Source organism: Porphyromonas pogonae (genome assembly GCF_036320655.1).
GTDB lineage: Bacteria > Bacteroidota > Bacteroidia > Bacteroidales > Porphyromonadaceae > Porphyromonas > Porphyromonas pogonae.
In genome coordinates this window covers 2,133,843-2,191,513 of record NZ_CP143258.1, presented here as the reverse complement: position 1 = coordinate 2,191,513, position 57,671 = coordinate 2,133,843, and the positions used below count along the sequence as shown (strand labels likewise).

The 57,671-nt window shown below is 38.3% G+C and carries 44 protein-coding genes (1 of these 44 only partly in view); 26 read left to right on the top strand and 18 right to left on the bottom strand.

The genetic code is table 11. From position 1 onward, the window contains the following. The 17 genes from VYJ22_RS08645 to VYJ22_RS08565 form a co-directional block, all read left to right on the top strand. A protein-coding gene (locus tag VYJ22_RS08645) for a FimB/Mfa2 family fimbrial subunit (RefSeq protein WP_329903578.1) crosses the window boundary here: on the top strand, positions 1–54 show its 3' portion. It extends 885 nt beyond the left edge of the window; the window shows 54 of its 939 coding nt (coding positions 886–939); its start codon lies off the left edge, out of view; its stop codon occupies positions 52–54. Between the two features lie 26 nt (positions 55–80). After that, positions 81–2,159, top strand: a complete 2,079-nt coding sequence (locus VYJ22_RS08640) for a hypothetical protein (RefSeq protein ID WP_329903577.1) — start codon at positions 81–83, stop codon at positions 2,157–2,159. Continuing rightward, positions 2,147–3,916 carry a fimbrial protein gene (locus VYJ22_RS08635; protein ID WP_329903576.1) on the top strand — a complete coding sequence of 590 codons (1,770 nt, stop codon included), beginning with the start codon at positions 2,147–2,149 and terminating at the stop codon, positions 3,914–3,916. Before VYJ22_RS08640 ends, VYJ22_RS08635 begins: the two co-directional genes overlap by 13 nt. Before the next feature lie 256 nt (positions 3,917–4,172). Continuing rightward, on the top strand, positions 4,173–5,870 hold the full coding sequence (locus VYJ22_RS08630) for a thiol-activated cytolysin family protein (protein WP_329903574.1): 1,698 nt from the start codon (positions 4,173–4,175) through the stop codon (positions 5,868–5,870). A 658-nt stretch (positions 5,871–6,528) separates the two neighbouring features. Further along, positions 6,529–12,702, top strand: a complete 6,174-nt coding sequence (locus VYJ22_RS08625; protein ID WP_329903573.1) for a non-ribosomal peptide synthetase — start codon at positions 6,529–6,531, stop codon at positions 12,700–12,702. Then, entirely contained in the window at positions 12,695–13,306 is a 612-nt protein-coding gene (locus VYJ22_RS08620; protein ID WP_329903572.1) for a 4'-phosphopantetheinyl transferase family protein, read from the top strand. The genes VYJ22_RS08625 and VYJ22_RS08620 overlap by 8 nt, the downstream gene beginning before the upstream one ends. Beyond that, positions 13,294–15,720 carry a TonB-dependent receptor gene (locus VYJ22_RS08615; RefSeq protein ID WP_329903571.1) on the top strand — a complete coding sequence of 809 codons (2,427 nt, stop codon included), beginning with the start codon at positions 13,294–13,296 and terminating at the stop codon, positions 15,718–15,720. Before VYJ22_RS08620 ends, VYJ22_RS08615 begins: the two co-directional genes overlap by 13 nt. Before the next feature lie 24 nt (positions 15,721–15,744). Continuing rightward, entirely contained in the window at positions 15,745–16,923 is a 1,179-nt protein-coding gene (locus tag VYJ22_RS08610) for a YncE family protein (protein ID WP_329903570.1), read from the top strand. Positions 16,924–16,984: 61 nt separating this feature from the next. Next, complete coding sequence (locus tag VYJ22_RS08605; protein ID WP_329903568.1) at positions 16,985–17,644, top strand: hypothetical protein; 660 nt, start codon at positions 16,985–16,987, stop codon at positions 17,642–17,644. After that, positions 17,631–18,713, top strand: a complete 1,083-nt coding sequence (locus tag VYJ22_RS08600; protein ID WP_329903566.1) for a saccharopine dehydrogenase family protein — start codon at positions 17,631–17,633, stop codon at positions 18,711–18,713. The genes VYJ22_RS08605 and VYJ22_RS08600 overlap by 14 nt, the downstream gene beginning before the upstream one ends. 2 nt (positions 18,714–18,715) lie before the next feature. After that, positions 18,716–19,852: a saccharopine dehydrogenase NADP-binding domain-containing protein gene (locus VYJ22_RS08595; RefSeq protein WP_329903564.1), complete on the top strand. Its 1,137-nt coding sequence runs from the start codon at positions 18,716–18,718 to the stop codon at positions 19,850–19,852. A gap of 343 nt (positions 19,853–20,195) precedes the next feature. Beyond that, entirely contained in the window at positions 20,196–21,005 is an 810-nt protein-coding gene (locus VYJ22_RS08590) for a hypothetical protein (protein WP_329903562.1), read from the top strand. Continuing rightward, entirely contained in the window at positions 20,995–21,801 is an 807-nt protein-coding gene (locus tag VYJ22_RS08585; protein WP_329903560.1) for a methyltransferase domain-containing protein, read from the top strand. The genes VYJ22_RS08590 and VYJ22_RS08585 overlap by 11 nt, the downstream gene beginning before the upstream one ends. 7 nt (positions 21,802–21,808) lie before the next feature. Then, complete coding sequence (locus tag VYJ22_RS08580; protein WP_329903559.1) at positions 21,809–22,483, top strand: methyltransferase family protein; 675 nt, start codon at positions 21,809–21,811, stop codon at positions 22,481–22,483. Between the two features lie 15 nt (positions 22,484–22,498). Continuing rightward, positions 22,499–23,335 carry a class I SAM-dependent methyltransferase gene (locus tag VYJ22_RS08575; RefSeq protein ID WP_329903558.1) on the top strand — a complete coding sequence of 279 codons (837 nt, stop codon included), beginning with the start codon at positions 22,499–22,501 and terminating at the stop codon, positions 23,333–23,335. A gap of 15 nt (positions 23,336–23,350) precedes the next feature. Further along, positions 23,351–24,427: a bifunctional 3-deoxy-7-phosphoheptulonate synthase/chorismate mutase type II gene (locus VYJ22_RS08570; RefSeq protein WP_329903556.1), complete on the top strand. Its 1,077-nt coding sequence runs from the start codon at positions 23,351–23,353 to the stop codon at positions 24,425–24,427. Between the two features lie 353 nt (positions 24,428–24,780). Further along, on the top strand, positions 24,781–25,662 hold the full coding sequence (locus VYJ22_RS08565) for a fructose bisphosphate aldolase (RefSeq protein ID WP_329903555.1): 882 nt from the start codon (positions 24,781–24,783) through the stop codon (positions 25,660–25,662). Between the two features lie 364 nt (positions 25,663–26,026). Here the strand turns inward: VYJ22_RS08565 and VYJ22_RS08560 are convergent, their stop codons facing one another. Further along, the gene (locus VYJ22_RS08560) at positions 26,027–27,220 is read right to left on the bottom strand and encodes a pyridoxal phosphate-dependent aminotransferase (protein ID WP_329905599.1); all 1,194 of its coding nucleotides are present in this window, start codon (positions 27,218–27,220) and stop codon (positions 26,027–26,029) included. Positions 27,221–27,707: 487 nt separating this feature from the next. On the opposite strand from VYJ22_RS08560, the gene VYJ22_RS08555 reads away from it, so the two are divergent. The 5 genes from VYJ22_RS08555 (at position 27,708) to mnmE (ending at position 33,983) form a co-directional block, all read left to right on the top strand. Next, positions 27,708–28,865, top strand: coding sequence for an NAD(P) transhydrogenase subunit alpha (locus tag VYJ22_RS08555; RefSeq protein ID WP_329903554.1), 1,158 nt, complete (start codon positions 27,708–27,710; stop codon positions 28,863–28,865). 104 nt (positions 28,866–28,969) lie between these two features. Further along, a complete protein-coding gene (locus tag VYJ22_RS08550; RefSeq protein ID WP_329903553.1) occupies positions 28,970–29,281 on the top strand; it encodes an NAD(P) transhydrogenase subunit alpha in 312 nt (103 codons plus the stop codon). Beyond that, on the top strand, positions 29,281–31,299 hold the full coding sequence (locus VYJ22_RS08545) for an NAD(P)(+) transhydrogenase (Re/Si-specific) subunit beta (RefSeq protein WP_329905597.1): 2,019 nt from the start codon (positions 29,281–29,283) through the stop codon (positions 31,297–31,299). Before VYJ22_RS08550 ends, VYJ22_RS08545 begins: the two co-directional genes overlap by 1 nt. Positions 31,300–31,625: 326 nt before the next feature. Next, positions 31,626–32,561 carry a DMT family transporter gene (locus VYJ22_RS08540; protein ID WP_329903552.1) on the top strand — a complete coding sequence of 312 codons (936 nt, stop codon included), beginning with the start codon at positions 31,626–31,628 and terminating at the stop codon, positions 32,559–32,561. A 12-nt stretch (positions 32,562–32,573) separates the two neighbouring features. Then, positions 32,574–33,983, top strand: coding sequence for a tRNA uridine-5-carboxymethylaminomethyl(34) synthesis GTPase MnmE (gene mnmE / locus VYJ22_RS08535; RefSeq protein WP_329903551.1), 1,410 nt, complete (start codon positions 32,574–32,576; stop codon positions 33,981–33,983). Between the two features lie 26 nt (positions 33,984–34,009). Here the strand turns inward: mnmE and VYJ22_RS08530 are convergent, their stop codons facing one another. The 7 genes from VYJ22_RS08530 to VYJ22_RS08500 form a co-directional block, all read right to left on the bottom strand. Beyond that, complete coding sequence (locus VYJ22_RS08530; RefSeq protein ID WP_329903550.1) at positions 34,010–34,237, bottom strand: hypothetical protein; 228 nt, start codon at positions 34,235–34,237, stop codon at positions 34,010–34,012. Positions 34,238–34,240: 3 nt separating this feature from the next. After that, entirely contained in the window at positions 34,241–34,675 is a 435-nt protein-coding gene (locus tag VYJ22_RS08525) for a hypothetical protein (RefSeq protein WP_329903549.1), read from the bottom strand. Between the two features lie 2 nt (positions 34,676–34,677). Next, a complete protein-coding gene (locus tag VYJ22_RS08520; RefSeq protein WP_329903548.1) occupies positions 34,678–34,896 on the bottom strand; it encodes a helix-turn-helix transcriptional regulator in 219 nt (72 codons plus the stop codon). 404 nt (positions 34,897–35,300) lie between these two features. Next, positions 35,301–36,263, bottom strand: a complete 963-nt coding sequence (locus VYJ22_RS08515; RefSeq protein ID WP_329903547.1) for a hypothetical protein — start codon at positions 36,261–36,263, stop codon at positions 35,301–35,303. A gap of 874 nt (positions 36,264–37,137) precedes the next feature. After that, complete coding sequence (locus VYJ22_RS08510; protein ID WP_329903545.1) at positions 37,138–37,479, bottom strand: GntR family transcriptional regulator; 342 nt, start codon at positions 37,477–37,479, stop codon at positions 37,138–37,140. Further along, on the bottom strand, positions 37,476–38,264 hold the full coding sequence (locus VYJ22_RS08505) for a hypothetical protein (protein WP_329903544.1): 789 nt from the start codon (positions 38,262–38,264) through the stop codon (positions 37,476–37,478). Before VYJ22_RS08505 ends, VYJ22_RS08510 begins: the two co-directional genes overlap by 4 nt. 8 nt (positions 38,265–38,272) lie before the next feature. Further along, positions 38,273–39,121, bottom strand: coding sequence for an ABC transporter ATP-binding protein (locus tag VYJ22_RS08500; protein ID WP_329903543.1), 849 nt, complete (start codon positions 39,119–39,121; stop codon positions 38,273–38,275). A gap of 300 nt (positions 39,122–39,421) precedes the next feature. Here VYJ22_RS08500 and VYJ22_RS08495 point away from each other — a divergent pair, with 300 nt between their 5' ends. Then, positions 39,422–40,402 carry an EamA family transporter gene (locus tag VYJ22_RS08495; RefSeq protein WP_329903542.1) on the top strand — a complete coding sequence of 327 codons (981 nt, stop codon included), beginning with the start codon at positions 39,422–39,424 and terminating at the stop codon, positions 40,400–40,402. A 1,267-nt stretch (positions 40,403–41,669) separates the two neighbouring features. On the opposite strand, the gene VYJ22_RS08490 is transcribed toward VYJ22_RS08495, so the two are convergent. After that, positions 41,670–42,608 carry an ecotin family protein gene (locus tag VYJ22_RS08490; protein WP_329903540.1) on the bottom strand — a complete coding sequence of 313 codons (939 nt, stop codon included), beginning with the start codon at positions 42,606–42,608 and terminating at the stop codon, positions 41,670–41,672. Positions 42,609–42,723: 115 nt separating this feature from the next. After that, complete coding sequence (locus VYJ22_RS08485; RefSeq protein ID WP_329903539.1) at positions 42,724–43,962, bottom strand: M16 family metallopeptidase; 1,239 nt, start codon at positions 43,960–43,962, stop codon at positions 42,724–42,726. A gap of 70 nt (positions 43,963–44,032) precedes the next feature. On the opposite strand from VYJ22_RS08485, the gene VYJ22_RS08480 reads away from it, so the two are divergent. Continuing rightward, entirely contained in the window at positions 44,033–44,671 is a 639-nt protein-coding gene (locus VYJ22_RS08480; protein ID WP_329903538.1) for an SIS domain-containing protein, read from the top strand. Positions 44,672–44,901: 230 nt separating this feature from the next. After that, on the top strand, positions 44,902–46,773 hold the full coding sequence (locus VYJ22_RS08475; RefSeq protein ID WP_329903537.1) for a DEAD/DEAH box helicase: 1,872 nt from the start codon (positions 44,902–44,904) through the stop codon (positions 46,771–46,773). 140 nt (positions 46,774–46,913) lie between these two features. Here the strand turns inward: VYJ22_RS08475 and thiL are convergent, their stop codons facing one another. From thiL to VYJ22_RS08435, 8 genes are all read right to left on the bottom strand, one after another. After that, positions 46,914–47,957, bottom strand: a complete 1,044-nt coding sequence (gene thiL, locus VYJ22_RS08470) for a thiamine-phosphate kinase (protein ID WP_329903536.1) — start codon at positions 47,955–47,957, stop codon at positions 46,914–46,916. Between the two features lie 48 nt (positions 47,958–48,005). Beyond that, a complete protein-coding gene (lpxK, locus tag VYJ22_RS08465) occupies positions 48,006–49,145 on the bottom strand; it encodes a tetraacyldisaccharide 4'-kinase (protein ID WP_329903535.1) in 1,140 nt (379 codons plus the stop codon). Positions 49,146–49,174: 29 nt separating this feature from the next. Then, complete coding sequence (sppA, locus tag VYJ22_RS08460; protein ID WP_329903534.1) at positions 49,175–50,962, bottom strand: signal peptide peptidase SppA; 1,788 nt, start codon at positions 50,960–50,962, stop codon at positions 49,175–49,177. A gap of 80 nt (positions 50,963–51,042) precedes the next feature. Continuing rightward, positions 51,043–51,864, bottom strand: a complete 822-nt coding sequence (locus VYJ22_RS08455) for a transporter substrate-binding domain-containing protein (protein WP_329903533.1) — start codon at positions 51,862–51,864, stop codon at positions 51,043–51,045. A 2-nt stretch (positions 51,865–51,866) separates the two neighbouring features. Further along, the gene (locus VYJ22_RS08450) at positions 51,867–53,978 is read right to left on the bottom strand and encodes a putative porin (protein WP_329903532.1); all 2,112 of its coding nucleotides are present in this window, start codon (positions 53,976–53,978) and stop codon (positions 51,867–51,869) included. Positions 53,979–54,167: 189 nt separating this feature from the next. Beyond that, positions 54,168–55,112: a ribonuclease Z gene (locus VYJ22_RS08445; protein ID WP_329903531.1), complete on the bottom strand. Its 945-nt coding sequence runs from the start codon at positions 55,110–55,112 to the stop codon at positions 54,168–54,170. 10 nt (positions 55,113–55,122) lie between these two features. Then, the gene (locus VYJ22_RS08440; protein WP_329903529.1) at positions 55,123–55,569 is read right to left on the bottom strand and encodes a nucleoside deaminase; all 447 of its coding nucleotides are present in this window, start codon (positions 55,567–55,569) and stop codon (positions 55,123–55,125) included. A gap of 17 nt (positions 55,570–55,586) precedes the next feature. Beyond that, entirely contained in the window at positions 55,587–55,814 is a 228-nt protein-coding gene (locus VYJ22_RS08435) for a hypothetical protein (protein ID WP_329903528.1), read from the bottom strand. A 683-nt stretch (positions 55,815–56,497) separates the two neighbouring features. Between VYJ22_RS08435 and VYJ22_RS08430 the strand changes: the two genes are divergently transcribed. Next, entirely contained in the window at positions 56,498–57,106 is a 609-nt protein-coding gene (locus tag VYJ22_RS08430) for a C40 family peptidase (RefSeq protein ID WP_329903527.1), read from the top strand. The last annotated feature ends 565 nt before the right edge of the window (positions 57,107–57,671 follow it).

The following is a 57,671-nucleotide window of genomic DNA, read 5'->3' as shown; positions in this document are numbered from 1 at the left end:
ATATATATTAATGGATGGCATGTCCATAGTTATAAGATTGATGCTGAAATTTAGTTATAATTGATTATAAGAGTGATATTATGAAGAGAAAAGATATCTTATCGTATGTATTATTGCTCTTTGGTGTGTTTTGGATAAATTCATGTCAGGGTATTGATGACGCAAATATTGTAGATGCGGAAGGAGATACTTATATCACAGTTTCTCTGAGAGGTGCCAATGAAGACAATATCCTTTTTGAGGATAGGGTGAATGAAGTGCGGCTTTTGGCTTTTGACAGTAAAACAGGCCGAGTTCATATAAATGAAAGAATATATTTCCCTGATGGTTTGGACAAAAAAAGTGAATCGATCTTGCTTAGAACAGGGGTATATAATTTCTATGTGATTGCAAATGAGATTAGTGCTCCCCGATGTAAAAAAGGGGCATTTGAATCATCCGGAATTACAACTTTAAGTGAGGCTTTGAGCCGAGTATCACATGAGTCTGATTTGACAACAATGCCGGAGCTTAAAATGGTACTTTTCGAAGAACGCGCTCAATATGAGAATCCCAAGATACCATCTAAAGAACGAGGCTTTTTGATGTCTTCAAAAACAGATGCATCGGGATTGACTCTTGTTAGAAATGTTGTTATTTCAAAGGGGGGGACTATTAGAAATCCTCAGCCATTGGAAAGTTGTACCAATGGAAAAGTTATGGAGTTGGTTAGGAACTCGGCTAAAATAAGTATTGAGTTGGCACAATCACCTGCCGCTCGTAAAAGCAACATTGTAGTGAAAAAAATACAGATTGCAAGGTTTCCGTTGGATTATAGCCTTGTGCCAATAACCAATCCGTATGATGAAGAAGATTGGGGGCTTACTTTTGAGGTGGAGAGAGTAACTTTACATAGTTATCTCCCGTATAAGTATATCTTAAGTGGGCCACAGGATAATCCCACAGTAGAGACTGTGAGTGGTGTAAATCCTATATTCTTTTATGTTCCAGAGTATATATATGATGGGGAAAATCGGATATTTATGAACATTACGATTGGTAAATTAGGAGATGATTCGAAGAATATGTCCTATCAAGTTTCAGTGGGCGAAGCCAAACCCTCAGAATTTTCCATTCTGAGAAATCAGTCTTTAAACTACAATATATTGGTTAAAGCTTTGCCGGAGGCTCCTGAATCCCAATTGATAGTATTACCCTGGACCAATCGGGGCGTTGATGTACATCTCGGTAATATTTATCTGAATGCTGAAAATACTGTGATTATGTATTGTCGCACAGATATTGGAAATTACCCTACATTATCTCCCGAAGAAGCTCAGAAACTTAAGGATCAGCGCAATCCTCCTTATTATTATAAGTATAGCAGTAATATTCCGGATGAGATGATTTCTTTTGAGGTGGAAGAGCCTTATAAATCTATGTTGAAAATAGAAAAAATAAGCAATGGACTACTTAAACTCAAAGGAGATCAATTTCCTGAATTTTCTGCTCGTAGAGACGTATATTTCAAAATAAAGGCTGGAGCTATAACCAAAAGAGTCAAAGTGAGGCAAATACCTCTTATAGAACTTTTGCCTGACAATCCCAATGTAATCATGGTATGGCCGGGACACGAGCTTTATAATAATGCGAGAAACAATATGGGGGTATTCGACAAAACACCTATTCCGACTCCGAGTGATCCTTATCCCCGCCTTTATCCTCGAATAGAAATATACGCTAATGATTATTCCGGGGCATGGGAGCAGGTTGCAGGACGTCAAGTTGACGAAAGTTCCGAACCAGCTAAAGTATCTGTAGCATTGTCATCTTCGTCTTGTGAGAATTTGGGATACGGATGGAGAATGCCCACGATATTAGAACTCAAGATGATTTATCAAGCTTGGGGGCATTATCGAAATAAGTCAGATTATCTCAACACAAAACCTAACCCTTATAAAAACTTTCATGAGGGTTATACGTATTGGTCACGTACTATTGATTCTTATAAAGACTATTATGGTAGAATGGGTGTTGTAGACATTCAACAATTTCAATTTGTCAATAATGCACAGGTTCCGAGTGAAAAATCTTCTTTTAAAGATTCAGTCCGTATTGTCCGATGTGTAAGAGATTATTTAGGAAGTGAAAATTATTATCAAAACTTATGGAAAGGTTAAGTATGAAACTCAAATATATTGGGATATTAGGCTTTGTGCTATTGTTTGCTTCCTGTACCCATAGTGATTTTCGTGAACCCAAAGTTCCCGATACCACTATTTCCATAGATATTATTGTACCCGGGCAGAGAGCTGATCATATGAGAGCACAAGCTCATGACAATAGTATACAGGATATCACTCTTTTTCTATTTGGCGAAAATGGAGCCTTGATCAAGAAGATAGATGTTTCCGGATCTGATAATATTCATTTCAAGTCTAATATCCCTGAAGGTGGTGCGGTTTATCAGGTGAAGATACCTTTTGAGGCAAATCCGTCTGTAAGAAAAGTCCATTTTATAGCCAATGCTAGCACCATCGCTAATTTGGCAAGTGTAAACTCGGAGTCTGATATTAAGACACTAAAAAAATCTGTTTCGAATGGTAGTATCTCTGCCCCTTTTCCCATGTGGGGATTATTTTTGACACCTTCAGGTATTGTTGCTGATATGGCTGTTAATCAAGTGCGGCTTCTTAGATGTGTATCCAAACTCACAGTGGATATTACCGAGAGTGCCAGGAAATACTTTTTTATAGAGTCTATCGGCTTGTATAATATCGCTTCTTCGGGATTAGTTGCACCTAAAAATATAAATGTTCCATTGGAGATCGGAAGCCCTGTTACTGAACAGAATATTCCGTCGGATGCATCTATCTCTTCGTTATCACCTTCGCTTCCTTATGTATCCAAAGAAGCTTCTCCGTTGTATTTCTTCGAAACATACAATGGAAATACAATTAATGATAATTCACAAAGACCTTGTCTGATTATTAAGGCCAAATATCCATATTCCATACCAACTGCTAAAAGCTATTATTATAGAATAGATTTGATATCTCCTGTTACGAATGCTTATATATCCAATCTGCGCAACTACCATTATGCCTTCAATATTTTATCGGTTTTAGGAAAAGGTTTTGACACGCTTGAAGAGGCTTTAAAAAGTAAAGGGGCCAATATCTTCAATCCCCTTGAAGTACAGGTCACGGTTTCCGAAGAGTATAATAGTGTCAGCACAAATGGTACATATCGGTTATTATTGACACAGGCTGATACGGCATATCTTGATGTAAATAATAAGTTGGTAGTTACAGGTACTACAAATTATCCTATCAAAAGCATCAATGATATTGATATAAAGCCTATTCAAGATGTCGGTTTTCCGGGATGGCTTACTAAGGTAGAATTATTTTCTGCCATATCATATGTGTCAGGAGAAAATAAATTTGCTGTATATGCTTCGTTTGGAGATATTGCTTCCCTCAAAACACTCCCTCGTGGATCAAGAACTTTTTATGCAGCAGTAAGAGTTGGAGGTTTGGAACAAATTATCCCTTTTACACAATCTCTTAATGAATTCATATTTTATGGTAGTCAAAAACAGCAAGCATCTGACGGCTCATTTTATTATTACACAAGAAATGAGGTGTTTATGAATCATACAGTGGATGCTATACTCAAGTGGAAATCTCTGAAAGATAGACCTTCTAGTATAAAAGTTACATTTGAGGCTCCTTCGTATTCTCAGTTTATTGCATTGAATAAGGAAAAGATATTCAATGTGGATCCCTCTGAAGATTTTCTGAAAATTCCGATTCATTTCCCTGTGAATCCCTCGGAAGAGAATCAGTATAAAGAAATAACTGTAACGGTGTCATCTGATGGTTTTATCACAGGAAAACTCATTATTCATCATGTAATGGGTACTCAATTGTAAATTTTACATATAATTGATTTATAGTTGGAAAATCACCTGTGCAAATAATCTTTTTGGGATGTAGCTATATCGTTGAGATTTGTACTAAGATTACGAGGTTTTGTGTAAAAGCGGTTGTTTTTTGACCGAAAAGGAATAATCTTGATGAAATGGCATTTGCCATTTCGTCAAGATTATTATATATTTGTTGATAAACCTGTATTTATCCAGCCTTCTTAGGCTAAAAGTATATTAACCATTAAAACCTTTAATTTCTATGAAAAGGAATTTAATCTCTTTTTTATCCCTTGCTGTTTTATCATTTAGTTTGGGTAGTTGTAGCGCAGATAGGGGGCCCGGTAATTCCGGAGACAAAAACAACAACCGAATCATTACCAATGCATTGCACATCAAAGATTATCTTAATGGATTGCAAAACCCTCCGGGCCTAAGAAGCGTTAATGAAGGCTCATTACCTAATGGCAATAAGCCTGCTCCCGTTTCGGAACCTGTAGTCGTGAAACGTGAAAATGCCAATGTAAATGGCATTCCCGGTTTTTGGGTTACTACCAAGAGAGACTACAAACTATCTCAAATGTTTGATGAGACTATTTTACTTGACCCTACAGTAGACATTTTGTACCCCGGCTGTGTGATCAAAGGAAGCACTATTGCTGATGGTACATATGCTGCCGTGAGTGATTGTGAAGTGGGGGATGTTACTTTCTCAATCAGTAAAGTCCTTGACCCTAAAGAAAAGCCTGAATCTGTGACCAAAACTGTGCGCAACATACGCATGAGTGATTATCGTCAGCAATTCAATGAATGGGCACGTCTCAATTACAAAGAAGGTGCGGTAACTGCTATGCATAGCTTAGAGTCTGTAGAGTCTAAAGAAGAAGCCTTGCTCAAAATTGGTGCTAGCTTCAAACATAAGATGGTAGATGTTGCCGGTAGTTTGGGTTTTGATTTTAATAAATCAGAAAATCACATCCTAGCCAAATTTATTCAGAAGCAATATTCTGTGACGATGGATGTGCCCAAATCTCCTACAATTTTCTCAAAAGTGGATACTCAATATATCAATACTTATAAGCCGGCTTATGTGAGCAATATCAATTATGGTCGCATGATCTTTATGAGTATCGATACTAAGCACTCTTTGGCTGAAGTGCGCACAGCTCTCAATGTTGCTGTAAAAGTTATGGATGCTAAGGGGGAATTGGACCAAAAATACAAGAAAGTTTTGGAGGATAGTAAAATCAATGTTACCGTTATCGGAGGAAGTGCCAGTATCCATAATGAACCACTTACAAATGGCTGGAAAGGCTTCTTGAAATTCATGACTGCCAAAGTGCCCATGCAAGAGATTACTCCCATCAGCTTCTCTATGCGTTATGCTTCAGACAATTCCTTGGCACGTGTAGTTGCCTCTACCGAATACTCTGTAACTCGCAGAGATTTTGTCCCGGAATTTGATAAGATTGGTATTGTTGTAAATATGGATGCTTTGAAAGCCAATGGAAGCGGCCTAACAGAAACCGGACAATTTGAAGTTTATGGAAAAGGATGGGCTTCTGTCGGTGGCGTTACAGCAGAGTTTTTCAATCACAAAAGAGACAATTATATCAACCTAAACAAAGGACAACTTGTTTCGCTCAAAGAGCCTAATACCGTTATCACTATTACTAAGCCCAAAGATATGTCATTTGAAGAATTTGTACGTACTCGTTTGAAATTCTACACTCATTTATATGATAATGATCATCCGGCAAAAGACAAAGATTACGGGGAGTTCTATCAGGAACGCTCTATTGCCGATTTGGTAACATTAGTTAAATCGGAAGATCCTCACTTTGTTATCGGATCCAACGGACGTGGCGTTAGCATAGAGGCACATATCAAAGTAGCTGAAATATACTACATGAAAGGAAATACCAAACTTAAAAGCATCGGGATAGCGAATGCTAATTAGAATATGGTATAGTAAAAGATATTAACCTCAAATAACCGGCATTCCCATACGGGATATGCCGGTTTTTTATTGATTATCCGGGAATGAGACTCTTTTACTATGATTATATTGCTATACCAGATGGATTCAGTTTTATTATTAATTCAAGGGTAATTGAAATTTATTTGAGTGTTTGTATTCTGCCTTATTTTCTTAGTTACCCTTCATTATTTTTCTAGTTAGGTTTTAATAATTTTCTAACTAGGGATTTTGAAATTGCTAGTTAAGAAAATATCGGAGCTTAGTTAGAAAAATATTAAAACCTAGTTAGAAAAATATGGGATACAAGTTGGGAGCAAAAAGATTAATGGTTATTATTGATCCCCAATGCCATTATCATGTCTGCATAGGAGTATTTCTTCCCCAGAACTGTTTTATCTCATTTAAAATGCATATTTCCATTAATAATATGTAGGTACAGAGAACAGTGTTTTCTGTCCTTTATAAAAGAACGGGTTTGCTTTGGTGTTCTTTTATCGCAAGTTTTGGCTGGTATTATGTATTGATTTATACGTTTTTATATTTTACTGATTAATAGATCTCGTCTGTTTTAAATACATATTCATTGGTATTGTGTATTAAGGCAACAATCAGGAAATTTGTTAAAAACAAAACCTGAATGCTAATTAATTTATTACACGAAGCAGCAATAAACACTCCGGAAAAAGGTCTTATAGTAGTCAATCATGGTAAACAAGATCTTTTCCTTTCATACAAAGAATTATATTTTAAGAGCTGTAAAATAGCACATGTATTAGTGCGAGATTTAAATATTAAGCCAAAATCCAAGATAATAGTTTCCGTAGACACGTCTGCAGATTTCATTTTACTTTTTTGGGCTAGTGTAATGGCTCGTTGCGTACCTGTACTAATGCCTTCGGTGCTGCAGAAAGATAAAAAAGGTATTGCTTGTGAGAGGTTAAAGAATGCCTTTCGGTTTTTGGACTCTGCCATTCTTATATCTAGTGATAGAGAATTGGTTCAGGAATACCAGAATCATAATAAGGATGCCTTCTATGCCGGAGAGGTTATTAACCAAGCTGAAATTCAGAATGATTTTCTACCCTTATATCCCAACGATACGGAGGAGGATGAATTGGTTGTGGTACAGTTCTCTTCCGGTAGTACCGGCTGTCCCAAAGGGGTAATGCTTAGCAGTAAAAATATTATTACAAACCTAAGGATGAAAACTATGGCGGACAATATTATTTCTGATGATATCCTTATTCATTGGATGCCTTATTATCATGATTACGGTTTGTTTGGCAATCATCTCTTGTCCGTATATAATTGTATTACGGAAATCAAAATAGAACCATTTACTTATTTACGAGATCCACTCATTTATTTACGTAAGATAACTGATTACAAGGTTACTATTTGTGGAGGTACTACTCCCTCCGGATTAGAAATATTGATAAGTAAGATGAGTAGGCATGATGGTATTGATTATGACTACGACTTATCCACAGTAAAAACCCTTTCTATAGGGGCCGAAATGGTGCCCTCTAATTTGTATGCAGGTTTGGACCCACTATTCAGGTTAGGACTTGATAGAGCTGCCTTTCGACCTGGGTATGGTATGGCCGAGACTACATTGATTATATCTACAACTACACCGGGACAAGGAGATAAAACAATCCGAATCAACCGTGATCTATTTTATAAAGATATAATCCGATTGGCATCTGGGCGAGAGTCTTTTTGCGAATTTGTGAGCGCAGGCCAAATTCTACCGGGATTGGAAATGCGCATTACGGATGGTGGTACGATTGAGCAGGCACCCATGGTATTAGGTGAAATACAAGTAAGAGGTGATTGCGTGATGAAAGGGTACTATAACAATGATGTTGCTACTGCGGAAGTTTTGCATGATGGATGGCTCAGTACGGGAGATCTAGGTTTTTTAGACTCTGATAATATCTTGTATATCGTGGGGCGAAAGAAGGAAGTTATCATTGTCAATGGGCAAAATTATCACCCCTTCGATCTGGAGTCATGTATTCTTGATAGATTTTCTTCTCATATAGAAAAATCTGTTTTTACATCCTTTTATTCTCAAGAGGAAAAGCGTGAGATTGTGCTTCATTTCCTTATTTCGTCTACCAACCTATCTGATGTACAATTGGCACATTTGGCAGATGATTGCAATGACTTTCTTTTACAAAAAGTCGGCTTTATGCCAGAAGTAACCATGAATATCAAAAAGGGAGATATTCCCAAAACCTCAAGCTCCAAAATAATGCGTAGAGCCATGGCACAGTATTTTGAGCAAGGGAAATATACTGATTTTATTATTGCACAAAAAAATAAAAACCAAAATATGGACTATAAGAACTTATTACAGGGGATATGGAATAAAGCGTTGGAAATCTCTTCCGAAATAAAATTAACAGACAACTTTTTTGCTCTTGGGGGTGACTCTATCAGAAGCGTTGTTGCGGTGTCTGCAATAGAAGAGAGACTAGACATAAAGCTTGAAAATAGCTTTTTTTATAAATATCCTTTGTTAGGTTCACAAATAGAATATTTTGAGAAATTATTTACCACAGATATACAATCTCCTGCAAATGAATATGAAATGTTGGTACGAGAGTTTATCTGTGAGGAACTTTGTATTCCGTTTGAGGATTTGAATTATACAGAATCATTTATTTCCAAAGCTACATCTTTTGCTACAGTCCATAAAGTGATGTTGAAAATTACAGAAGTCTTTGACCGTATAGCATTGGATGATATTCAGGACAAAAGCACTGTAAGAGACATCGCAGGTACAATCAAGATGCGTTATTACAGCGATCAGGGGCAATCTTTTCCTTTGATGGATTTTCAGGAGACTCTATTTTATCACAGTAAAAGTTTTATTCGTAATGAACCTACGGGGCTTAGTTGTTACATAATTTGTAGAGCCCATATATCAGGGAGATTTGACGTACCCGTTTTGGACGAAACATTGAATTACCTTATTTCTTGTCATCCTTTATTACATTCTGTGCTTTGGGAAGAATCCGATAATCCTGAAATGATAACCTTACCGAATTACCCTGCTTTTAAGACCCGATATGAAGATATAAGCTCTATGAGCAAATTGCAACAGGAATATTTCTTCAAAGCCAAGGATGTATCTACTCATGATTATCGTTTTGATCTAAAAAAATATCCTCTTTTTTATTGTGAAGTATATAAAACAAGAGAAGATGAATATGAATTGATAATTCATCTCGATCATCAAATTATAGATGGGTTTAGTTTCTTTCAGTTTATTCAGGAGCTATCCTCTGTATACGATCTGTTTTTGAAAGGTGAGAAGCCTAAGAGTGTACCGGAAAAAGGTCTCAACTTCTCGGAATATGTATTTGTGGAGAGATTCAGAAGGCAAACAAAGCGTTATCAAAATGCCATGGATTTCGCCTTGAAGATATTTAAAAATTTGCCGGAAAAAATCTCGCTTCCCATGAAGCAGAAGCCATCATTGATAGGTGATGTGCATTTCAATACTTTGCATACCGAACTTTCTCCTCAATTGATGATTAAGGTTTTGGATATAGCGCATAATACTGAAGGAATCTGCCTGAATTCATTATTGATGGCATGTTATTTTAAGTTGATGAATTTGTGGTCGGGACAGAATGACCTTATTATCAATATGCCTGTTTTCAACCGTGAGCAACATTTACCCGGAGCAAGAAACATCTTAGGTAGTTTTCTGGATATATTCCCTGTACGCATCCAAACATCTCCTCAAGAATCTATTATAGCTATAGCTCGTAAGATAGAAACCTTTGCTCGTGTCATGCTTGAGTATCCTATTTCATCTATCGATCTTTCGAGAAGGATTGCCGAGCAGGAAGGACTGAAACAAAGTTCTCTCAGCGCCATTATTTTCAGTAACTCTATCAATATGCTTCCTTCTGGCATTAGCCGTTCTTCGGAGAACTTTATTATTAATGCCCCTTATGTCCAAACAGGTGCTCCGGGAACTTACATAGATCTTGTGATGTATACTTGGGAGGAGAAATGGTGTTTCGATTGGAATTATGTCAGAGAGTTGTTTGACTCTGAATTTATCAATCAACTTTCGGATCAGCTTACTTCGATCTTAAACCAGTTGGTTGCTGAAGATAATTGTCAGGCTTTAGCTGATCGATCATGCGCTGATATTCTTTCGAATTCATACAAAGATTTGCTGGAATGTGTTAATAAAACCCATCATGCTTATCCTTACAGATGCATCCATGAACAGATCCATGATATTGTAAAATTATATCCCCATAGAGAAGCTGTTTCCTTCGGAGAAACTTCTTTGACTTATAAACAATTCTGGGGTAAGGCCAATCAGATGGCTCGTTTTCTGCGAGGATTGGGCGTCGATAGTAATGCTAAGGTGGTATTATTATTGAATAGGACTATTGATTTACCTATAGCACAGTTAGCAATTATGATTGCGGGTGGGGCATATGTTCCTATTGACCCTTCGTACCCTTCTGATAGGATTAAATATATGATAGACGACTGTGGTGCTGAGATCTTGATTACTCAAGGGATTCACGTCGAAAATATAAATAAGTCGGCAACATCGAAAATTAAATCTTGCATCTTGCTCGAACAAGAAAATGTTACATTGCCCGACTTATACGTAAAATACACATACAAGGACATTGAGTTGTGCTCCACAGACGATGTTGATAGAAAAGGAGTTCCTGAAGATCTCATTTACATGATATACACTTCGGGGTCTACGGGACAACCCAAAGGAACGATGTTGAGGCATTGCAACGTTTCTAATTTCTTGAATTATGAAAAAGAAGCTTTTGAGGTCAATTGTGAAAAACGTTTTGCCTTGATTACATCATATTCTTTTGATATGACTGTAACATCTAATTGGCTTCCTTTTATCTCCGGGGCTTCATTACATATTTTGTCTGATAACGATACTAAGGATATTGAGGTCCTGTTGCATTTTATTGACGATAAGCGTATCAACTTTTTGAATGTAACACCCTCGCATTTTTCTATGCTTGTCAATACAATGGGCTTCTTGGAAAGGCCGGTCTCTTTGTCTCCCGTTATGACTGTGATGCTAGGAGCTGAGATCATCAATGTCCCTGATATAAACAGATGGCTTGAGTATTATCCGCAACATCGATTTATCAATGAATACGGACCTACGGAAACTACAGTAGCTTCTACATTTTTCCCTATTCCCATCGAAAATGACGGGAAATGTCATTTAACCACTGTACCCATCGGCAAACCAATATACAATACTCAGGTCTATGTTCTCAATGATGATCTCAAATGTACCTTGCCCGATGTCCCCGGTATATTATATATTGGAGGGGCGGGCGTTGCATGCGGTTATCTAAATAAGGAAGAGAAAACCAAATCGGTTTTTATCCCCAATCCTCTCACGGGAGATAACAATGATATCGTATACAACACTGGGGACTTGGTGAAGATGACTGTGACCGGAGATATTGTTTTTGTGGGGAGAAAAGATTTTCAAGTAAATGTAAAGGGCTATAGAATAGAATTGGGAGAGATTGAAAACTCTATGCTGAGTGTACCTGAAATTACGGAAGCTTGTGCTGATGTTCAATATGATATAAATAAGCAACCTGTAGTGGTGGCATTTTATGTTTCTTCCACAGGAATAGATTTAGAAGATAAATATATCATGCAGATAATACAAGCCCAAATACCTCATTTCATGCTTCCTTCTGCTATGATGAGACTGCAGCAGATACCTATATCAGCCAATGGCAAGACGGACAAAAAGCTTTTGCCCCATATCGCAGACCTAAAGCAAAACTTGATAAAGAGAAATGTGATAGAGCCTAGAAATCATGATGAAGAAACAATGGCTCATATCTGGAAGAAGGTTTTGGGATTGCCTGAAGTAAGCATAAAAGATAATTTTTGGGAAGTAGGTGGAGATTCGATTAGATCTGTACGATTGATCAAAGAGCTCAAAGAGGCTGGTTTTACTGATATCAAACTCAAAGATCTTTTTGAAAAACCAACCATTGAGCTTTTAGTAGGGAATAAATCAGAAGAAGAGGTTGAAAACATTGTATGTATTAAGAAGTCTGATAATCCATACGCCCGCCTGATTTGTTTGCCATACGCTGCCGGAACACCCGGTATGTACAATGTGTTTGCGGGTAATTTTATTGATGGTGTTGACTTATACTCAGCACAATTTCCGGGACATGGCGATGATAGAGATCTTAAAAGCACAGTCGAGGAGGTGTCTTTACTTTTGGTTAGTGAAATTGAGAAGCTGAGAGATAACGTACCTCTTTTTATCTTAGGTTATTCCTACAGCTGCTATATTGCCTATGACATTTGTAAAATATTGGAAGGGAAAGGGGCTTCTCTGTCTGGTGTCATTATGATTGGAGGTACACCTCCGACATTGAGAGACGATCTGATGCAGTTTTTTTCCGGTGATGATGATAATCTTTCCGATTACACTGCAGCTGCAGTACTACTCAATGAAGAGGTGATAGCGACTTTATCAGAAGATGAAAGGCTCGAATACATTCATGAGCTTAGAGTAAATACCAAAGCTATGGTAAAATATGAATTTCATAATACCAAGCTCAAAACACCTTTATACTCAATTGTGGGACGTGAAGAAGAACCCATAATCAGAGAGAATCAAGAATTATGGAAAGATTATTTTCAGGAAATTCATTTTAATGAGCTACCCGGAGGGCATGTGCTTATTAATAAATACCATGCCGAACTTGCCCAAACAGTAATCCGATTTACCAAAGCCAATGTATAGTTTTTCTTTGCCTTTATCTCCAAGCTTGTCGGCAATACTTTTGGCTGATGATTTTTTCCCTGATATGTGCGATTTAGCTGAGGGAGAAAAGCTGATTGTGCAAAGTTCATGGTCAGCTTCAAGACTCAAAACATTTATTTTAGGACGTATTGCTGCTCGGTTGGCTTTATCAAGATTAAAAATTGAAAACAAAAGCATTTTGAAAGGGCAATATGGTGAGCCCGTATGGCCCGCACATATTGTGGGTTCAATATCACATAAAGAAAATATTGCCATTGCAGTTGTTGCAAATAAGGATGATTATCTTGGAGTAGGTGTGGATATTGAAGATGCATCTATAGAGCTATCTCAGAAAGAATGCTTGCTATTCTGTACAGATAATGAAATTCAAAATATCCGGAACCAATCTCAAATTCCAATCAATATTTTTTCTCGTAAGGAGGCTTTCTTCAAAGCTTTCTTCTCTGCTTATCATAAATTATGTGATTGGAAAGAATTAGATGTGCTTTCGCCTCGTGTGTCACATATTCACAAAATTGATTTTCAATTATTTCTGCATAATCAATTCCTAATAAACTTATGTCTTATACAATGCAAAGATTAAAATTCGCTTTATTTTTTATCGGAGTTCTATGTTTTTCTACACTGTCATGGTCTCAAATTATTTTATCGGGACATGTAGTAGACAAAAATACTAAACAGCCTATCACAGGAGCCTCCGTATATATTAGAAAGTGTAATATCGGAGACAATACAGATCATACCGGCAGTTATAATATAAGAATTCCCCAAAAAGGGATTTATGAGGTAGAGATATCTCTGTTGGGTTATAAACCTGTAAAAAGATCTATTACCATCAATCAGAGCATTATAAAAAACTTTTCTTTGGAGAGTTCTTCTTTTGATCTAAACGAAGTCGTTGTAAGCGGGTCTTCTCAAAAAGCTGAAATCAATAGAATACGCAAGGGGCCTATGGCTGTAACTATGGTAGACGGAGCTGCATTGAGAGGAAGATCAAGTGGCATAGAAGAGGTCTTGAACAGAGCTTCAGGTCTAAAAGTAAGAAAGACGGGAGGTTTGGGTAGCTCTTCTCGTATTTCTATACATGGATTGGAAGGGAAGCGCGTAGCGGTATATATCAATGGTTTTCCTTTAAACAGTCCTGACGGTTCGTTTGATATCAATGATATTCCCATTGATGTTATCAAATACATTGAGATATATAAAGGCATTGTTCCTGCTGAATACGGAAGCGACGGGCTAGGAGGTGCTATCAATGTCGTTACTCGTGAGGATGAGTGCGACTTGGTAGGTTTTACGCAGGAGTTTGCTTCTTTTGGCACGTCAAAAACATTGGTTAGCGGACGAAAGATATTTGAAAAACCGGGTATACAACTTAGTCTTGGCTTTTTCAGAAATCGGTCCAATAACAATTACAAGATGAAATACCCGATCTATGAGACGAATTTGCCCCCTTCGGCATATCGTACAGTTAGGCGAAACAATGATTATTATACTTCCACTTTCTATCATTTAGGATTGGCTTTTACAAAACTTTGGTTCGATAAAGTAGAGCTAGAGTGTGAATTCTACAATAATAAGAAAGGAATACAGGCGTTGGATTTTGATTCTCAATGGGCTCATACCTATGGATCCAATATAATGCCGTCTTTCAAACTTGAAAAAGAAAATTTTATCCTCAAGGGCTTAGATCTGAAATCTTCTCTCGTATTGCCTATTGTCAATACGCATCTTGTAGATACAGCAACATCCAAACGCCAATGGGATGGTACAGTCATCAATGCCGTTGGAGAAACCCCTGAAAATATCTTTAATATGTCTGATGATAGAACTTTCGAAGCAAGACATAAATTAAATCTTAAATATAAAATCAATTCCCGGCATACTATCAATCTAAATAATCAGTTTACTTATTCCAATTATAAGCCCAGAGACAGCTATATGGCAGAGTATTTAGGCTTTGATCCCAGCGTTTTTCCCAGCAAGATGAAAGGGAATGCATTAGGTTTGGCTTATGAATATTCATCAAAAGACAGCAGAATCCAAAACTCCCTGATGTTCAATCTTTTTTATATGAATTCCCAAATTTATCATACGGCTGATAAGATAACCAAGGATGGGCAGGGTACTAAAATAATTCCGAAAAATACACATGTCAATGACTTTTATTACAGCATTGGTAATGGGATTAGTTGGGAATTTATCAGAGGGCTTAGGGCCAAGCTTTCATTATCACATAATGTAAGGCTACCGGTAGCTCATGAACTTTTTGGAGATGGTATTAACATCAAGCCCTCCACAAATCTAAAACCGGAGATTAGTAATAATATCAATGGAGGGGTGATAATAGATCGCAATAACTTTCTTGGTCTATATAGAATGCAATTAGAAGCAAATCTATATTATATGCATATCAGTGATATGATAAGTCTTTTCCCGGCAGACTTGCGTATGGCTTACATTAATTTGGGAAAAACACAGATCGCAGGCTTTGATTGCGATTTGAAAATGGATTTTACTCCTAAAATTTATGGATATTTCAACACAACTTACCAAGATATTCGGGATAAGATGAAATGGCAGAACCAAAACAACAACATCGAAAATCCTACATATAATAAACATGTACCCAATATCCCTCAATTCTATTTCAATTACGGACTTGAGTATCATACTTCAGGGTTCTTAGGACATAAGGAATTGTCTCGTATTTATTTCGATGCCTCTTATGTGCATGAGTTTGATTGGGCGTGGAGGATGAGTAATCTTCCCGACCAAAGACAAAAATGGCTTATTCCGGCCAGCCATATCATGACAGCCGGTTTCCAACAATCATTTTGGGATAATAAAATATCCTTGGGTGTTGAGTTGGAAAATATTTTCAACAAAGAGCATTACATGGAATTTAAGAAGCCTCTGCAAGGACGCACTTTTAAGATCAAATTAAGATTCAATTGGTTCAGCGACGATTCGTCAGGAGGAGCAATGAGTTTGTAGTTCAACTTATAAATAATTTAAACAATGAAAAAAGCAGTATTTATGATGGCTACTTTGCTAGCCGTATTCTGTACCTCATGTAAGGAAAACAATTCGGAACCATTACCCGATAGTGGGCGTATGCATTTTGTACACAGCGTGAATGTTGGGGATAATACGTATGTAAGCTTATTCAAAGATCTTAATGTAAAGCAGACACAGACCGCAAACTCACAAGTGTTCAATAAAGGAGCTTTCTCTTTTGCTTATAAGGGTAAGGTTTATGTGTCAAATACAGAGCGACTTTATAAGTATACAGTCGTAAACGGAACTCTCAAACAGGAGGGCGAAACCATGACTTTCCCTTCAGGAGCCCTTGCTTCTTTTATTACGTTTAAGTCGGAGACAAAAGCATATGTTTCTTGCATAGGTTTGGGTAAGATCATCATTATCAATCCTTCTACTATGACCAAGACAGGAGAGATCGACCTCTCATCCTACTCTACGGGAGTTGTTAATAATGATAAAAACCCTGAGCCCGGAGTGGCAATTATTCGTGACAATATCTTATATGTGGGGCTTATTCAGGACAAGGGGAAATTTAACCCTGAAGCCGGAGCATATGTTGCTGTTATTGATACTGAGAAAGACAAACCAATCAAGATGATCAAAGATGATAGAGCTACCATGGCTTCTTCCTATTCTACTGAAGGAAGTTTCTTTATTGATGAAAAAGGGGATATTTATTTATATTGTGTAGGTATGTTTGGATATAATCCAGCCCTTAATGAGGGATTTCTGAGAATTCAAAAGGGGCAGACAGAGTTCGATAAATCTTATTATTTCCCTATTAAAAATATTGCATTGGAAGGTACTTCGGGCAAGAACGCATCTTATATATATACCAAAGTATATTGGAAAAACGGCAAGGTATATGGCTTCCTTAATATACCGGGTTATGCGAGCAATCCGCCTGATTATGTCAAAGACAAATCTATGCAACCGTTTGAAATCGATGTTTACAATAAGACTGTGAAGAGAATGGAATTCGGTAGGACACCCGGTTGGGCTGCTTCCGTAGGAATCTCTGGTGATGACGTTATTTTCGGGATGGCTTCAGATCAGGGTACCGGTTACTATGTCTATAATGCTCAAAAGAATACTTATGAACCTCTCAAGATCAAGACCGAAGGGGCTCCTTATATGATATCTCATCTGGATTAACAATCAATCTTGGTCAAAAACAGTAAAATGTTTTTGACCAAGATCAGATAAATTCTCAAATATGGATAGTAAAAGACACTTTTATCGCTTCATAATAGTTATGAGCATCCTTGCTGGAGTATTTATTTCGATATGTGATTATTTGGTGCAGATGACTACAACAGAGACATCATATTTTGTATCTCGTATCTTGACTTTGGATCAAACGATTCTTAATCTTGCTTCTTATGGTTGCATATTTATGTTTCCTTCTTGGATAGCAGGTATGGTATTTGTATATAAGGCCGGTATTTTTGTCAATAAGAATCTTTCTTTGATTATCAGTATTTGCATTGTATACGCTTTATTGATGCTTAGCTTTTATCATTACAGTTACATTGTTATTGATCGTGTGGGAGCCTTTTCTTCCCGCATTTTACCGGGAGACTGGGATTTGCTCAATAGTATCAATGCTCCTTTCAATCCCTTCATGTTTATCTTGCTTCCCTTGTCATGGATTATTATTGGCTTGATGTCTTTGTCAAAGAAATCTATTATCCCGGTTTGGACCATTGTAATAAACCCTGTAGTTCTCACCTTGTTGCTATGGGTATTAGGCCGTATATGCCCTGCAATATTTACCCCTTTACAACCGTGTATTTTCAGCCTGTCTGTTACTGCATATATTTTAATATGCTATTTATACATTGATAAAAGAAAACTCCGTGATGCAAAAAAGTAAAGTCTTACTCATCGGAGGTACGGGGGTTGCAGGTAAATGTATTTTGAATCATTTATCCAATTTCTTTCATCTTTGCGATATTACTATAGCTTCCAGAGGTGTTATTCCATCAGAGAGTCATCCTGATGTTGCTTACATGAAGCTGGATCTTTTGCAGGCTAATGAATGTGAAGATTCTTTGAAAATGTTCGACATTATAATACTTGCCTTAGGCCCTTTCTTTTCTGTAGGACTGGACATATATAGGATTTGTCTCAAAAACAGAATTGTCTGTATTGATATTAATGATGAATACGAGCATTTGGAAAAACTATCTGTTTTATCCTCTATGTCGCCTTCAAATCCGCAAGGGAGAGTATTGACAGGAATGGGACTCTGTCCGGGTTTGACTTCTTTGATGCTTCATATTGCTGCTATTGAATTTATGGATGCTACTTTGGAAGCTGGGATAAGATTGTATTTTGGAGCGGGAGTAAGATCAGGTAAGGCTTCTATTGACAATATGTTTCATGCTTTTAGGAATCGTTTGATAGTACTGTCACAGGGGCAAAGTCTGGTCGTGAAGCCTGGTAAATACAAAAGAAGTACCAAATTTAGCTTCGATCCTGAGCATCAGAAGGTTTCTTTAACCTATTTTTCCTCTCCTGAAGTTGCTACATTAAGACACAATCAGACATTCAAAAATCTAAAAGATTTTGATGCTGCATTTCATTTGCAAAATTTTCCTAAATGGCTCATTTATCTTTCGAGAAAATATGTCTGGGTGAATAATTGGTGTCGCAACATGGCATATAAACAACAGCAAGACCTAGCTAATAATAAATGGAATGAACGAATTGTATTGGTAAATGCCCAAGTTGCGGATGGTATAAACAAAAGAAGTGTTTCGCTTACGGCTGCATCTTCTTTTGAATTGACGGGAGCTTTTTGTGCGGCTATTGTGGTGATGCTGCTAAGAGGTCAAATATCTATGAACTCTGTAGTTTCGTCTTTTGACGATCTTTCTCTCGATCTTACTGTATTGCAAAGTTTATTACAGAGTTTTGGTTTGAATATAATAAAACAATGAGTATGCATTTTGAAAAATATATAGGAGTAATAGGAGGTATGGGATCAGTAGGTCGTCTGATGCTACAAAAACTGACTCCTTTACTGGCTGATAATAAACTACTCATTGGCGGTAGAAGAAGTATTGCTGGTGAAACTGTAAAGGCAGAGTTTGGTCCCAATGTATCGTATCAATCTATGAATTGCGAAAGACATTCGGATTTGCAGGCCTTTTGCAATCGATGCTCATTGGTCATCAATGTCTCAGGACCCTCTCTAAAACAAGGAAATCTTATCGCTTTACAAGCATTGGCATGCGGATGCCACTATATTGATGTAGGAGGCTATGATATTCTCTACCAATCTATGCAGAAATATGAAAAAGATATTCGGGAAAAGAACCTGTGCTTTATCATAGGTGCAGGTTGGATGCCCGGTATCTCAGGGATATTTTCGAAATATATAATGGATACCTATCTTGGTGCTTCATCAAAGGGCATATTCCGTATGTATTTTGGTGCTGTAGATACGTGGTCATACAGTTCCTGTTATGACTTGGCTGTCTCATCAATGAGAAAAACATCGTCCTATATTTATGCCTATGGAGCAAAGAAACCTCTGTCTTTTACTCGTTCCGTACATCAAAGGAAGTTTGAGTTTCTTCCAGGTAAAAAAAGATGTTTTCCCATGTTTGATGATCAATTGTCAACCATGGCCGTGAAAAGCCATCAACTAAAAGAAATTTCATCCTTTGTGATTATGAACGACTACATGTCTATGATGAAATTCTGTTATTTGAGTATATTCAAAAGGAAAGATCCTGATAGTGCTACCCAAATACTTAGGAATGATTATGAGCGACTTGTAAAAAAGCAAAAAGTATGGGGTGGGGTATTTTGTGAATGGTTTGATTCGGAAGATTCTATATCTGATCCTCAAAGATTTGTTTTATATACAGTAGATAATTTGATGTTTACGGCATTGCCCTCTGCTATTATTTTTGAGCAAATGTGTCATGACAAGGTTGCTGCCGGGCTTCATTATGCTTGTGATGCCATAGATTGTTGCGCATTTATGAAAACCTTGAAAGAATATAGTCTTACAGAGGAGCATATCGGAGACAATCATATTTTTAAGTGGAATATTGCCCATAGTACATAAGAGAAATGAGTAGTATTGTATAAATAGCCTAGTGTTAAATCCCCCTGTTATTGAGTTTAATTTTTGTAAAAAAACGTAGGGCGTATTTTCCTAACTATGTTTCATTATTTTCCTAACTAGGCTTTTAAATTTTTCTAACTAGCAAAATCAAAAAGCCTAACTAAGAAAATAACAAAGCCTAACTAAGAAAATAATGGTTTGTTTCTGCGATGTTGTGATCCTGATTTATTGTTGATTTTTATTCACATCATTCAATATCCGAACAACCAAAAAACATAATTTTCTACTCCAAAACTCCGGCATCGCCTCATGTGCTTGTTGAAGTGCATAAATAATAATTTATATGACATCGATATTAATAATACGACGCATCCTTACAATCATCTTATGGTTGTGTGCTATAGCTTGCTTTACAGGCTTTCCTTGGATATTCTTGGGAGCAAATAGTCTGAAGACCTATGTAGACGATATGGAATTCTCATCTGTGACTATGATTCTTTTTCGTCAGCAATGCCTGTTTTTCGGATTCTTTTGTATTTATTTTTTGTATTTGACTAACTTGGATAAATACAAACCCATTACTCGGATTGCATCATTTCTGATAGGTTTTATGGGCATATTTATGTACTGGCTCAAAGTGCGTACTCATTTAGACAATATTTCATCCCAGTACGAACCGTTTATATGGTTTGTGGTAGGAGGACTTATGTTTTATCTCAATAAGGGGATCAAAGGTAATCCTATGCAGCCTCGATCATTAAAAATAGTCACCCCTCTGTTTAGAGTAATTGCTTTCTTGTTATTTCTCAATTTTTTCAGTGTTATTTTTCCTAAGCAGGCATGGCAAGTCCTCTCTAAGATCCCTTATAACTCGACCTTGCCATTCGATCGATATACTTTTGGGCTGATTAGCGGTTTCATGGCATTCTCATCGATCATCGTTTATTTCCTCAGTAACAAATTCTCTTATTATAATAATTTCTCTATAGCAGTTACGTGCTTTTTGCCAATCTATTTCATTGGTTTTTTGGTGTGGAGCAGTCCTCTGGTGTGTTTTTCCAATCTATTCCTATCGTACGTTCTTCTTATGATTGCGTTGAGTTTCTTGGCAATAATCTATACTTCAAAAAATAAATACAAATATGGAAAATAATAAAGGATCCGTAGATCAGTTGATTACTTCTGTTCCCGGTGAATGGAAATTCGACGCACAGGTATCGCAAAGTTTTGATAGTCATGTGCGCAAAAGCGTTCCTCTGTACGAAGAGGTACAAAAGGCTGTGATAGAGATGAGCGAATGGTTTATCAGAGATAATAGCACTATCTATGATTTGGGTTCGTCCACAGGTGAGACAATATCCTTGTTATTGCGCAAGCATGCCCGAAAAAAGAATGTTAGGTTTATAGGAGTGGAGGAAAGCATCTCTATGATTGAAGCGGCCCGAACTAAATGTATTGGCGATGACGTACAGTTTTTACAGCAGGGGATTGAGGATATCAATGAGTTTACCAATGTTGATCTGGTCCTTTCTTTGTACACCTTGCAATTCCTTCCACTATGGAAAAGAAAGAAAGTGGTGCAACGTATTTACAAAGGTTTGGTAGATGGTGGAGCCTTTATTTTAGTTGAGAAAGTAAGAGCGGAAAATTCCTTGTTCGAGGATATATGGAACGACTTGTATTGGGATTTCAAGCAAGAACATGGCTTGAACGAACAGCAAGTCATCAAAAAATCACAAAGCCTCAGGGGGGTTCTGATCCCTTTGACACATACCGAAAATTTACAATTGCTTCGAAGTGTTGGTTTTAGGTGTGTAGATACATTCATCAAATGGAACAACTTTGCCGGTATTATAGCGGTAAAAATGCCCGAACCGTGCGATATCTATGAGGATGATGGTCTCTCACTCCATACAACCTCATTTGACAAAAAAATTCAAACAAAATAAATACATCATGAGTCTCAATTTTATAATTCATGCGATTGTAGTGATCATGTCCCTCTTGGGCTTGATTATTTACTTCTATGCGTTTTATCTCGGCTATAAATATCATCATCTGGGCAAAGAATCTAATTTGCCTGAAAAACTATACTTCACTGGGGGCTATCCTGCCTTAATATGGTATGCTTTGCCTTTCTTCAAGCAACCCAGAATGCAGAGTATTTACGATTGGTTTCGGGGTGATTTTACAGCCTTTAATTTGGTGTATGTTTTAGTCCTATTGGGGATTTTTATTTATTTCAGCTTTTTCTGGGTCAAGAGATCTATGTCAAAGAATATAGAAGCCACCAAGAATTCCTTTTATGCCCCGAAGAAGCTTCTTACGCAGGGCATATACGGAGAAGTACAGCATCCTATGATCATTGGAGATATACTGTGCCACTTATCTTTGATTTTACTTACCGGTGCTTTATATACACTTTGGTTGTACCCGCTTTACATTATCATGGATTTGATGATGATAAAGATCCAAGTCAAATACTCGTTGGAACCTTATTTTGAGGAGGAATTAAAGGTATATCGCAAGACCACTCCGGCTTACTTCAATGGTAAATTATCGGTGATTACTTGGACAATGGCAATATTTATGGTGGTAAACGTTTTATTACATATGGGAATAGTTGACTAAAAAGACAATGACAATATGAAAAGAAAATATGAATTTAATAATATAATATCGGAAACCTTGCTGATCCCCCTGTACATGAGAGCAAAAGAAAGTAGTAGGGGAGAAGGTGCTATTTTGCACGATCCATTGGCCGAAAAGTTGGTAAGCAGTCTGGATTATGACTTTTCACGTTTTGACGGAGCTAAGATGAGCGAGTTGGGATGCGTTGTGCGAGGTCGTTATTTTGATGATGCCGTATCACGATTTATCTCCTTGCGTAAAAACCCTGTAGTGGTCAACGTAGGCTGTGGGTTAGATACCCGATTCCAGCGTCTCAATGAGATTGAAAAAGCAATTTTTTATGAAATGGATTTGCCTGAAGTTATTGATTTGCGCCGTGAATTAATCCCCGAACCTTCACGTGATCATTACTTATCAGCTTCTTTATTGAAAACAGACTGGATGGATGAGTTGAAGCAGAAGCATCCCCAAGCTGATTTTATTTTTGTTGTAGAGGGTGTACTTATGTATTTTTTCGAGGATGATGTAAAATCGTTTTTAAATGAATTGGTGCACCGCTTTACCGGAGGGGAGCTCTGGTTCGATGTATGTGGCCCTAATCTGATAAGATCGAAATACATCAAACCTGATTCCCTGAAGAATCATGACGCTCAAATCCGATCAGGATTTGCTGATGGTCATGTAGGTGAAGAGTGGGCTCCGGGACTAAAACTTATTGAGCAGGCATTATATCAAAAGAAATATACCCGGAGATGGGCCTTTATGCCTCGAATGATGGGTTATTTTCCTGGAATATGTAAGAAATTCAGTTCGATGTTAGGATATGAGATACATAAGCCTAATGAGAATTAGACGGTATTGGAGAGTATGAAATTAAATATTGATCCCATATTATTCCATGATATACAGTATCATCGACCTTTGGTTATAGCCGGGCCTTGCAGTGCCGAGACTGAAGAGCAAGTCATGAATACTGCTTTTCAACTTAGGGATAACGGTATCCGTATTTTCAGAGCAGGCGCATGGAAGCCAAGAACCAAGCCGGGAGGCTTCGAGGGGGTGGGGGTAAAAGCTTTGGCCTGGCTCAGGCGGGTCAAGGAAGAGACAGGCATGTATGTATGCACAGAGGTAGCTACTCCTATGCACGTATATGAGAGCCTCAAAGCTGGTATTGATGTTTTTTGGATTGGTGCGCGCACTACAGCTAACCCCTTTGCTGTGCAAGAGATTGCTAATGCTTTGAAAGGTGTAGATGTACCCGTTTTGGTGAAAAATCCGGTAAGTCCTGATCTTGAATTATGGATAGGTGCAATACAACGAATCAATAATGCCGGAATAAAACGTATGGCTGCGGTGCATAGAGGTTTTACCTACTATAATAAAAGTATCTATCGTAATCTCCCTCAATGGCATATCCCAATCGAACTACATCGCAGAATACCGAATCTTCCTCTTTTATGTGATCCAAGTCATATGGGAGGTAAACGTGAACTCATCTCTCCCTTGTCCCAACAGGCTATGGATTTGGGCTTTTCCGGACTTATTATTGAAAGTCATTGTGACCCTGATTCAGCTTGGAGTGATGCGTCACAGCAAATAACACCCCAAACACTATCAACAATAATCAAACAACTTATTATCCGTAAAGAATACGACAATGCGGATCGCTTGTCCGAATTGCGAGCTCAGATTGATGAATGTGATGGTGTGATTATCCAAGAGTTGGCAAAACGCATGCGTATCTCGAATGAAATAGGTTCTTACAAGAAAGAGCATGGGGTAACAATTTTACAATCAGATCGCTATAATGAAGTCTTGAGTAAAAGGATATTGAGAGGTAGGGCTTATGGGATGAGGCCTGAATTTATAAAACAAATATTCGAAGTAGTGCATGAAGAAAGTATAAGGAGGCAAATGAATTTGATTGGTGATGGACTTCATTGAACACTAAAGGCCTTTTTAGTCTTATAACTACAAGAAGGGAATATAATATATTTCTGACGATACAATCTCATATGTATTAGGTATAAATGACAATGTATCTGATGAATAAATATGATGATTTGAAATAAAATCGTACCTTTAGATATGATCAAAAAGTTTTCTAATCCTTGATGAAAATATTGATCCGAATTGAATTGAACTACGCCTCATGGGGCGACTAATTTCCCTTGTAATAAGGGTTGGAGATATGTTTCAAACGTTATGTTTTGGACATTCCTTATAAGAAATATGTCGCAAATACTCTTGAAATGAGCTATGACAGAATTATCAACTTTTAAATATGATTTTACATTATGAATCAGGAACAATTGAGACTAATGAGAGAGGGTAAGGGATTTATCGGAGCGTTGGATCAAAGTGGTGGTTCTACTCCCAAAGCTTTACTTGCTTACGGAATAGATAAAGACCGATACACCAACGATGAACAGATGTATGATCTTATTCACAAAATGCGTAGTCGGATGCTTACCAGTCCGGTTTTTAGCTCCAAATATATTTTGGGGGTCATTCTTTTTGAAATGACTATGGAGCGTAAGGTTGAAGGCCGTTTTACGGCTGATTATTGCTGGGATGTAAAGCGTATAGTACCTTTCCTCAAAGTGGATAAAGGTCTTCAAGACCTTAAGGATGGTGTGCAATTGATGAAACCTTTCCCTGAATTATCTGCTTTGCTCAAGAAAGCTAATGAGTATAATATCTTCGGGACTAAAATGAGAAGCGTCATTAAGGATGCTCACGAAACCGGTATCAGAGAGGTGGTAAAGCAACAGTTCGAGTGGGCTGAACTCATACAAGCTCATGATCTGATGCCTATTATAGAGCCGGAGGTAGATATAAACTGTACTGTTAAAGCCGAGGCTGAGAAAATATTGAAGAAAGTGCTGATGGAGCACCTTGAGCGCATCAAGAGCCCAGTTATGCTAAAACTCACTTTGCCTACTGAAAATGATTTTTATGCTGATCTCATTGCTCATAAAAATGTACTTCGTGTGGTGGCGCTTTCCGGAGGATACTCAAGAGAGTATGCCAATGAGCTTTTATCTAAAAATCACGGTATGATAGCATCATTCTCACGTGCTCTTGCTGAAGGTCTGAGTGATGATCAACCTGAAAAAGAATTTGATGAAGTGCTTGAAGAATCGCTCAAGGAAATTTACAACGCTTCTATTTCTTAATGCTGAATTTCAGATAGTCGCATAAGTTTTGATCGTTGTATATGTGTTATTCAACTCGAAATGATCAAAATGTGGTTTTCCGTATTAATATCAAAAGCCATCGACCAATATCGATGGCTTTTAGTATTTACTCCTTATCTATGAAGCTCAAGGCTGGTTTATTAGTCTTTTCTTGAGACTGTTGCAAAAGTCAACAGTCTCATGGATTTTGGAGGCAAAGCCGACAAAAGACACTTTGACCGGGCAGAGAGGGTAAAGTGCAAGGCGCTAAGAGTGAGTGCACAGGGAGTTTACTTCAGGTAAATGACCAAGCGCGAATCTCGCAAGCAACGAAGCAATTTGCCTGCTATGCAACGGTTTTTTCTTATTCGAGTTTTGCAAAAGCATCTTTGAGTCTCGATATTGCTTGCACGATATTTTCGTCTGAAGTAGCATAGGATAATCTGATATATTGTGGAGCTCCGAATGCTTTCCCCCCTACGCAGGCCACGTGGGCTACATCCAGTAAATACATTGCTAAATCGGTAGAGTCCTTTATCTCTCTCCCTTGGTATGACTTGCCGTAATAATAGTCACATTGCGGGAAGATGTAAAATGCCCCTTGCGGATTGTTTACTATTAGTCCCGGAATTTCACCCAGTAGAGTTACGATGAGTTTTTTCCTTCGCTCAAAAGCTTGTCTCATTGTTTCTACACAATCCTGATTTCCCGTATAGGCTGCTAATGAAGCTTTTTGGGAAATGGAGGATGGGCCAGACGTATATTGCCCTTGCAATGTGATACAAGCCGTGGCAATCCATTGAGGTGCTGCAAGCCATCCAATACGCCACCCAGTCATGGCATAACACTTGGAAACACCATTTACAATAACAACTCTATCTTGCAGCTCAGTAAATTGAGCAATGCTTTGATGTTTGTTGGTATAGTTGATATGTTCGTAAATTTCATCCGATATAATAATGATGTCAGGATGTTTTATCAAAATACTGGCTAATGCTTTAAGTTCCGTGTCAGAATAAATACTCCCTGTAGGGTTACAAGGAGAGCACAAAATTAGAGCTTTGGTATTGGGAGTAATAGCATCTTCCAGTTGGCTGGGAGTAATTTTAAAGTCATGAGATATATCAGTTTCAATGAATACCGGAAAACCCTCAGCAAGCTTGACCATCTCGGGATAGCTTACCCAATAGGGCGCAGGGATAATCACTTCATCCCCTTTGTTTATAAGCGCTAGGATTAAATTGCAGATTGATTGCTTGGCTCCATTTGAACAAACAATCTGATTAGGATCAAATTCAAGATCGTTTTCCTTCTTTAACTTTTCGCAAATAGCATTTCTTAAATCAAGATAGCCGGCAATGGGTGAGTAAAAGCTAAAGTTTTCATCGATAGCTTTCTTAGCTGCTTCTTTGATGTGTAAGGGTGTATTAAAGTCAGGCTCACCCACACTCAAGTTAATTACATTGACACCTTGGGATTTGAGCTCATTGCTTTTTTGAGACATTGCTAAAGTCTCGGATGAAGATAATCTTGATAATCGTTCAGATATGGTGTTCATCATTGTTATTGTTTAATTGTTATCAATCTGAAGACTCAAAAATAGCAAATAATTTAAGCTTAAGTATTATTGTTTGATCAAAAAGATTTCATTTTTGTTTTATTCTTAACTATGTGTTGCTTTTTTGTTGTATTTTATGTTTTATTTGGTGCCTTGTCTTTTTGTTGGGTTGCATTTTGATATTTTTATTTAGTAAGGGGAGGGGAGAAGTTCGCAATAAGAAATAAGAGAAAAAAATATATTACTAATCAGGGGTTTTGAGCTCTTACATCTTTTTTGGTGCTAATTATTTAAATAAAGTAAATAGCGATGATATTTTTATTGTTAAAGATATCAGGGTTATTTTATTTTGTTTAAATTTGTGACGATTGATTATAGCCTTTAATAATACACGAAAAAATATTGTCGCGATTTTATTAACTCAGGCAATAGTTAACCTAAATAGAATTAGATCACATTAATAAACACGTTTTAAATCGAATCTATTATGATTATCGGTGTTCCAAAGGAGATTATGCACGACGAAGCTCGTGTAGCGGCAAGTCCTGAGACCGTTGCCAAATTTGTTTCAGACGGATTTAAAGTCCTTTTTGAAAAAGGTGCAGGCGAAGGTGCCCAGTATCATGATGAAGAATACGAAAAGGCCGGCGCCCAACTTGTGGATGGCGCTAAGGCTATTTATGACGGAGCAGACATGATATTGAAAGTAAAGGAGCCTCTGTACAATGAACAATTGGGCATGCACGAAGTGGATATGATGCGTCAGGGACAATACCTGATTACATTTATACACCCGGCTTCTCCTATCAATCATGAAATGGTAAAGAAGCTTGCGGCACGTGGCGTAATTTCCATTACATTGGATGGCATTCCTCGTATTTCCCGTGCTCAAAATCTTGATGCTCTCACCTCAATGAGTACTTGTGCTGGATACAAAGGTATCCTTATGGCAGCTAATGATCTCTCTACGTTCATTCCTATGATGGGAACTGCTGTGGGAATGATACAGCCGGCCAAAGTTATGGTTATCGGTGTAGGTGTTGCGGGTTTGCAAGCTTTAGCCACAGCCAAGCGTTTGGGAGCGGTTACTTATGCTGCTGATATAAGGCCTGCAGCAGCAGAACAAGCTAAGAGTCTCGGTGCAAAAATAGTTGAGACGGGTGTTCCTGCTGAACTGGCTATTGCCGATGGTGGATATGCAAACAAATTACCTGAAGAGGTATTACTCAAAGAGCGTGAAGCGTTGAAGGCTACTATCCAAGATATGGATATTGTATTTTTGAGTGCATTGATCCCCGGTAAGATTGCTCCTATTATCATCACTGAAGAGATGGTGAAAGGAATGAAGCGTGGTTCTGTGATTGTGGATATATCAATTGACCAAGGAGGTAACTGTGCTATTACTCCTGCTGGAGCTAAAGAGACTAAGCATGGCGTTATCATTGAAGGTATCAAAAATATCCCCGGAATGTTGCCAAAGAGCTCTACTTGGATGTTCTCACAGAACATGTACAATCTTGTCAAATATCTTGTAAAAGATGGTCAAGTCTCTTTGGATATGAACGACGAAGTCATCAGTAAGAGCCTTGTAACCAAAGGCGGTGAAATCCTGCATGCCGGCACACGGGAAGCAATGGGATTGTAATCGTGAAGAAGGCTTTAATATTGTATTTATGAATTTAGAGCCAAAGGTGCCGCAACATGACATCTTTGGCTCTTCAGCTTAAAAATATTAACGATTATAAGATTATGAGTCCGATATTACTAATACTTATTTTGATAGTCTCTACCATTGTAGGGTATTTTCTTATCAAGAATGTTCCAAGTCTCTTACATACGCCGCTAATGTCGGGTATGAATGCTTTGTCAGGAGTAACTTTGGTGGGAGCAATAGCTGCGACAGGGCTTTGTGTCATGTTTGATAATAGTGGAGATTTGCTTACGGGCAAGATCCTGGGTGGATTGGCCATAATCATGGCTACGGTGAATGTAGTAGGTGGTTTTGGAGTTACTCACCGCATGCTGCGTATGTTCAATAAGAAAAAGAAAGGAGGAGCATGATGAGTACTACTTTATATTACATCATTTGTTCGTTCCTGGCCATTTTGGTTTTACTGGGGATTTCTATGATGAGCCGTGTGAAAACCGCTATCTTGGGAAATAAGCTCAGTGCATTTGCAATGCTTGGAGGTGTATTGGTTACTCTGGCTTACAATAATATATTTCCTATCTATTGGATTTACCTATTTATGCTTATTGGAGCTTTGATAGGTGGTTTCATAGCAGCTAAGGTAAAGATGATACAGATGCCACAACTGGTAGCCTTACTAAACGGTATTGGCGGAGGAGCTTCGGCTTTGGTGGGTATTCTTTCCATAGAAGGTATAGGACTCAACCCGTTGACTGAAAATGCCTATCCGGTGTTTACCAAATGCACAGCTATGCTGGCTATCGTTGTGGGAACAGTGACTTTGGTGGGTAGCCTTGTAGCCGGGGGGAAATTGCATAAGCTGATCCCACAGAAACCTGTTATTTGGCCCAATCATTCACTCTGGACAAATATGTTTTTGCTCATAGCCGTTGTATTTATTGTATTGGGTACTATCAATATTATCCCCGGGTATGCTGTGTTGATGATTGTATTGGGTAGTGTTGCTTTCTCTGCCATGTTCGGATTATTCTTTTCTATTCGTGTTGGAGGAGCAGACATGCCTATTACTATATCTCTTCTCAATTCATTGAGCGGTCTGGCTGGGGCTATAGCAGGACTCGCTATTAACGATATCCTTTTAGTTGCTGTGGGAGGCATTGTTGGAGCATCTGGCTTACTACTTACACAGATCATGTGTCGTGCTATGAATCGCAGTCTTGCAAGTATCCTTATGGGAGGCGCAGCAGCGCAATCGATGAAAAATGATCGATCAAAAGCACCAGAGGTAAAGCCTATGGCTGAGTCACAAATGCTGGTAAAGGATGAAGAGGTACAACCTGTTGCCAAACAAAAGTCTTGCGGTGAGATTCTTCGTTCAGCTAAAAATGTAATTATTGTACCGGGTTATGGTATGGCTCTTGCACAAGCTCAGCATCAGGTACGTCAATTGGCGGATAAGCTCAGTGAAAATGGGGCTGACGTCAAATATGCTATTCATCCTGTTGCAGGCCGTATGCCTGGGCATATGAATGTGTTGCTTTGTGAGGCCGATGTCCCTTATGAGCAACTCTATGAAATGGATGCTATTAATGATGATTTTGCCAAAGCAGATATTGTGATAGTAATTGGAGCCAATGATGTTCTCAATCCTGCAGCTCGAGATGCTGAAGGAACTCCTATTTACGGTATGCCTGTACTCAATGTAGATCAAGCTCCGGAGATTATAATCTGCAACTTCGATCTCAAGCCGGGATATGCCGGCGTAGAGAATCCTCTTTATTCCAAGGAAGAAGGTGTGCACCTGCTTCTGGGCGATGCAAAGGAATCTTTGACAAAATTGCTCCACGAATTTGATGATGTACATACTCCTGATGCAAAGACTAGTGGAGAGAGTGACAATGCTATAGGCACAAAAGCTGAACATAACACCTCTGAGGTGCTCAAAAGTGCTCGTAAGGTTATCATTGTGCCGGGGTATGGAATGGCTCTTGCGCAAGCTCAGCATCAAGTACGTATGCTTGCAGATCAATTTATGACCAATGGTGCTGAAGTCAAATATGCTATTCATCCTGTTGCCGGCCGTATGCCGGGACATATGAATGTATTGCTTTGCGAAGCAGATGTTCCCTATGAACAATTATACGAGATGGATTCCATCAATAATGAATTTGCTTCTGCCGATGTTGTTGTGGTTATTGGAGCCAATGATGTACTCAACCCTGCAGCCCGCGATGCCGAAGGCACTCCTATTTATGGTATGCCTGTACTCAATGTAGATCAAGCTCCCAACATATTTATATGTAATTTTGATCTCAAACCGGGTTATGCCGGGGTGGAGAATCCTCTTTATACTAGAGCACAGGGTGTATATTTATATCTTGGTGATGCCAAGGATTCTCTTGCCAAACTATTGAGTTCTATCAAGTAAACAAAATAATACTCATGTTTTTATTCGAAGGTTGTCATCCAATTGGCAACCTTTGTTTTTATGTGTCAATGACTTTAGGAATTTCTATAGTTGAGACTGTTGCAAAAGTCAACGGTCTCAAGTTATTTTGACGTTGGTAATCCGTTGTGGTTTTCAATCACATTGTACCACCATGTGAGTTAGCTTAAGGTATTAGACCGTGGCTCCTTTCTGTCAAGGTTAGCTCAAAACTCCGCTTTAATACTGATTTCAAGCCATTTTTACTTACATTTTGCCCTTTTAGGAAATCATTGAGTACTTTTGTATAAATATTGAAAGAAAGTTCCATGTCCAAATTTAAAGGTTTTTTCGCAGGAGTACTATCGTCTGCTACATTCGGTATGATTCCTTTGTTTAGTTTGCCTCTTCTCAATTCAGGAATGCACACAGAAAGTATTCTTTGTTATAGACTTATTTTTGCTGCTATTGCTGTGGGCATTCTTATGTCGTATAAAAAACAGTCTTTCGCTCTTCATAAGAAAGAACTCGGTTATTTGCTTATCTGTGGTATACTTTATTATTGCTCTGCCTCACTCCTATTTTATGGCTATAAAATAATGACCAGTGGCTTGGCCACAACGTTACACTTTCTCTATCCTGTATTTGTAACGCTTATTATGCACTTTGTATTCAAGCAAAAGATATCCCCGTTCACTATAGCTGCTATTATCTTGGCTTTGGGAGGGGTTATGTTATTGAGTATGTTTGGCGAGTCACAGAGTGTAAGTATTGTAGGCATTATTATTGTGATGATTTCCGGAGCATCATATGCGATATATATGGTTTTGGTAAACAATAGAGAATGCCTGCGTACAATGAATAATCTGAAACTTACATTTTATGCCATGTTGTTTTGCGGATTATTTTTTATTATTGATGCTATATTTAATGGAGGCATTACTTTAGCTCCAGATGTGCATGGTTGGATCAACCTGCTTTTGTTAGCTTTATTGCCTACATTAGTCTCCAATATTGCCTTGGTTCAAGCTATAAAAACCATAGGTTCTACACTTACTGCAGTGTTAGGAGCCATGGAACCCCTTGTGGCTATTATTATTGGTATATTTGTTTTCAAGGAAAACTTTACTATCCTTACTGCTATAGGCATTGCTATGATACTGGTAGCTGTAACACTCATCATAATATCACCGTTATTGGACAAGAATATCCAAGCACGATTGGAGCGATTCAGCAGAAACAAGGCGGCGGACACTTTTAATTAAATAAGAATAGCTATGATATTGCATATACAAGAAGATACCATCTGTGCTACTGCTACAGCCCCAGGAGTAGGGGGAATAGCTGTCATCAGGATATCCGGTCCACAATCGATCAGTATAACTTCACAATTTTTCTCATCCATTGGTGGAATATCTTTTGATGATGCTCCTATACGTAAGGCTATTTACGGCAATTTTATCAAAGATGGTGTGGTTATAGATGAAGTTATTGCTATTAAGTACAAAGCTCCACATTCTTTTACCGGTGAAGATACTGTCGAGATATCTTGTCACGGTTCATTGTATGTTCAGCAAATGATATTACAAGCTTATCTTACAGTAGGCTGTCGCACAGCGATGCCCGGTGAGTTTACAAAACGCGCTTATCTCAATGGTAAGATGGATCTGAGCCAAGCCGAGGCCGTAGCTGATCTTATTGCCTCAGAAAGTGCATCGCAACATCGTATGGCTATGAATCAGATGAAAGGAGGGTATAGTGCCGAGTTTGATGCTCTGAGGGATAGGCTTCTTGAGTTTGCATCCTTGGTGGAACTCGAACTTGACTTCAGTGAAGAGGATGTAGAATTTGCCGATCGCTCTCAACTTTGTAACTTGGCCGATGAAATCCATAACAAGCTTAGTGTCCTTATTGAAAGTTTCAGGCTTGGTAATGCCATAAAAAAAGGAATTCCTGTAGCTATTGTGGGTGCAACCAACGTAGGCAAGAGTACCCTCCTCAATCGTCTTTTAGGGGAGGAAAAAGCTATTGTAAGCTCTATTCATGGTACCACAAGGGATGTAATAGAAGATGTCATGAATATTGATGGAATATCCTTCCGTTTTATAGACACCGCCGGTATACGCCAGACAGAGGATGAGATTGAATCCCTAGGGATCCAACGTAGCTACAAGAAACTCAACGAAGCTTTAATAGTCTTATGGGTCGTAGACGCAATGCACCTCAATGAGAGTTTTGACCAGACTTTTGCTTCTCAAATGCAAGAGATTATTGAGAATAAGTCAGTCATTCTGATTGTGAACAAGAGTGATCAGATACAACAACAATCTAAGTCTCTCGAAAAATATTTTCCGACAGAATTTCGTGATTTACCCATCATAGCCATATCCGCAAAAAGGGGAGACCATATAGAACAACTCAAAGCAATGATAAGACAATCAGCTGCTTTACCTCAAAATTCATTAGGCGATATTGTTGTGAGTAATGTAAGGCATTATCACTTGATGTTAGAAGCAATGCAGGCTTTGGAACGTGTCAGAGAGGGGTTGAGCGATGGCATCTCAGGAGACTTTCTAAGCCCTGATCTGCGCCAGTGTATTTCACTTATGGGAGAAATCACTGGCAATGAAATCACATCAGACAATATCCTGCACAATATCTTCGCTCACTTTTGCATCGGCAAATGATTGCTGATAGCAACGATATGTAAGCATCACCAAGCATTAGTAAGGCACTCACCGTGAGTGCCCTTTCTTTTGCCATCTCTGTCTGTTGGGCGTCGTTTATTGGAGAGTGTCGCAATTTTAGGTGTATATGTCAAATTTTTAGGTCTTTTGTTTATAATGTGGAACCCTTGGTCGTAAACAAAAGAATATCCCTCATCACTTTCTGTGAGAATGTCGGCCTTGAGCGTCTTCCAATAAACAATAGCTTGCTTCATACTTCATCTCCTTCTCATTTTCATCGGCACAGGATCTACTTCAAAGCGAAGAATCTTTAAATTTCGTTTAACAGGATTAAGCCCCAACTCTATTCTGAGGTCTTCTCTAAGTTGTATTAGTAGTTCTAAGGTATCTCCGCTTCTTGTTTGGGCTATTTGGTCTGCAAATTTTTGGGCTAGTTCTATTTGCTTTTGCGTCCCTAAAAGTTGAATATCAGCAATAGCTGTTTCCAGTTTTGCATTATGAGAATTATCCAATCTATTGCTCGCACTCTCCATTGTCCTCCATGCGTTGATGAGATATTCGATTGTTACCTCTCTTTTTTTATCTTTTGCACTTTTCTTAAGTGCAAGATAATGGGTTATTCCCCATCCAGAGATTATAAGGAAAGATGATAAAATAATTTCCATTATATTGTTTTGTATTATTTCATTCATACTTAATCTCCCTCTCGTTTCATCGGCACAGAACCACATTCCGAGCCAAAGAGTTCGAAGACTTTATTGACCTTGTCGAGGCGAAGCGTGGTCTTACCTTGCTCCAGTTCACATACGAAACGTAGCCCCACTCCTGCTTTCTCGGAGAGGCCTACCTGCGTCAATTTATATTTCTTGCGCATCTCTTTCACGTACTGCGTTATAACTGTCCTTGCAACCATTTTATTTATTCTCTTGAGATTATTCCCCCCTAAATATGTACCCAAAATCCGTTTTTAGGGTACACGTTTTGAGAATGTGTATACGATTTGCCGTTTTGGGGTACATATTCAAGGCATATCACACTGTGCACTGCACACTTCGCCAAAGCTATTATATACCTTATCAGTGGCAAATATAAGAAATAGAAATCTACTATACCCTTTTCGGGGATATTTAGTTTGTGCCAATTTGATTTGCTCTCTGACGATCTATATCTTTTGCTCTAATTTTGGGCTAGCTAAGTACCCATTGTGTTCTTGGAGATCTCATCAATACACATATATAATATGCAACTACAATAATTCTTATTTACGACCTAAAGTATATTTACCAAAGTCTATCGTGTATGTTGAGAAATCTATGGCTATTCATCCTCTGGAGCTGCATCTCTACCATCGTTCAAAAAGTGACGTTCAGAGGAATCGTCTATAATTACTTGCGTATAAGGATGCTTCCGACTCCAGCGCCAGCTGAAGTTTCCTTCTCGAAAATCTGTGAGCTGCTTACCCTCTCTGTTGAAGAATGCTCGCTCTGCCCCCTTTGAAACTGTAAAGCCAGCTCCATTAAAGTTAGCATGACAGCAATCTATCGGGAAAGGGGTTAAGCTCTTGCCCGTCTTGATATTGATCACATATAGTTCTTTGCCTTTAGAGGCTAAGGCAAAGTCGCCAATTGGTCTACCTATAGTAAGCATTCGGTACTCGGGGTAGAGACGCTCATAAGTTGCCACCAAAGCATGACATTCCTTGAAGTTGTCGTGATATTTAGTTTGGAAATCGAGCTCCGTGTCGGTAATTCCTTTAAACATATTAAGATCGAATTCATACACCTTGGCATCTTTCTCATTTTTACCAAAAGCACACCATTTCTTGAAGCTGGATGCTCTATCTTCGTAAAGATTCGAATTCCACGAATGGTACTCATCACAAACCCAACCTTCGGAGAACCCAAATATTCGAGCGGCATCGAAGGCATCATCTCTTGCCCATAGGCTGATATTCCCATTAATATCTTTTGAACAAGGCCAAAAGTAAGAATAGTAACGAGCCATAAGCCATATATCCCAATACCCTTGCTTGAGGTTGCAGGTTGCATTGATAATGGGCAATTCAAAGCTATACTCTCCTGGATCCTCGTTAGGATTACAGTATTCGCCCCAATTAGGAGAGTCAGAGTTGTATATCTCTATACCCTCGACAAAGCCTTCGCGCCCATCAAAGTATTTCTTTATACAAGATATTGTTTTGTAAAAGATCTCCAAAGCGTGTGCATTGTCATAAAGATCCTCGCAGTCATTGGGAAGAATTAAGCTGAGGTCTATACCCATAGTTTGATAGTTTTAAAATCTTCGACTCTATTGATGTAGATTGTACAGGGATTCAGCATTTGCATAAAAGACTCTTCTACTCTCATTTTATAAGAATGGAATACCCACCGTGGCAAGGAACTAAAGATCTTTACAAGTTTATAGAGGTGGAACTTGTCATTGCTCTGCTCCAAATCTCACACGAAACGTATTTCTGCTCTAGCTTTCCTGTAAGGGCCTACTTGCATCTGTTTGTTATTTCTTGCGCATCTCCCTTACTTACAGTGCTACGATTGTTCTAAAAACAAACATATTATTATATCTATAGCAAATATAAGAAATAGAAATCTACTATGCCCCTTTTCGGGGGTAAAATCCTGACGAAATGTAGAGTTATAGTTTATCTGGATAATTGTGATATTTTGTGCTCACTAATTTGCTTTGTAATGCTTCGAAATTACTATTTTTGCATTAAGCAAGCATGCCAAAAACAAATGAGAGGTATTGTAATCTATTCATTTATATATATTAATACTTACTGTAGGATTGAAAAGATTAGTAACTGAGCTATGCGGTGCAAGTATATAACCTGCTATCTAACAGTTGAATAAAACTGATTTTCTATTTATTTTAGAGTGCCTTGTGCCGATTAAATGGCTAATAGCCTAAGTGATAAAGGTGGTGAATGATGCTCATCTGTAATGAGGATGCTATCCTAATGGCAGCTGAGTATTTATTGTGGGTTGTTATTTGGATTTGTTTCGGGTTGGTGAGGCGTTTTATTTTTGTTTTTATAGAAAATCCACCTACAAATCCCTTCAAGAAGATTTGTAGATGGATATATGATCGGGAGTTTTTTGTAGCTCCCTAATTGTTAATCAGTTGCTGAGTGTATTTAATCGATTTCTAACTCTTTGGGGTCTATACCCAACATTTTCATCTCTCGCTTGAGTGCCGGTAGTACTTCCTTTCTAAACCTTTCACGTCTTTGCTCAAGTATTACTTCAAGAGCATTAGCCGAGACAAAGTATCCAAGCCCTCGTTTACTGTATATCAGGCCTTCCATCTGCATGCGCTCTATTGATCTCATCGCCGTATTGGGGTTTACTTCCATCTCTTCAGCGATCTCCCTTACCGAAGGGACCCTTTCATCAGCTACATAAATGCCTTCGAGTATTCGGTCCTTGATGCGATCTACGATTTGCAGGAATATGGCTTTTTCTTCTAATAAATTCATTGTTTTAGTTGTTTCATTCTCAGTTTTAGATAACTCCAGATAAAGAAGACAATGGCAATAACTCCATTAGAGATTGCATATATATTATTCAAAGAGGTGGGGTTTATGTCTAAACCCTTGAGAAGATAGGGTAGTATATTTATTGAAAGTATGCCTATTATAAATAATACAATACCATTGAGGACAATGGCAATAATGGGTTTGCTCATGGAAATGGCACTGAATAGCAATGTGCTTAATAATAAACCTCCCATAATCCAAGATTCATATGATACTTTAAAGATATACAGGGGATTAATGCAGGGATATCCTCCATTCATATAACCAAAAAGAAAATCACGCCCGGGAAAGTGATAGGTGGTAAAAATATTATAGTGGAGTAAGTAAGTAATCGTGATGGATAATTGAGTAAAGAAGCATGCCAGTAGATAGAAAATAATAGCTTCTATAAACATAACCACGTACTTCTCCCAAACATTGGCAGGTAAAACAGGGTACGCTACCAATTCGGGTTTATTGACTCGTCTGTTGATTGTAATCAGGAATATGAAAACAGACACAAAAGCTATGAACCCAAATTTTCCTTCGTTGGCATTGAGCATTAAGGACTTCATAGTATCTTGTGCTGTATAATTCTGTAATGTAGTGTAATATTTTACTTCCTGAAAACCTGCCATACAGAGAGCCATGATGGAATAAAAGATCAGCAACCAAACTCCTTTGATGTCCCACTCCATCTTTAGCAACAAACCTATTCTTTGCAAACTATTTGTCTTAGCATTCATACTCTCTATTATTTTTGAATTTCGTAATTGTTTATTATTCTCAAGAATTTTTCGCGGTTGGCTATCATACCGTTGAAAAACAATTCCATGGAAAATGGAGTCTCATCCTCAACTTTGTTCTCATAGACCCCTACATTCCCCAAAATAGAGGATTCGGTATATAGTGGTTGCATAGCTTCACCTGCATGAGTTTGTTTGAATGAGAAGAGATTACTCAGCCTGCCTATACTTTCGTTACAGATGATGCTATTTTCATCCATCATCAGGATACGATCGATGAGTTGTTCCAGATCCCTCACTTGATGAGTACTGATGATTACAATCTGCTCATCTGTAATGTAGCGAGCCATGAGCTTACGAAAAGCACTCTTGGATGGGATGTCAAGTCCGTTGGTAGGCTCGTCCATCAGTAATACAGGAACTCTCAGCGAAAGAGCCAATGCTATTACAGCTTTCTTCTTTTGACCTTGAGACACTCTTCCTAACTTCATATTCCAATCCAGTTTGAAATTTTGGATTAAGTCTTCTGCCACTTCCGGGCAATATGAAGGGTAAAAAGGTGTAATGATATTGAAATACTTCCGAATAGTGATATTAGGACATTTTACCTCTTCCGGTAAATAGTAGACTTGCGATAAAAAATCTATATCTCTATTATAGGGATCGTACCCGCAAACATTAATCTGAGATCTCGACGCCAGCAATTGTGCTGAGATCAATTTGAGCAGGGTGGTCTTCCCTTCACCGTTACGTCCCAGAAGACCTGTGATGCTGCCTACAGGCAATGAGAAAGACATGTTATCAAAGAGATTGCTCTTTCTCCCATAAGCGAAACTTAATTTATTTACATTTATCATTGTGTTCTACTTGATTAGTACACCACAAATATAATAAGTATATTTTGATTTCCAACTAAATCCGATTTTATTTTTTTTATTTTATTCATCTGGCTTTAATAGATTGTGTAAAACAAAACGATGTCTTCTCTTAATATTGTGTGTACAAATTGATCCGGTTATTCTGTTTTTAGTTTCAAAATTTAGACTTTGGTAAAGAGTCTAGTACCATTCGTTGTAATATCCGTTTGTTTGATTAAAGTGATAATTGGGTACTGACCTATGATCTTAATAAAATAAGCCGTAACTTTGGGTTCGTTTATGAAAAAATCCACACAAAAAATGAACGAGAGACTGAAAGGCAGTTTATTGGTTTTTATAGGAGCTTGTAGCTTTGGTATTTTATCTACAATTGTAAAAACAGCATATGATTATGGCTATACTTTGGGAGAAGTAACGGGTAGCCAAACTATGCTGGGTATGCTCATTCTATGGTTAGTATATTGGGTTACAAAACAGCTGAAAAAAAATAAATCACAACAAAAAATACATAATAGCACTCACCAAACAACATCCAAAAATAAGACATCTTCCTGGAAAGTTATGTTTGCAGGTATTTTTACCGGTTTGGTAGGAATATTCTATTACCAATGTGTAAAACTCATACCTGCATCTATAGCTATTATCTTACTGATGCAGAATGTTTGGATCAGTATGCTTATAGAAACAGTTGCATTCAGAAAAAGACCTTCAAGAGCACAATTATTTTCTGCTGTGATTGTTCTGATAGGGACAGTGCTTGCAGCCGGAATAATGAATGATAAAGTAAGTCTCAATGGCGCCGGTGTCATATATGGTCTGTTGGCAGCATTCTCTTATTCAATATTTATCATAACAAGTGGTAGAGTGGGCAATGACCTTGATGTAATTCATAAAAGTGCTTTAATGATCACAGGTGCGTGTGCTATTACATTCATCATATTTCCTCCGGCTTTTCTTTTTAATGGACTTCTCTTTAAGGGCTTAATCAAATGGGGGCTGGCTCTCGCAATATTCGGCACAGTAATACCACCGTTTCTTTTTTCCAAAGGAATACCTCTTACAGGGGTATCATTGGGAGCTATACTCGGTGCTGCAGAACTTCCTGTAGCTGTATTGTCGTCAAAATTTGTGCTACATGAGCAGGTAACAGTGGTTCAGTGGATCGGTGTGATAATAATACTCACTGCAATAGTAATACCTAACCTACCTAAAAGGCGTAATAATCATATCATCATAAATAGGGCTGACAGTCGCTTCTGACCAATCAGAGTCATGATTTCTAAGTTCATAACGCCGTTGTGAAAAAAACGTAAACTCATCTTGGGATAACGAAATACACCCTTAATACATGTGATTAATAGTAACAATTTTATTGTTTATAATGGAACGGAGTCGCAGCTTTGTTATTGACAAATGGTTTTGCTTGGGGTTGTTTGTGAATCAAAAGGCTTGTAAATTTGCCTAAATCCAATCTTTTTGATAATGCTCCGTGATGGGTGATTTAAGGATTATGATATCAATATGACACCCCAAAAACTGCTGATTTTTCTTTAACTAGGTGGAATCATTTTCTTAGTTAGGCTTTGTTATTTTTCTAACTACAAAAAAGCAAACGCTTAGTTAAGAAAAAAGAGGAACCTAGTTAGAAAAATATTTCAGCTTAGTTAAGAAAAAAAGGACTTTCACTCACAAATTAATAAAGCCGTAAAGGAGAGCGAAAATCTCCTTTACGGCTTTATTAATATCTTAGTGTGTATTTTTACAAAATGTCAATTTGATATTTATCACTTATCCTCTCTTTGTGACAAAATGTAACATCCATAGCTGTGCATGTCCATGTAGCGTATGTCGGAAAAATAATTTTTTGTCGGTAATGTTTTGAAAGAGGGTGTTGTTATAGTTATTATTGTTGTCATAAAGTATATATGTATAAATTAATTTGTATACCGACAAAGATACAACATCTTACCCCCGTTTGTCAAGAGCTCATGGTGTTTTTTTATTAACTTATACTAAAAGTAGGGTAATAATATCCATCATATCCCATGATACTTTAGTGTCATCAAGTCTAGGGGAGATAGCTCGATTTAATGATAATTTTGCTGAAGTTTCCGGATAAAGAGTACTCCGAATAAATCACATACACCTCGGTGATATACAAGATATGTGTTATAATAGCATACGGGTTATGAACTCCAAATTATGCAACCTGAAGGCGTCTTATGTACTGATTTCCTTTTTTGAGACTGTTGCAAAAGTCAACAGTCTCGTGGATTTTGGAGGCAAAACCGACAAAAGATACTTTGACCGGGCAGAGAGGATAAAGTACAAGGCGCTAAGAGTGAGCGCACAGGGAGTTTACTTCCGGTAAATGACCAAGTGCGAATCTCGCAAGCAACGCAGTAATTTGCCTGCTATGCAACAGTCTCTTTTTGGGGGAGAGATATAAAATAAATAGGTCAGCATCCCGATGAAATGCTGACCTATCCACAACCTAATCAATAATAAAAACTTGAAAACAATATTTCTATTTTACTTTTTGCATGGAATGGAGTTTACCGGCTTGCCATATTCTATATTGAACCTTTATCTCTTGTGGTACAAATACTACTATAGGACTGTCAATGGGAATATCAATAATCTCTCCTTTATTAGTAACTAATTCCTCTTTTGTTTTATTGTCTTTACACCCCATTCTAGTCGAAACTATACCACCATCCGACTCGAATATGTAATAAGGGTAGCTGTAACCCTCTACGGTTTTTTCTTTGAGTTCGCCTAAAAGGGAGTGTATATTACAATAATCTACTTGCGCAGATTTAGACGGAATGATCTGAACCTTTTTTCCCGATAAATCTTGACTTTGTTTATCGTTTGGAATATATATGATGAACTTTTCATAACCTTTAATCTCTTTAGGAGTATATTCTATCATTTCTTTGATAGAAGGGGATAATGGTTTGGATTTCTCATTGTCTGCCATTATCTTTTTACTGCCCTTCCATATCATATATTGAATGTTTACTTTTTTGTTTCCGTATGCAACGATGGGAGTTTTTGCTGTATATGGTGTCATGATTCCTTCTCCCGTAATACACTTTCTGACTAATTTGTTTTCCGGACAGAGCATCAGAGTCCCTGTAATCACACCATCTCCTTTATAAGTATAATAATCATATCCTTTGACAGAAGCCTGAATCATTTTGCCAAAAAGTAAAAATTTGTTACATGTATCTACACTGTCATACCTGGCCGGTAATATTTCTACCAAATAGTCCTCAGGATTCTTTACCGTGGGTAGTATAGTCATGTATTGAGTTTCTCCGGCCTTAGGCTTAGGGTATAAACTCAAGTCTTTTTTTGCGCTCTGATCTATAGGTTTGGTTTTGTTTTGTGCTGTAGCACTTGTTGTATATGCAGCTACAATAGCTGTCATTAAAATAAACTGAGCAATTAACCTTTTCATATGATATGATTTATTTATAAAGTATAATGTATACTGAAATTATAACAATTTTATACAATAAAAGGTTGTTTGCCCTATATACTGCATGTGAGAGAGATAAATTTTACTTAAAAAGTTAATAATATACCAACCTGTTCATTTTGTATGGATCCAATACTTCTGCTGCAACATCTGAAATATCTTGCGCTGTGATGTTATCGATTTTCTTATATATTTGTTCCAAAGAATCAAACTTGCCATAGTGCATCATACTTTTCCCCATGGAAAGGAAAGAACTCTCTTTATTATCAGCAGCTATGGCGAGTTGTCCTTTGAGTTGCCTTTTGGCTTTGATGAGTTTGTCTGACGATAGGGGAGTATTCATGAAAGAGTTTAGCACCTCAATCACTAACTCAATACATTTCTCTGCATTTTCTTTTGAACATCCGAAGTAAATTGTAAACATACCGATGTCTGTATATGCGGTGTAGTTACTCTCTACATTGTAGGCAAGGCCGTGAGTTTCACGCAGGCTCATATTCAGGAGAGAATTCATTCCCGGCCCCCCGATAATGTTATTGATCAAACTGAGGGTAACCCTTTTGTTATTGTACATAGAATAAGCATATGCTCCCATGATGATATGATGCTGATATGTCCCTTTGCGTTTGTGTACCAAGAGAGGTATGTCTATTTTACTTCTTTCGCAAAAAGTCTTTAGACCCTTGTCGCTTTGTTTTAAGATTACGGGCTGTGCAGGAAAGAGGTACTCGGCTAGCTCACATATCCTGGACATTTCGGCTTTGCCCTGAATAAAGAGAGTGATATTGTCCGGGGTATAGAATTCTTTTACAAACTGACGTCCCATCTCAGGTGTAAAACGTTTTACGGATGCTTCTGTTCCTAGAATATTATGTCCCAGAGCATGACCTCTGAAAAGAAGATTTTCAAAATCGTCAAATATAAGTTCGGCAGGCGAGTCTTTGTAGGAATTAATTTCATCTATGATCACTACTTTTTCCTTATCAGTTTCTTCTTGAGGGAAGCGGCTATTGTTGATAAGGTCAGCCATAAGAACAAAAGCTCGGTTGAAGTGTTGGGAAGGTAGTATTGAATACAAGAATGTTTCTTCTTTGGTTGTGAAAGCATTGATTTCTGCTCCCACTTCCTCCAGTCTGAAGATAATCTGCTCGCTTTTTCTCTTTTGAGTACCCTTGAAAAGCATATGTTCAGTGAAGTGAGCAAGCCCATGTTTACGAAGATTTTCGTTTCTGGTGCCGACTTTGATGCCAAATCCTATGTAAGTAACAGGGCTTTCTTCGGGCATAAATATGATTTTTAGTCCTGAAGAGATTGTTTCAGTAATATATTCCATTAAAATAATTCACTATCTATAATTGAAGTTACAAAATTAATAAATACTTTTGCAAGAGAATATGCAAGACATGCAAACAAGCAATTTACATAACTATACTATAGAAGAAATCATTCAGGCTGAGTCGGAAGCTATAAAATCGATCCCTAAAGACAACGATTATGAATCCGCTATATCATTGATTATTGATCGTGTTCATCGTCAGGGAGGACGTCTCATTACTAGTGGAATGGGTAAAGCCGGACAGATAGCTCTGAATATTGCTACTACATTTAGCTCTACCGGTACTCCGGCTTATTTTCTTCATCCCAGTGAGGCGCAACACGGTGATCTGGGTATTATCCGTCCGGAAGATGTGTTGCTTATTATAAGTAATTCCGGTAAAACTCGGGAAGTTTTGGAGTTGCTGGATCTTGCAAAATTCTTAGTTCCTGATTTACCTGCAATCCTTATCACCGGAAAATCCGGATGCGAGTTAGCACAGCAAGTCGATGTATGCTTGGCTACGGGTGATCCCCGAGAGGTTTGTCCCTTAGGGCTTACTCCTACTACCAGTACTACTGTGATGACTGTGATAGGAGATTTATTGGTTGTACTCACGATGCAAAAGATAGGTTTTACTTATAAAGACTATTCATTGAGGCATCATGGAGGTTATCTCGGCTATTGTAGCCGTACTAAGAGTGCGTCTGATCAGGAGTCAACGTAAGAGCAGTTGCTGAATATACTTCCGGGTAATATTTGCGAAGGGGGAGTAATTTACAATTGTTCATTGATATGTTTAAAACGAATGAAGAAGGAGCTGAGGGATGTGTCGGCAACCTTTTTCCTATGTCGTAATCTCTCATTCATAGCGGTGTGAAGCCGTTAGCTCATTATTCATTTTTGCTTCGAGAGCAGTGATGCTTTCTGTTGCAATATTAATTTTTTTAGAAACATTTGAAAACATTTGAAGAATTAGGACTTATCAGTCCCATTTGTCAAGCTATTTCTGAGCTTGGCTTCGAATCTCCTATGCCCGTACAAGAGGCAGTAATCCCTTTTTTGTTAGGAGACCCTATCGATCTTATTGCTTTAGCACAAACAGGTACAGGCAAAACAGCTGCTTTTGGATTGCCATTGCTTCAAAATATCGCCGTAATAGATCAACAAAATAATCAGAAGCAAGGATTCAGTTACCCCAAGGCTTTGGTTCTTTGTCCTACACGTGAGCTTTGCTTGCAAATTGCAGATGATCTCACTTCGTTCAGTAAAAACCTCCCTCATGTGAGAATATTACCTGTGTATGGAGGGTCATCTATAGAGACGCAAATAAGGACACTCAAGAGAGGTGTAGAAGTTGTAGTAGCTACTCCCGGCCGTTTATTGGATTTGATGAATAGAGGTGCCGTCTCTCTCTCGGAGATCAACACCGTAGTGCTGGACGAGGCTGACGAAATGCTCAATATGGGATTTATGGATAGCTTGAAAGATATCTTGGCTGCTGTGCCGGATGAAAGGCATTTGCTTTTGTTCTCTGCTACCATGCCCAAAGAAATCAGTCGCATTGCCGCTTCGTATATGCATAGCCCCAAGGAAATCGTGGTGGGAAATAAAAACGAAGGTAATGCCAATATCAAGCACACCTATTACATGGTATCTGCAAGGCACAAATACCTTGCACTGAAAAGAATTGCCGATTTTTTCCCCAATATATACGGTATTGTGTTTTGTCGCACACGTAAGGAAACACAAGAGATTGCCGATCATCTGATACAAGACGGATATAATGCCGATGCCCTTCATGGTGAGTTGAGCCAAGCCCAACGTGACTATGTAATGCAGAAGTTCAGAATACGTAATCTGCAGATCTTAGTGGCCACAGATGTTGCAGCCAGAGGTTTGGACGTAAATGATCTTACACATGTAATACATTACGGATTGCCTGATGATGTAGAGAGCTATACTCACCGTAGCGGACGTACTGCTCGTGCCGGCAAAACAGGACTCTCTATCGCTATCTGCCATAGCCGAGAGAGAGGGCGTCTTCGTGATATTGAAAAAATCATCAAGAGTAAAATCGAAAGAGCTTACATCCCCACGGGACAAGCTATATGCGAAAAGCAACTTTTTAACCTTGCAGATAAGATAGAAAGAACTGAAATCTCTGATGATTCTAAGCTTGATACTTTCTTACCTACCATCATTAGGAAGCTAGAGTGGATAGACAAGGAGGATCTTATCCGCCGTATGATGGGACTGGAGTTTCAGCGTCTTCTTGATTACTATGAGACAGCAGAAGAGATCGAGGAAGCTGACGAAAAAGGAAGGACTGCATCTGCCGATGCAAGGTCTGATCGTCGTCGTAAAGGCGGTGAAGTGGAAGAGGGTATGAAACGCCTTTTCATCAATTTCGGTAAGCTTGATCACATGTACCCCAACAAACTTATTGAACTAATCAATAAGTGTGTGCCTGGTAGAGTGAAGATAGGTAAGATAGATCTGATGCAGCGTTTTTCTTTCTTTGAAGTAGATGAGCATGATGCCGGAGAGGTAGTAGATAGCTTAAACAAGTTTGAGGTAGATGGAAGACGTATCAGCGTAGAGTTTGCAGACACCAAGCCTGCTGAGGGCCATAAGAAGAAAAGATCATATGGCGATAGGAATTTCTCTGATAGTGGGAGGAGCAGACGCTCTGATTATAAAGGAGAAGGTAGCAGATCTTCACAACGTGGAGGAGAAAGACGCAGTAGTGGAAGACGTGGAGATAAAGGAGATAACAACTACTTCGATAAATTCCAAAACAAGAAAAAGTCAGGAAGACGTAGTTGATCTGTAGTTGGCGATGGGCGGGTTGATCTGTCTCATCATACAAACAAAACCGGAATGTATTTTCAAAGTACATTCCGGTTTTTGCTTTATCTTTTCCTATAACAGGCCTATCTGCTTAAAAATTGCTTCTGTAAAAAAGACTACTTTTCTTCTTTGAAAGCATTCCAGCCTTGTGCTTGGAGCATGATTTCGGATCCATCTCTAGTCACAAGACAGCAGCCCAATGCTTCCTCTGTTATATGTCCTATGATGCGTACCCCGTCTATTTCTTTGATTTTATCCAGAAGTCCCAACGGCACAGTAAATACAAGCTCATAATCTTCTCCTCCGTTGAGAGCCACTGTAGCTACGTTCATATTGAATTCCTCAGCCATAGATGCTGTTTGATAATCAATCGGAAGCCGTTCTTCATATATTCTCACTCCTACTTTGCTTTGCTTCGATATATGGATTAGCTCGGAAGAAAGGCCGTCAGAAACATCCATCATTGATGTAGGCTTGATGTTTGCTTTGTGCAATGCTTCTATAATATCCTTGCGTGCTTCGGGTTTGAGTTGTCTTTCGAGGATATATTCACGACTCTCAAAGGCTGGTGTGAAGTCTTTTTCTTGTTCTCCTGCAAATACCGCTTTCTCACGTTCTAGAAGCTGAAGGCCCATGTAAGCTGCTCCCAGATCACCTGTAATGCAGATAAGATCTGTAGGTTTGGCTCCTTGGCGAAAGATGATATTCTCTTCGTCTGCCTCTCCTAAACAGGTGATGCTGATGGTAAGTCCTGTAACGGATGCAGAGGTGTCACCTCCGATAAGATCTACTCCATACGTATCGCATGCAAGATATAAACCTGCATAAAACTCTTCAAGATCTTCAACGCAGAATCTTTTGGAGATTCCCAAAGATACTGTAAGCTGACGAGGAGTAGCATTCATAGCATAAATGTCGGAGAAGTTTACTACCGCTGCCTTATAACCGAGATGTTTGAGTGGAGTATAAGTGAGGTCAAAATGAATGCCTTCCAGAAGCAAATCGGTAGTAACCAACGTTTTTTTGTCTGGCCCGTAATCAATTACTGCAGCATCGTCTCCCACGCCTTTAAGAGTACTTTTGTTATGTTTTTTTCGATTTTTGGTGAGATGGTTTATTAAGCCAAATTCACCGAACTCGGATATTTCTGTTCTTTGCATAATTTATTTAGTAATATACGGATGTTTTAGGGTCCGATCTTTAATTCCCTATGAATATGGAGTTAGTTTTACAGCTTTATCAAGCATTCTGTTGAAAGAGTCTTCCCAGCCACGAAGTATCTTCACTTCAATAGGTAAATAATATAAAGCACTCACCACTTCTTTGTCAAAGCTTTCCAATATATCTGCAAGCCGTACCGCATCTTTTTCTGTAGTAATGATGATGACTTGTTTATCGTTTTGTTGCTGTACCCTATGATATGTATCATGGATATGCTTGATATCTTGTGAGCAAAACTGGTGATGGTCTCCGTAGTTGATTTCCTCAATATAATTGTAATGCTGTCGAAGATAGTTTTGAAAGAGTTCCGGCTTAGCTATGCCTGATAAGGCAATGACAGGTGTTTGGTGATTAATGCTCAAAGGATGATCTATCTTTTCTTGACTTATATCGGGTGGGGGATCAACTTTCTTTGCTAAATCTTGGATGCGAAGGGTGTCGCCATAAACAATATGGCTGAAAAATAGATATTGATCAGGATAGAGTGCCAGATCACGCCTTGCAATACGTGTATCTATGGGCTGTAATCCTTGAGGACATTTAGTCACAATCACAGCATCGGCTCTGTATCTTGATGAAGCCGGCTCACGTAGAGTACCTTCCGGCAATAATGAATCTGATATAAGAGGATTGTTATAATCGGATAAGATAATGGAAAATGAGGGTCTGACGTACCTGTGCTGAAAACCATCGTCCATAATCACTATATCGGGGCGCTCGCACTTGGGTAAGTTTAATAAGTATTCCATAGCCCTACGACGATTACCGTCGAGCACCATGAGAATGCCCGGGAATTTGCTTACAATTTGTTTGGGTTCATCCCCAATTTCTTTAGCTGTAGAGTGTGGAGTAGCAATGATCAAGCCTTTTGTACTTCTTTTGTAACCACGGCTTATTACTGCTATTTTATGTTTGGGAGTTAGTTTGCGTAGGAGAAGTTCTACATGAGGAGTTTTTCCGGATCCTCCTACGGATAAGTTGCCTACACATATCAGAGGGATAGGATATGTATGAGATTTAATAACTCCCTGATCAAAAAGCATATTCCGCAACTTGACCGCTGCTCCGTAAAGCGAAGATAGAGGCCTGAACCAAGTTTTCTTAGTTGCGGGTAGGTGCTTTCTCATCAGGGAGATTATATTATTATTGATGATAATTAGTATGCGCTTATTTCATAAGGCAGACGTGCCTGATATCCTGTCAGAGATTCTCTTTGACGATATTCTTGCAGCAGCTTTATTTCTTCACGGCTTAGGAACTTACCGGATATCCGAGCGTGGAATTCTTCCGCTGTAGAAGAAAACAGCTCTGATAAGAAGTTTTTGCTGGTTGTCCCATATATAACCTTGTAAGATGAAAGATTTGCCAGTGCTGCAGCTCTCTTGATAGCAGTATCCAGCCCCCCTATCTTATCTACCAGACCTATTTCTTTAGCTTTGTTGCCAAGCCATACTCTGCCTTGAGCGATTTCGTTTACTTGCTCTTTTGTCATTTTACGACCTTCAGCTACACGGGAGATGAAAGTATCATATCCACGTTCGATCTCAGCCTGTATGAGTGCTTTTTCGTCTTCTGACAATGGCTTTATGAGACCTGCTACATTACCTGAGAGTAGCATATCGGAGTATTTGGAAGTCTTCACAACATCCACGTTAAGCCCTATTTTTTTGGCTAGAGCGGTAGCGTTGGGGAATTGGCCGAATATACCGATAGATCCTGTAAGAGTGTTATTCTCTGCAATTATCTCATTGGCTGCGCATGAAATATAATAACCGCCTGAAGCTGCAACATCTCCCATTGAAACCACAATCGGCTTTTTCTTTTTTAACTCTATTACTTCTTTCCATATTTGCTCTGAAAGGAATGCACTTCCTCCCGGGGAGTTTACACGGAGCACTACTGCTTTGATATCATCATCTTTGGCTAATTTATGAAGTTGTTTGGCTAGTGAGTAGTTTATTGTCTGTGAGTTGTTGTAAGAAGATACTTCTTGAGGCATAATTGCTCCTTCAGCATAAATAACTTTGATTTTTTCTCCTGATTGTTTTGCAGATTGCTGCTCATTCATTTGCGCAAGTGATACCCAGTTGATATCATCCTTTTCTTTGATTTTAAGCTTAGAGCGCAACATCTTTTCTACGTCATATCTGTAGGCAAGTGTATCTGCTAAGCCTTTTTCTACAAATATCTTTGATTCCCTTACAGCATACCCGCTATCAGCAAATGCTTTGATATCCTGAACGCTTTTTTTGCGCGAATCTGCAATTCCCTGAGTTATGTTATTCCACAGTCCATTGATATACTCACTTATTTGTAGCTTATTTGCTTCACTGAGTTCATTTCGGATACCAGGCTCCACAGCTCCTTTATAAGTGCCGACTTTGAAAGTCATCATTTCCACTCCAATTTTATCCAAAGCGTTTTTGTAAAAAATAGTAGGGGCAGAAATACCTAAAAGCATTATTTTACCTTGAGGATTCAGTACAATTTTATCTGCAACGCTGGAGAGGTAATAAGACTTCTGAGAAAAGTTGTCTGCGTAAGAAATAATAAATTTACCTGATTTCTTGAAATCAAGAAGAGCTTTACGGACTTCATCTACAGAGGCCATACCACTCGAAAGTTCTTCTGTATTAAGATAAATACCTTTGATATTGGGATTATTTTTAGCTTTGTTAATGGAGCTTATCACTTCTGTGAGTGAGAGCGTTTTGTCAGCTCCACTGCCCCTGAATATATCCAAAGGATCAGAGGTTACTATTTCAGAAAGACTTTTCATATCCACTTTTAGGATAGAATTATCTGATATTTTGGCCGGTTTATCAGGTGCCGCAAAGCTGGCTACAATTCCGGATAAAATGAACACGGATATGCAGATCAAAATAATACCTGCAGTAATAACGCCTAATATTGAGGCGAAAAACATCTTAAAAAAATCTTTCATAAGGTAAAATAATTATTCGATTCAAGAATTAGCTATTAACAACAAATATAACTTATTTAATTAAGGTATATATTTTTGAATTACTTATTCTTTGTTTTATTTAACTCTTTTCTATTCTTTGTATTTATTATTTTAATCCATTTATTCAGACTATCAGCAAGTACCTTTGAGTCTTTTCTTACAAGCCAAGCCTCCCGCATGTCATAGCTTACAGGGACTGAAAAATCAAGATCCGGGAGTTGCTTACTCAGGTATTGTGCATCTTTATCATTACAGACAGTATAAGGTATGACTTCTGCAGAAACCATAATAGCCAGCTGTTCTGTGGAGTACTTGGGATCAATTTTGATGTGTATGGTATCTCCGATTTCTTCTGACAAATGTGTAAGAAACAATTTTTCCGGTGTTCCTGCGGGTAAAGTTACGGTATCGCCTGCAAGATCCAGCTGATTCATGATCTTGTTGTTCTTGCCTTTCTTTTGTACCAAAAGCAATTTACCGATAGAATATGTCTCTAAGAAGCGGTATTTACTACTATCTGTCTCTGATGTTTGCACTACAGGATTGGCAATAAGATCCACCTCGCCATGCTCCAGCATATTGAGGCTTTTTTCCCAATGGTTTTCGAGGATCACATTCACTTTGAGTCCTGATTGATTTGAGAGTTCTCTTGCCAGATTATATACCGAACCTGTGACAGTATCTGAAGATGCGTCGAATTCGCCGGCGTTGTATGACGATAGTATTCTCAATGTTCCGTCTTTTTTTATCGCAGCGTAATCCCTATGAACAATATCAGCTTCCTCCTGCGAGTTCTTTTCCGAGTTATGCTTGAGCATAATCATCAAAAAAATAGCCAAAAACAGGAGTGCGAGATAAAGGATAATTCTTTTGTCTTTCATCTTTAATTGTTAAAATCAACAATAATACCCAAATTAAGAGAGCGGGGATTAATCGGATAGTGCAATAGTGAAAATCGGTCAGACTTGATCAATCCGTCGGCAATATTATACATTTTTATGAAAAAACGAGCTCTTTTGAGGTGAAAATTTGCATAAGCATTGATCAGTGCATTATTCCCTCCGATGTTTTTCTCATCTTGATTGACAAATTGTTGTATGGATGGTTCGTAAAAAGGAGCTTTATAGGCTGAGTGGTAGTAGCCTTCGAGACCTGTTTGTATCCTAAGTACTTTGGCAAGATAGAAATCAAAAAACAGATTACCGTACATCGCAAATGCAGGCAGAGGCAGAGCGTTGGCATCACTTGTAACTTGAGTATTAGCTGTAATAATCCAGTTCAGGTTGCTCCAGTGATATTTTTGGCCAAACTCTGTGCTCAGTATTTGTATTACGTTAGAATTCTGTTGAGGTTTACCGTCTCTGCCGTAGCTAATGTAGTTTTGCAGAGTTGCCGACTGTACCTTTGCCCATAAGCCGTATGACTCTAAATCAGCTCTTCCTCCGAAGCTCAGACGTCGGATAAATTTGAAGTTTTCGTCCCACCAATGGAAAGTTCCGTGCTGGTGCTTAGTGAAGTAGGACGGATTGGTATTGTAAAATTCAGCATTAGCAGTGAGTCCGAAATCCTTACGAAACAGATTGAATCTTGACTTCAGTATTCCGTCCATCCTGAATGCGCCTATATCTTCGCCCAAAACAGCAAATTCTCCTTTGGCGATGAAGTTGAGTCCTTTGCCACTCAAGCGATCTATCTGTGCTCCTACATAAGTGGCAAATTCGGAATGGGCGTTTTTGTAATTATCATTGAGATTCAGATTGATGATTGAGTAACGGCGGTTCTCGAATCTGACATATCCTGAAAGTCCGAACTTAACCCAACTTCTAAATCCTTCCCTTAGTGATACAGCTATTGTATTTTTCAACGTATTCATAGCCATGGTGTCATTGGGATTTACAATATTGGGCGTATTGCCTCCGGTATTATTACCACCGTTTACAATATAAGTATTGGCGTAAATCTTGGACCAGTCAAAGGGTTGCTTACTTATAAACCTTCTGTCATATTTGTCATACTCCAAAGTATGGGATATACTTGCTACAGGGATATATTTTACAGAGTCTATTTTATAATGCTCATGTACATGCCCTTCTTCATCATGATTTATGCCTTCTTTCTCTTCCTCTTTGATTTGCATAGCCAAGGCTTGCTCTACATCCACATCTTTTTTATACCCGAAATTATAACGGTGCGATAGGAATGCATGTCCTGAGCGCAATCTGTTGAAGAGTATTTCATTCGGGATATTTACCGGGATATCTTTGGATTTGATATCTCTTTTACCTTTGTTGAAGTTTTCGGGGTGGTAGATATAATCATCATTGGCAATACCACCATTCTCGTTTATGTTGTAGTAGTCATTGGCGATGTAGGCATATAGCTCGTACTTGTCACCTGTGTAGCTTCCAAAAAAACGATATCGTCTGTCTTTGACTTTGTTCGAGTTGTAGAATCCATTGGCAGTGGCAGTCTCAAAATCAGCACCTATGTTTACTTTTCTCCCGAAATTTACCCCGAAAGTTCCGCTTAGTCTCTCCTCTTTTTCGTTGTAAGACATATTATTTTGGAAATTGAGTAGGGTAAAAGGTGTACGTGTATTATAGAACTTAGCGTTACGAGGAGTGTAAATCATCCCGTCAAATCCGGAGAAGTAAGCAAAAGGACTACTTTCTATAGGTCTGTTGAAGAATATCTTATCGTGCCATGGTGAATTGATGTTTCCTGTATAACCTATAGCCAATGACCTCCCTTCTGCAGAGAATCTGTTATAATACAGGGTTGTCAGCGTATCAGGCATCTCCACTCTTATGGGCATGCAAGTTTCCGGCAATATGCTATAAGCTTTCAGCTTACTCCCCCTCACAATCTTTGTTTCTTCCGGGACTTCTTTTACTTCTTTTATCTTATAGTCGTAGTTTTTATCATTCTGTGCCCAGGATGCCATGCATGCCGTGGCCAGCAGAATAATACCAATGCTTAACTGTCTTTTGTTCATGTTCTGATCACAAAGTTTTTTAGCTATTTCCTTTGAAAGAGAATTAGTACATCTCAATTTGCATTGAGCATTTAATACGTCATATATTTCAGTGAGGAATATCAGCTGTTTTTTTGCTAAAAATAACAATAGTAAATGTAATACTTATTGTATAATAAACAGCAATATCGCTATTGTATTGCTATTTGTTCAATGGCAAGTGCTTTTAGTTACAAGCTTCCTGAAATCTATCACCATGCCCTCATCAGCAGATGTTGTTTGGGGAAATACGGCCCTAGCTTCTTTGAGAAGGTCTCCACAACCTATATATCTTGCAGAATAATGTCCTATCAGTAGGTTCTTTACATTACATAACTTAGCTATTTGTGCTGCTTGTTCGGCAGTGCTATGGTAAGTTGCTTTGGCTCGTGCCGCTTCAGTATTTTTGAAGGTGGCTTCGTGGTACAAGAGGTCCACTCCGTTTATTACTTCTGCCAGCCCCGGTAGGAAAGCCGTATCGGAGCAGTATGCATAGCGCATAGGGCAAGCACCTTCTTTGGTCAGTCTTTTATTGGGTATAACCTCCCCCTCGGGAGTAATGTAGTCTTCTCCCGCCAGGATATTCTTATATGCGGCAATGGGTACATTATAAAAATCAGCCGACGGTTTATCGAGGTGCAGTCCCACACATTTTTCTTCGAACAAATACCCATAGGTGGGTATCCTGTGTTTGAGAGGAAAGGCATATACCTTGATGGAGCGATCCTCAAACACCGGATGTTTGCCTTGCTCTGTGAGTGTAATGATATTTACTTTGTAATCCATTCTCTCACAAAACATGCTTAGGATAGGCTCGAGAAACTCTTTTATGCCTTGAGGTCCATATATATTCAAGTCACCTTTTCTGCCCAGTAGCCCCAGGGTAGATATAAGTCCGGGCAATCCGAAGCAATGATCGCCATGGAGATGAGAGATGAAGATCGAATGGATACGTCCGAAGTGTAGTTTGTATCTTCTTATTTGATTCTGAGTGCCTTCACCACAATCAATAAGATATAGCTTGCCTCTGATTTCCAGAGCTTGAGCCGATGGCATATGCTGCGTGGTGGGTAAAGCTGATCCACAGCCTAATATACTCAATGTAAAAGTGTTCATATATCGCTAATCATCTCCGTTCTTTAAAAAAACTTATCATCAATTCTCTGCATTCTTTTTCCAATACACCGTGAGTGATTAGGGTTTTGGGGTGAATGATGGTAGGAGCGAATGTGCTGTAACCCAATTTCGGTTCCAAAGCCCCGTATACGATGCGGCCTATCTGCGCCCATCGTAAAGCTCCGGCACACATCGTGCAGGGTTCTATGGTAATATAAATGGTGCAGTCTTTGAGGTATTTGGCTCCCAAGGCTGTGGTTGCAGCCGTAATAGCAAGTATCTCAGCATGTGCTGTGGGGTCGTTGAGTGCCTCTACTCGATTATAAGCTCTGGCTATGACTTGTCCCTTGCATGTAATTACTGCTCCTATGGGTATTTCTCCTGTCTTGTATGCTTCTTGAGCTTCCTCAAGAGCCAGTCCCATAAATCGTTTGTCTTCTTTATGTTGAAATTCCAATTTTCTTCGTTCGGGGTTTATTTCATTTCCTCTTCAGTAAACAGCATAGGTACATCTTGTTCCAGACTCCTTATTACTTCGTTCATCAACGTCTCTCGTATCCATCTGGATTTATTATCGATCTTATATTTGCCACAATATGCTTCTATTGCTTTCAGTTCGCAATCATTTATCCTGATCCGAAGAGTGTGCTGCCGACTCAATAGAGTATTTGTAACAAAACCTTTGTGCGTTTTTGACTTCATGAGGAAAACCAAAATATCATTTTATCGTCTTCATTATATCTTGCATAGTTTGTTGCATCGTATTATGAATCCATTAGCAAAAATAAAAATTAATCTCTTACCTTCACAATATACATTACTTATAATGACGTGATTTCAATATCTCATTATCCCTCACTACAGGCTATTGCACTGCCTGATTGTGGATATTGTAACGCTGAAGATGTTTATATGCAAAGCTTGGGGTGGGTAATGGTTTGAAATCAATGATTGTCTTTCATAGCACTTTATAGCCTGAGTGGCTTAGTGTATAATACACTGCTGTATGAAGAAGTAAATCTTCTAAAAAAGATGAGTTTTTGATCTTTGCCTACAGTTGATTTTCTACGATCTTTGAATTTCTGCATTTTCATAATTAAAATTATTTTATTGTGCAAATAAATCCGCTGTAAAATATATTTAAAAAACACCAATAAATGGATTTTAAAATCGATTTATTTAGCAATATTCTTGCACATGGTTTTTGATCCTGTGCCGTTTTGGTTTTATATAGGGTGTTATTGTTATAAAAAATGTTAAACTGTATGTGTCGCATCCATTTGTATATATCTTTGGCAAATATGAAAAGTAAGCTTGGAACACTACATTTAACTCTTGTGACATCTGTTATGTTGTTACTGTTTTGCTCTTGCAAGTCTGTTGCAATGGGCAGTTATAGCGACTTCGAAAAAGAACCTCCGGTATCTAAAAACAAGAATACCGCCTCTTCTTCTCTGAGTGACGATGTAAAAGCGATGGTAGACAATGTAATACAATATGGCGAGAAATTTTTGGGAAAGCCATATGGTTATAGAGGTCCATCGAAATGGAGAATGGATTGCTCAGGATACGTATCACATTTATTTAGCAAGTTCGGTGTCAGTCTGCCTCATTCGTCAGGTAGTCTCAGTAATATATCCGAACCCATCAAAGATCCCCAACCCGGAGATTTGCTATTTTTCAAGGGCCGTAATTCCAGAAGCAGCAGAGTAGGGCATGTGGCTATTGTGGTAGAGAACAACAATGGTCGCATTGTTATGATGCACAGCACTAATAATCGCGGCATTATCAAAGAAACTCTCAATAACAGCGAATACTTCTCCAAAAGGTATCTCCATGCGGGAAGATTGCCTCAACTCAATTCTTTGCAAAAGCAATCCAATGGTTTTGATAGTAAGGCTGATATAAACAGCAAGGCCTTTACTCAGCAACCTGAGGATCTCTTTATGCCGTCTATTATCCCGAGTTTTGAAAAGTATTCTACTACCCTGTAGTATAGGCGGTATCTACTTATTTTAGCTCACAGCTCAGATTTAATATCTGTGAAAAAAGTTGTTTCTTGTTTAAAACAGGGGACAACTTTTTTTGTGTAAAATGATATTCTTTTATTCAGGATGAATAAGAATCAAAGAAGAACATCACTTGTTCCATTTAACTCGAATTCTATCATATACGGGCTATTGTTTCATCGTACACGGACAATCGTTTCATCGTACACGGTCAGTCATTTTATCGTATACGGACAATCATCTTATCGTACACGGTCAGTGGTTTTATCATAATAGGTTTACTAGGGTAAATTTTGGGTATGAAAATCTTGACAGAAAGATCGATTGGTGTATCTTTTATATTTCGCTTATGTTTTTTGTAAATAAAAAGAGCTGTATCCACCAACCTTAGATTCCACCACTCAAAAGCCAATAAGCCTTGTTTTTTCTAATATTATTTTCTGTATTTGGGCTATGGAAGTGTCTTTTATGCTTTTTTCTTGTAGGTTTATTAATTAAATTACAGCATAATACATACCTGCATTTGTCTCTACAATAGTAAAGTGTGCGC

Coding starts and splice junctions, on each gene's coding strand:
- VYJ22_RS08480 (WP_329903538.1), top strand. CDS start 44,033: ATGCAAACAAGCAATTTACATAACTATACTATAGAAGAAATCATTCAG.
- VYJ22_RS08510 (WP_329903545.1), bottom strand. CDS start 37,479: ATGAATTTATTAGAAGAAAAAGCCATATTCCTGCAAATCGTAGATCGC.
- VYJ22_RS08590 (WP_329903562.1), top strand. CDS start 20,196: ATGACATCGATATTAATAATACGACGCATCCTTACAATCATCTTATGG.
- sppA (WP_329903534.1), bottom strand. CDS start 50,962: ATGAAAGATTTTTTTAAGATGTTTTTCGCCTCAATATTAGGCGTTATT.
- VYJ22_RS08505 (WP_329903544.1), bottom strand. CDS start 38,264: ATGAATGCTAAGACAAATAGTTTGCAAAGAATAGGTTTGTTGCTAAAG.
- VYJ22_RS08575 (WP_329903558.1), top strand. CDS start 22,499: ATGAAAAGAAAATATGAATTTAATAATATAATATCGGAAACCTTGCTG.
- VYJ22_RS08555 (WP_329903554.1), top strand. CDS start 27,708: ATGATTATCGGTGTTCCAAAGGAGATTATGCACGACGAAGCTCGTGTA.
- VYJ22_RS08565 (WP_329903555.1), top strand. CDS start 24,781: ATGAATCAGGAACAATTGAGACTAATGAGAGAGGGTAAGGGATTTATC.
- VYJ22_RS08545 (WP_329905597.1), top strand. CDS start 29,281: ATGAGTACTACTTTATATTACATCATTTGTTCGTTCCTGGCCATTTTG.
- VYJ22_RS08615 (WP_329903571.1), top strand. CDS start 13,294: ATGCAAAGATTAAAATTCGCTTTATTTTTTATCGGAGTTCTATGTTTT.
- VYJ22_RS08600 (WP_329903566.1), top strand. CDS start 17,631: ATGCAAAAAAGTAAAGTCTTACTCATCGGAGGTACGGGGGTTGCAGGT.
- VYJ22_RS08525 (WP_329903549.1), bottom strand. CDS start 34,675: ATGAATGAAATAATACAAAACAATATAATGGAAATTATTTTATCATCT.
- VYJ22_RS08625 (WP_329903573.1), top strand. CDS start 6,529: ATGCTAATTAATTTATTACACGAAGCAGCAATAAACACTCCGGAAAAA.
- VYJ22_RS08630 (WP_329903574.1), top strand. CDS start 4,173: ATGAAAAGGAATTTAATCTCTTTTTTATCCCTTGCTGTTTTATCATTT.
- VYJ22_RS08455 (WP_329903533.1), bottom strand. CDS start 51,864: ATGAAAGACAAAAGAATTATCCTTTATCTCGCACTCCTGTTTTTGGCT.
- lpxK (WP_329903535.1), bottom strand. CDS start 49,145: ATGAGAAAGCACCTACCCGCAACTAAGAAAACTTGGTTCAGGCCTCTA.
- VYJ22_RS08595 (WP_329903564.1), top strand. CDS start 18,716: ATGCATTTTGAAAAATATATAGGAGTAATAGGAGGTATGGGATCAGTA.
- VYJ22_RS08610 (WP_329903570.1), top strand. CDS start 15,745: ATGAAAAAAGCAGTATTTATGATGGCTACTTTGCTAGCCGTATTCTGT.
- VYJ22_RS08605 (WP_329903568.1), top strand. CDS start 16,985: ATGGATAGTAAAAGACACTTTTATCGCTTCATAATAGTTATGAGCATC.
- VYJ22_RS08515 (WP_329903547.1), bottom strand. CDS start 36,263: ATGGGTATAGACCTCAGCTTAATTCTTCCCAATGACTGCGAGGATCTT.
- VYJ22_RS08620 (WP_329903572.1), top strand. CDS start 12,695: ATGTATAGTTTTTCTTTGCCTTTATCTCCAAGCTTGTCGGCAATACTT.
- thiL (WP_329903536.1), bottom strand. CDS start 47,957: ATGCAAAGAACAGAAATATCCGAGTTCGGTGAATTTGGCTTAATAAAC.
- VYJ22_RS08640 (WP_329903577.1), top strand. CDS start 81: ATGAAGAGAAAAGATATCTTATCGTATGTATTATTGCTCTTTGGTGTG.
- VYJ22_RS08530 (WP_329903550.1), bottom strand. CDS start 34,237: ATGAAGCAAGCTATTGTTTATTGGAAGACGCTCAAGGCCGACATTCTC.
- VYJ22_RS08580 (WP_329903559.1), top strand. CDS start 21,809: ATGAGTCTCAATTTTATAATTCATGCGATTGTAGTGATCATGTCCCTC.
- VYJ22_RS08570 (WP_329903556.1), top strand. CDS start 23,351: ATGAAATTAAATATTGATCCCATATTATTCCATGATATACAGTATCAT.
- VYJ22_RS08490 (WP_329903540.1), bottom strand. CDS start 42,608: ATGAAAAGGTTAATTGCTCAGTTTATTTTAATGACAGCTATTGTAGCT.
- VYJ22_RS08450 (WP_329903532.1), bottom strand. CDS start 53,978: ATGAACAAAAGACAGTTAAGCATTGGTATTATTCTGCTGGCCACGGCA.
- VYJ22_RS08520 (WP_329903548.1), bottom strand. CDS start 34,896: ATGGTTGCAAGGACAGTTATAACGCAGTACGTGAAAGAGATGCGCAAG.
- mnmE (WP_329903551.1), top strand. CDS start 32,574: ATGATATTGCATATACAAGAAGATACCATCTGTGCTACTGCTACAGCC.
- VYJ22_RS08560 (WP_329905599.1), bottom strand. CDS start 27,220: ATGAACACCATATCTGAACGATTATCAAGATTATCTTCATCCGAGACT.
- VYJ22_RS08435 (WP_329903528.1), bottom strand. CDS start 55,814: ATGAAGTCAAAAACGCACAAAGGTTTTGTTACAAATACTCTATTGAGT.
- VYJ22_RS08485 (WP_329903539.1), bottom strand. CDS start 43,962: ATGGAATATATTACTGAAACAATCTCTTCAGGACTAAAAATCATATTT.
- VYJ22_RS08540 (WP_329903552.1), top strand. CDS start 31,626: ATGTCCAAATTTAAAGGTTTTTTCGCAGGAGTACTATCGTCTGCTACA.
- VYJ22_RS08430 (WP_329903527.1), top strand. CDS start 56,498: ATGGGCAGTTATAGCGACTTCGAAAAAGAACCTCCGGTATCTAAAAAC.
- VYJ22_RS08635 (WP_329903576.1), top strand. CDS start 2,147: ATGGAAAGGTTAAGTATGAAACTCAAATATATTGGGATATTAGGCTTT.
- VYJ22_RS08550 (WP_329903553.1), top strand. CDS start 28,970: ATGAGTCCGATATTACTAATACTTATTTTGATAGTCTCTACCATTGTA.
- VYJ22_RS08500 (WP_329903543.1), bottom strand. CDS start 39,121: ATGATAAATGTAAATAAATTAAGTTTCGCTTATGGGAGAAAGAGCAAT.
- VYJ22_RS08445 (WP_329903531.1), bottom strand. CDS start 55,112: ATGAACACTTTTACATTGAGTATATTAGGCTGTGGATCAGCTTTACCC.
- VYJ22_RS08585 (WP_329903560.1), top strand. CDS start 20,995: ATGGAAAATAATAAAGGATCCGTAGATCAGTTGATTACTTCTGTTCCC.
- VYJ22_RS08495 (WP_329903542.1), top strand. CDS start 39,422: ATGAAAAAATCCACACAAAAAATGAACGAGAGACTGAAAGGCAGTTTA.